45 protein-coding genes and 2 pseudogenes are annotated in these 56,752 nt (G+C 49.0%); 37 read left to right on the top strand and 10 right to left on the bottom strand.

Annotated elements, in window-relative coordinates; translation table 11 throughout:
• The 10 genes from PGL02S_RS26315 to PGL02S_RS26270 form a co-directional block, all read left to right on the top strand.
• On the top strand, positions 1–786 hold a 786-nt coding region (locus PGL02S_RS26315; RefSeq protein ID WP_164762895.1), incomplete at its 5' end, for an aldo/keto reductase.
• Positions 787–1,021: 235 nt separating this feature from the next.
• On the top strand, positions 1,022–3,331 hold the full coding sequence (locus PGL02S_RS26310) for a helix-turn-helix domain-containing protein (RefSeq protein WP_036643217.1): 2,310 nt from the start codon (positions 1,022–1,024) through the stop codon (positions 3,329–3,331).
• A gap of 277 nt (positions 3,332–3,608) precedes the next feature.
• Complete coding sequence (locus PGL02S_RS26305) at positions 3,609–4,619, top strand: ABC transporter permease (RefSeq protein ID WP_036643215.1); 1,011 nt, start codon at positions 3,609–3,611, stop codon at positions 4,617–4,619.
• On the top strand, positions 4,619–5,500 hold the full coding sequence (locus PGL02S_RS26300) for a carbohydrate ABC transporter permease (RefSeq protein ID WP_036643214.1): 882 nt from the start codon (positions 4,619–4,621) through the stop codon (positions 5,498–5,500). The genes PGL02S_RS26305 and PGL02S_RS26300 overlap by 1 nt, the downstream gene beginning before the upstream one ends.
• A gap of 62 nt (positions 5,501–5,562) precedes the next feature.
• Entirely contained in the window at positions 5,563–7,074 is a 1,512-nt protein-coding gene (locus tag PGL02S_RS26295; protein WP_036643213.1) for an extracellular solute-binding protein, read from the top strand.
• Between the two features lie 90 nt (positions 7,075–7,164).
• On the top strand, positions 7,165–8,841 hold the full coding sequence (locus PGL02S_RS26290) for a DUF4091 domain-containing protein (RefSeq protein ID WP_036643212.1): 1,677 nt from the start codon (positions 7,165–7,167) through the stop codon (positions 8,839–8,841).
• Positions 8,842–9,050: 209 nt separating this feature from the next.
• Positions 9,051–12,011, top strand: coding sequence for a polysaccharide lyase family 8 super-sandwich domain-containing protein (locus PGL02S_RS26285; RefSeq protein ID WP_036643211.1), 2,961 nt, complete (start codon positions 9,051–9,053; stop codon positions 12,009–12,011).
• 43 nt (positions 12,012–12,054) lie between these two features.
• The gene (locus PGL02S_RS26280) at positions 12,055–13,176 is read left to right on the top strand and encodes a glycoside hydrolase family 88 protein (RefSeq protein ID WP_036643210.1); all 1,122 of its coding nucleotides are present in this window, start codon (positions 12,055–12,057) and stop codon (positions 13,174–13,176) included.
• 28 nt (positions 13,177–13,204) lie between these two features.
• On the top strand, positions 13,205–14,062 hold the full coding sequence (locus tag PGL02S_RS26275; RefSeq protein ID WP_036643207.1) for a DMT family transporter: 858 nt from the start codon (positions 13,205–13,207) through the stop codon (positions 14,060–14,062).
• A 149-nt stretch (positions 14,063–14,211) separates the two neighbouring features.
• Positions 14,212–15,723: a CehA/McbA family metallohydrolase gene (locus PGL02S_RS26270; protein WP_051449309.1), complete on the top strand. Its 1,512-nt coding sequence runs from the start codon at positions 14,212–14,214 to the stop codon at positions 15,721–15,723.
• 137 nt (positions 15,724–15,860) lie between these two features.
• On the opposite strand, the gene PGL02S_RS26265 is transcribed toward PGL02S_RS26270, so the two are convergent.
• Positions 15,861–16,571, bottom strand: a complete 711-nt coding sequence (locus PGL02S_RS26265) for a MerR family DNA-binding transcriptional regulator (protein WP_036643205.1) — start codon at positions 16,569–16,571, stop codon at positions 15,861–15,863.
• A 149-nt stretch (positions 16,572–16,720) separates the two neighbouring features.
• Here PGL02S_RS26265 and PGL02S_RS26260 point away from each other — a divergent pair, with 149 nt between their 5' ends.
• The 19 genes and pseudogenes from PGL02S_RS26260 (at position 16,721) to PGL02S_RS26175 (ending at position 38,884) form a co-directional block, all read left to right on the top strand.
• Positions 16,721–17,599, top strand: a complete 879-nt coding sequence (locus PGL02S_RS26260; RefSeq protein WP_036643203.1) for an alpha/beta fold hydrolase — start codon at positions 16,721–16,723, stop codon at positions 17,597–17,599.
• A gap of 113 nt (positions 17,600–17,712) precedes the next feature.
• A complete protein-coding gene (locus PGL02S_RS26255; RefSeq protein ID WP_006211936.1) occupies positions 17,713–18,669 on the top strand; it encodes a 3'-5' exoribonuclease YhaM family protein in 957 nt (318 codons plus the stop codon).
• Positions 18,670–18,813: 144 nt separating this feature from the next.
• Positions 18,814–19,215, top strand: coding sequence for a hypothetical protein (locus PGL02S_RS26250; RefSeq protein ID WP_036643201.1), 402 nt, complete (start codon positions 18,814–18,816; stop codon positions 19,213–19,215).
• 549 nt (positions 19,216–19,764) lie between these two features.
• Positions 19,765–20,835: a bifunctional 3-deoxy-7-phosphoheptulonate synthase/chorismate mutase gene (locus PGL02S_RS26245; RefSeq protein ID WP_036643200.1), complete on the top strand. Its 1,071-nt coding sequence runs from the start codon at positions 19,765–19,767 to the stop codon at positions 20,833–20,835.
• 500 nt (positions 20,836–21,335) lie between these two features.
• Positions 21,336–21,998 carry an NAD-dependent epimerase/dehydratase family protein gene (locus PGL02S_RS26240; protein WP_235187458.1) on the top strand — a complete coding sequence of 221 codons (663 nt, stop codon included), beginning with the start codon at positions 21,336–21,338 and terminating at the stop codon, positions 21,996–21,998.
• Between the two features lie 302 nt (positions 21,999–22,300).
• A complete protein-coding gene (locus tag PGL02S_RS28435) occupies positions 22,301–22,471 on the top strand; it encodes a hypothetical protein (protein WP_164762894.1) in 171 nt (56 codons plus the stop codon).
• A 38-nt stretch (positions 22,472–22,509) separates the two neighbouring features.
• Positions 22,510–22,812, top strand: coding sequence for an ArsR/SmtB family transcription factor (locus tag PGL02S_RS26235; RefSeq protein ID WP_036643228.1), 303 nt, complete (start codon positions 22,510–22,512; stop codon positions 22,810–22,812).
• A gap of 141 nt (positions 22,813–22,953) precedes the next feature.
• Positions 22,954–24,138, top strand: a complete 1,185-nt coding sequence (locus PGL02S_RS26230) for an MFS transporter (RefSeq protein WP_036643199.1) — start codon at positions 22,954–22,956, stop codon at positions 24,136–24,138.
• 316 nt (positions 24,139–24,454) lie between these two features.
• Positions 24,455–25,495, top strand: a complete 1,041-nt coding sequence (locus PGL02S_RS26225; protein WP_036643198.1) for a LacI family DNA-binding transcriptional regulator — start codon at positions 24,455–24,457, stop codon at positions 25,493–25,495.
• Positions 25,496–26,139: 644 nt separating this feature from the next.
• Positions 26,140–27,099, top strand: coding sequence for an ABC transporter permease (locus tag PGL02S_RS26220; RefSeq protein ID WP_006211928.1), 960 nt, complete (start codon positions 26,140–26,142; stop codon positions 27,097–27,099).
• Between the two features lie 20 nt (positions 27,100–27,119).
• Positions 27,120–28,004 (top strand): carbohydrate ABC transporter permease, encoded by an 885-nt coding sequence (locus PGL02S_RS26215; protein WP_036643197.1) that lies wholly within the window; start codon positions 27,120–27,122, stop codon positions 28,002–28,004.
• 49 nt (positions 28,005–28,053) lie between these two features.
• Positions 28,054–29,667, top strand: a complete 1,614-nt coding sequence (locus PGL02S_RS26210; RefSeq protein WP_086936503.1) for an extracellular solute-binding protein — start codon at positions 28,054–28,056, stop codon at positions 29,665–29,667.
• A gap of 32 nt (positions 29,668–29,699) precedes the next feature.
• Positions 29,700–30,971 (top strand): Gfo/Idh/MocA family protein, encoded by a 1,272-nt coding sequence (locus PGL02S_RS26205; RefSeq protein WP_036643195.1) that lies wholly within the window; start codon positions 29,700–29,702, stop codon positions 30,969–30,971.
• Between the two features lie 358 nt (positions 30,972–31,329).
• A pseudogene (locus PGL02S_RS26200) lies at positions 31,330–32,231 on the top strand (helix-turn-helix transcriptional regulator).
• A gap of 32 nt (positions 32,232–32,263) precedes the next feature.
• Positions 32,264–33,082 (top strand): NAD(P)H-binding protein, encoded by an 819-nt coding sequence (locus PGL02S_RS26195; protein WP_036643194.1) that lies wholly within the window; start codon positions 32,264–32,266, stop codon positions 33,080–33,082.
• Positions 33,083–33,085: 3 nt separating this feature from the next.
• A pseudogene (locus PGL02S_RS29165) lies at positions 33,086–34,030 on the top strand (ATP-binding cassette domain-containing protein).
• Positions 34,027–34,863 carry an ABC transporter permease gene (locus PGL02S_RS26185; RefSeq protein ID WP_036643193.1) on the top strand — a complete coding sequence of 279 codons (837 nt, stop codon included), beginning with the start codon at positions 34,027–34,029 and terminating at the stop codon, positions 34,861–34,863. The pseudogene PGL02S_RS29165 and the gene PGL02S_RS26185 overlap by 4 nt, the downstream one beginning before the upstream one ends.
• A 408-nt stretch (positions 34,864–35,271) precedes the next feature.
• Complete coding sequence (locus tag PGL02S_RS26180) at positions 35,272–37,047, top strand: ABC transporter ATP-binding protein (protein ID WP_036643192.1); 1,776 nt, start codon at positions 35,272–35,274, stop codon at positions 37,045–37,047.
• Positions 37,031–38,884 (top strand): ABC transporter ATP-binding protein, encoded by a 1,854-nt coding sequence (locus tag PGL02S_RS26175; RefSeq protein WP_036643191.1) that lies wholly within the window; start codon positions 37,031–37,033, stop codon positions 38,882–38,884. The genes PGL02S_RS26180 and PGL02S_RS26175 overlap by 17 nt, the downstream gene beginning before the upstream one ends.
• 383 nt (positions 38,885–39,267) lie before the next feature.
• Here PGL02S_RS26175 and PGL02S_RS26170 read toward each other — a convergent pair whose 3' ends face one another.
• On the bottom strand, positions 39,268–40,155 hold the full coding sequence (locus PGL02S_RS26170) for a LysR family transcriptional regulator (RefSeq protein WP_036643188.1): 888 nt from the start codon (positions 40,153–40,155) through the stop codon (positions 39,268–39,270).
• A gap of 205 nt (positions 40,156–40,360) precedes the next feature.
• Here PGL02S_RS26170 and PGL02S_RS26165 point away from each other — a divergent pair, with 205 nt between their 5' ends.
• Positions 40,361–40,954: an ankyrin repeat domain-containing protein gene (locus PGL02S_RS26165; protein ID WP_036643187.1), complete on the top strand. Its 594-nt coding sequence runs from the start codon at positions 40,361–40,363 to the stop codon at positions 40,952–40,954.
• Between the two features lie 59 nt (positions 40,955–41,013).
• Entirely contained in the window at positions 41,014–42,243 is a 1,230-nt protein-coding gene (locus PGL02S_RS26160; RefSeq protein WP_036643227.1) for an amidohydrolase family protein, read from the top strand.
• 107 nt (positions 42,244–42,350) lie between these two features.
• Here the strand turns inward: PGL02S_RS26160 and PGL02S_RS26155 are convergent, their stop codons facing one another.
• The 3 genes from PGL02S_RS26155 to PGL02S_RS26145 form a co-directional block, all read right to left on the bottom strand.
• Positions 42,351–43,037: a G1 family glutamic endopeptidase gene (locus tag PGL02S_RS26155; protein ID WP_036643186.1), complete on the bottom strand. Its 687-nt coding sequence runs from the start codon at positions 43,035–43,037 to the stop codon at positions 42,351–42,353.
• 235 nt (positions 43,038–43,272) lie between these two features.
• Complete coding sequence (locus tag PGL02S_RS26150) at positions 43,273–44,166, bottom strand: RCC1 domain-containing protein (protein WP_036643185.1); 894 nt, start codon at positions 44,164–44,166, stop codon at positions 43,273–43,275.
• Between the two features lie 47 nt (positions 44,167–44,213).
• Positions 44,214–44,699: an anthrone oxygenase family protein gene (locus tag PGL02S_RS26145; protein WP_063455946.1), complete on the bottom strand. Its 486-nt coding sequence runs from the start codon at positions 44,697–44,699 to the stop codon at positions 44,214–44,216.
• A 413-nt stretch (positions 44,700–45,112) separates the two neighbouring features.
• Between PGL02S_RS26145 and PGL02S_RS26140 the strand changes: the two genes are divergently transcribed.
• The 4 genes from PGL02S_RS26140 (at position 45,113) to PGL02S_RS26120 (ending at position 49,094) form a co-directional block, all read left to right on the top strand.
• On the top strand, positions 45,113–46,513 hold the full coding sequence (locus PGL02S_RS26140; RefSeq protein ID WP_036643183.1) for an ABC transporter substrate-binding protein: 1,401 nt from the start codon (positions 45,113–45,115) through the stop codon (positions 46,511–46,513).
• A gap of 99 nt (positions 46,514–46,612) precedes the next feature.
• On the top strand, positions 46,613–47,503 hold the full coding sequence (locus PGL02S_RS26135; protein ID WP_006211910.1) for a carbohydrate ABC transporter permease: 891 nt from the start codon (positions 46,613–46,615) through the stop codon (positions 47,501–47,503).
• A gap of 16 nt (positions 47,504–47,519) precedes the next feature.
• Positions 47,520–48,353 carry a carbohydrate ABC transporter permease gene (locus tag PGL02S_RS26130; RefSeq protein WP_006211909.1) on the top strand — a complete coding sequence of 278 codons (834 nt, stop codon included), beginning with the start codon at positions 47,520–47,522 and terminating at the stop codon, positions 48,351–48,353.
• Positions 48,354–48,734: 381 nt separating this feature from the next.
• Positions 48,735–49,094, top strand: coding sequence for a VOC family protein (locus PGL02S_RS26120; protein WP_006211908.1), 360 nt, complete (start codon positions 48,735–48,737; stop codon positions 49,092–49,094).
• 186 nt (positions 49,095–49,280) lie between these two features.
• On the opposite strand, the gene PGL02S_RS26115 is transcribed toward PGL02S_RS26120, so the two are convergent.
• Positions 49,281–50,630 (bottom strand): alpha-L-fucosidase, encoded by a 1,350-nt coding sequence (locus PGL02S_RS26115; RefSeq protein ID WP_036643182.1) that lies wholly within the window; start codon positions 50,628–50,630, stop codon positions 49,281–49,283.
• 119 nt (positions 50,631–50,749) lie between these two features.
• Here PGL02S_RS26115 and PGL02S_RS26110 point away from each other — a divergent pair, with 119 nt between their 5' ends.
• Entirely contained in the window at positions 50,750–51,577 is an 828-nt protein-coding gene (locus PGL02S_RS26110; protein ID WP_036643181.1) for an AraC family transcriptional regulator, read from the top strand.
• A 56-nt stretch (positions 51,578–51,633) separates the two neighbouring features.
• On the opposite strand, the gene PGL02S_RS26105 is transcribed toward PGL02S_RS26110, so the two are convergent.
• The 3 genes from PGL02S_RS26105 to PGL02S_RS26095 form a co-directional block, all read right to left on the bottom strand.
• Positions 51,634–51,936, bottom strand: coding sequence for a putative quinol monooxygenase (locus PGL02S_RS26105; protein WP_036643180.1), 303 nt, complete (start codon positions 51,934–51,936; stop codon positions 51,634–51,636).
• Positions 51,937–51,941: 5 nt separating this feature from the next.
• The gene (locus PGL02S_RS26100; RefSeq protein ID WP_036643179.1) at positions 51,942–52,934 is read right to left on the bottom strand and encodes a helix-turn-helix transcriptional regulator; all 993 of its coding nucleotides are present in this window, start codon (positions 52,932–52,934) and stop codon (positions 51,942–51,944) included.
• A gap of 63 nt (positions 52,935–52,997) precedes the next feature.
• Positions 52,998–53,495, bottom strand: coding sequence for a DinB family protein (locus PGL02S_RS26095; RefSeq protein WP_036643178.1), 498 nt, complete (start codon positions 53,493–53,495; stop codon positions 52,998–53,000).
• Positions 53,496–53,883: 388 nt separating this feature from the next.
• Here PGL02S_RS26095 and PGL02S_RS26085 point away from each other — a divergent pair, with 388 nt between their 5' ends.
• Positions 53,884–54,255, top strand: coding sequence for a VOC family protein (locus PGL02S_RS26085; RefSeq protein WP_006211901.1), 372 nt, complete (start codon positions 53,884–53,886; stop codon positions 54,253–54,255).
• A 268-nt stretch (positions 54,256–54,523) separates the two neighbouring features.
• Here PGL02S_RS26085 and PGL02S_RS26080 read toward each other — a convergent pair whose 3' ends face one another.
• Positions 54,524–55,663, bottom strand: a complete 1,140-nt coding sequence (locus PGL02S_RS26080; RefSeq protein ID WP_036643176.1) for a zinc-dependent alcohol dehydrogenase — start codon at positions 55,661–55,663, stop codon at positions 54,524–54,526.
• Between the last annotated feature and the right edge of the window lie 1,089 nt (positions 55,664–56,752).

Below are 56,752 nucleotides of genomic sequence, written 5' to 3'. Positions count from 1 at the left end.
GAACTGGGTATTAATTTGTTAGATACAGCCGAGTGTTACGGGCCTCATCATATGTCTGAGAATTTCATCGGGGATTTCTTGTCACGTGACCGCCGCGAGGATTGGGTTATTGCCTCCAAGTTTGGTCATCAGTGGCATGAGCAATGGGAGAATGCCTGGGACGCGAAGCAGATTCGAATCCAGCTGGAGGAATCTCTTAAAGCGCTGCGTACGGATTATATCGACCTGTATCAATTCCATTCCGGCTCGGATGAAGTGTTCAATAATGATGAGATGTGGACGATGCTGGACAAGCAGGTTCAGGCGGGAACGATCCGAAATCTCGGGATATCGATCGGAAGCAACAGGAATATCTATCAAACCGACAAGGCTGCGGAGCTGAATGCCAAGGCGATTCAGGTTGTGTATAACCGTCTGGATCAGGCACCGGAGGAAGAGGTTCTCCCTTCATGTCTGAAGCAGGATCTTGGTGTATTGGCACGGGTTCCGTTGGCAGGCGGGTACTTGAGCGGGAAATACAAGCCGGGGACGGTGTTCAGCGATAAAGTGCGCAGGAACCGTGACCAGGACGAGATTAATGCCAAGCTGAAGCTTGTGGAAGAGATCAGACAAAAGGAAGTGCCCGAAGGCGTGAATATGGCGGAATGGGCGCTGGCCTGGTGTCTGAAGCATCCGGCGGTCAGCTGTGTCATTCCGGGCTGCAAAAGCGTGGATCAGGTAGAGATGAACGCAAAGGCCGTGGAGCAGGATCTGGTGAACGAAGAACACCCGGGTGCTTGGAAATAATCAAGCAGCGGTCGTAACTGACGCAGGCTGTTACGGGATGAGCGGGTTAGATAGTAGAATGTTTAAGCATCTCAAGGTCTTTCGTAGATCCTTGAGATGCTTTTTTCATGATGGCTATCCAAGTGAATCTCTTAAATCTTCTGAACGATTAACAGTGACTCATTGCCATAATAGATCGTAATGGAATAGTATAAAGTAGTAATCATCGAGAGCTATAGTATGGGGAGCCTTGGACATGAAGATACGAGATCATAATCGAATGACCTGGACTAGATGGTTTATGAACAAGCCATCGTTTTACCGAAAAATGGTGTGGATCGCTTTATTATCGTCGATTGTTCCGATTATGATCTTGGGCATATCCAGCTACGCCATGACAACCAAAATGATCAAGCAGGATGCAAGTCAGGACGTCTCGCAGATTTTGAATTATGCCTCACAGACGATTGATACAGGGATGGATCGAATACAGAATAATTTGATTCAGATGTTAATGGGGTCATTTTTCACCTCCGATTTTGCAGAGCAGAAACGTAACAATTATGCCGGGTTTTATTCCAATGTGTATCAGAATCTGGCAGCCTTTAAGAATGGAAATCCTCAGATCGAGGATATTTCCTTATATACGTTGGATGAGAATTACTTCATATCGGCTACATATGGCGGGCACAAGGCTGAATCTGAAGACGAAATCAGAGCAGCCCATCAATTGCTGAACGACAAACAGCAGCTTTATTGGAAGGCAGGCTATTTTCTCAATGACAAAGAGGACGTCAACGGCATTTCTATCGTAAGCGCACTCCCCCTGCATGCCCAGGACCCGATAGGCTTTATTGGGATCACGATGGACAATCGGATGTTCGAATCGTTAGCCAGGCCCTTCATCAAATATGAGAATGAACGAATGTATGTCCTTGATGATACAGGCCAATTGGTATTCCATCTCAATGGCACCTCGGTTCCTCCGGAATTGTATGAAATGATAACGGTTACAAATAAAATCGGACATGAATTCGTATACCATTGGGATGGCAAGGAATACCTTGTTACCTCCAAGCTTTCGCCTATGTACAATCTGCTGTACATCGACATGATTCCAACAAAAGAGTTATACAGCAGCTCGCAGTGGATAGCGGGCATGACCTTGCTTATGGTTGTGATTGTTCTTGTTACCGGCTTCACATTGGCATGGGTTGGCGCGAAAAGAGCCTATCGGCCGATCAAAAAGCTGATGTTCCAAGTCAGCGGCAGTCAGACGGGCGATATGGGAATGGATGAGATCAGTTATGTCAATAAGCGCTGGACGGAAATGAACAGCAAGGCGCTTGAACTGGAAGGACAATTGAATGAACAGCTGCCGCTGATCCGTGAGATTTTTGCCCTGCGGCTGATGGAGGGACAGTTCACGCATGATCGCCAGGAGCACCTGGCGGCTCTTCTAGGCAGGTACAGCATACCGAAACAGCAATCAGCAGTCGTTTTTATCATTGCATATGATCAATTTGTGGAAGAGGCCAAGTTTCAAGAGTCTGATAAGGACCTGATCCTGTTTATTATGAAAAATATTGCGTCGGAGCTCTTGGAGCAGAGCGGTCTCCAGGGAATTGTAATCAATGCCTTGAATGATCAAGTGATCGTGTGGCTCTGGACGGAGCAGGAAGAGGCCAGAGTATGGGAGCTTACGCTTAAGCCGGCTGTGGAGCAGGTCCGTCAGCAGATTGCCCATTATTTATGTTCGCCGGTAACAATTGGTTTAAGCAGAACGACAGATCAGGTGGAGTTGTTACCCGACTTGTACCGGGAAGCGCAGCTTGCCATTCATTCGCGCATGATTAACGGCGGCAACCAGATCATTGAGAGCAAAGGCCTCATCAACTCCATGAATTATCGATACCCGACGGAGCTGGAAACTCATTTCACCGCGTCGCTTCAAGTAGGCAACTTCGCGGAGGCTGAGCGTATGCTGCATGCATTCTCTGATAAAGTGCAGACGGCCGTACATAATCCCGAGCTTATTCTGATGTCCTATGATCAGCTGTTATCTACGACACTTCGAACCGCGTATCTGATGGATATCGACTATGACCATTTATTTGGTCGTTCTACCTTCGAGTTATATACGGAAATGAGAGAGTGTGCGACGATTCAGGACTTGAATGAGTGGTTTAAGCGCGAATTGTTAGAACCGATTTTGCTGTCGCTCAGCAACAAAAAGAATCAAGAATACGAGCACCTTATTCATAAAGTTACGCTGTATATTGCTGAGCATTATCATCTGGATATTTCGCTGGATCAATGTGCGCAAATTTGTGGTATAAGCCCTCCTTACCTGAGCAAACTCTTCAAGAAAGTGAAGGATATTTCTTTTATTGAATATTTGACCCAGGTTCGCGTAACCAGAGCGATTGACTTGTTGGTTACAACGGATTTGCTGGTGAATGAAATTGCCGAGCAGGTAGGATACAACCCCAAGAATTTTATAAGGGTGTTCAAAAAACAGACCGGATTGCCGCCAGGGCAGTACCGTGAAACGCATAGAACGTAATCTTCCTTATTCGACTGACTTGCAATCGACGAGAAGTTAAGGACACTTCTCGTTTTTGCAAGTTTTTTTGTGCCGCGAAGAGGGTCTCATTTTTTAGTCTCGGGCCCGGTCAGGCTGTTGATTTATGAGTCATACCCAACGGGAGAATCCAGTCGTACCAAGGGATTCGCAATTTTTGCAGCGTCAGGCTCATCGGATGAAGAATTGGTCATTGCCCAGTGAATCGCCGGCTTGTAAGATGCAGACATGAAACACTTTGGTAAGCAAGTGGAACTTCATGATCATGCAGGAGGTGGTGGTTACCTTGTCGCAATCCAATACGGAGCACGCGATTTTGGCATCTGGTAGTGAAAGGGAACGAGGCGGGAAAAAAAGATCCAGGCTGGAACGAATGAAGGTGATAATCGCCCGGGAGAAATATTTATATGTGCTTGCGCTTCCGGGGCTGTTGTTTTTCCTCATATTTAAGTACTTCCCCATCTGGGGTCTCGCTTTAGCCTTTCAGAATTACTCTCCGTATTTAGGCTTTTGGGGGAGTGAATGGGTTGGTCTTAAGTATTTCTATGATTTTTTTACGAACCCGGATTTTCTGCTGCTATTCCGAAATACGATGGCAATCAGTCTGCTCAACATTATGTTTTTCTTCCCGGTACCGATTGTTCTGTCACTGCTTATTAACGAAGTACGGAGCCTGAAGTTCAAGAAGACGATTCAGACGATTATCTATTTGCCCCATTTTCTATCATGGGTCATCATCGCAGGCATTTGTTTCATTATTCTCGGCCAGAGCGACGGCATTATCAATAAAATTATCGTTGAGCTAGGCGGACAACCGATTGGCTTCTTAACGGAGCCTAATTATTTCTGGGGGCTTCTCACGGCACAGAGCATCTGGAAGGAAGCGGGTTGGGGAACGATCATATTTCTGGCGGCACTTGCCGGCATCAATCAAGACTTGTACGAAGCGGCACAGATTGATGGCGCAAACCGCTGGAAGCAGATGTTGAACGTGACACTGCCGGGCATTAAAAGCACAATCATCGTACTGCTCATACTGAGACTCGGACAGGTAATGGAAGTCGGATTCGAGCAAGTCTACCTGATGATGAGTTCTCCGGTTTCGCATGTAGCCGATGTATTCGACACGTATGTCTATCGGACAGGCATTCAGAACGGCCGATTCAGTTACGCGACGGTTGTCGGGATCTTTAAATCGGTTGTCGGTCTGCTTCTGGTTGTTATGGCCAATCGCTTGGCCAAAAAATTCGGTGAGGAGGGTCTTTACTGATGAAGCACTCCTTCGGTTATAAATTCACGAATGGAATGATTTATGCGGTGCTGTCCCTGATCGGACTGGTAACCCTGCTGCCGTTCCTGTACGTAATCATCATCTCGTTTACAGATCCAAGTGAATATCTGAGCAAGTCTCTCATCCTGATTCCGGAAAAATGGAGCTTCAGCTCCTACCGATACATCCTGTCTACCGAGATGTTCATCCGTTCTTTGGGAGTCAGCGCTTTTCTCGCTATAGTGGGTTCCATTATCAGCATCATGATCACAAGCGCTCTGTCCTATTCGCTTTCCCGGAGACAATTCTTCGGCAAGAAATTCTTCTTGCTTGCGATTCTGATGACGATGCTGTTCAATCCCGGCATGATTCCAAACTTCTTGCTGGTGGAGAGCATGGGATTGATGGATACGATATGGTCGTTGATTCTTCCGGCTGTTACGAGTGCCTGGTACGTGTTCTTAATGAGAAACTTTTATCAGGAATTACCGGAGGAACTGGAGGAAGCAGCCAAAATTGACGGCTCCAACGATATCGGCGTGTTCTTCAAAATCATGCTCCCCATCTCGCTGCCTGCCATAGCCGCTTTCGGATTATTTTTTGCCGTAGGGTTCTGGAACACCTACTTTAACGGAGTGTTGTACATTAATTCGGAAGAACTGCGGCCGATGCAGGTCGTTCTGCAGATGATGCTGATACAGGCATCGACTAATGTGGCAGATCCATCCGTTGCCGCCATGCTGCAAAGCGAGCAGATGCTGCCTCCAGAGACCATCAAGATGGCAGCTGTGGTTGTTGCATCACTGCCTATCATTCTGGTCTATCCTTTCTTGCAGAAGTACTTTGTCAAAGGTATGCTGGTGGGTTCCATTAAAGGTTAATAGCGCGGACATCACCATTACATATTGATTCTTAATGATGATACAAAGGGAGGGTCTTACACATGAAAAAAAGAAATTGGGTCACCATGCTATTCGCTCTGACACTCGCCGTATCCTTAGTGGGATGCGCCAAAGGGGAGAGCAAATCTGCCGAAGGCGAAGCTGCGGACGGTGAGCAAAAACCGGTTGAGATCAGTATTGGTACGATGACGTACGGGGAATCTCCGAGCAGTGATCTGGACAGCATCACCCAGTTGAACGAGGAATTGAACGTCAAGCTGGATATTGACTTCTATCCAATCAACAGCTACAAAGAGAAAGTCAATGCGCTGCTGGCCTCCAAGAGTTTGCCTGATGTTATTTTGATAGAGGACATTCAGGATCCCGCATTCTCAACGGCTACCGAACAAGGAGCATTCTGGGATTTGACGCCTTACATCAAGGATTATCCAAATCTTGCAGCCTACCCGGAGAACGCGTATGAAAATACGAAGTTTCTGGGCAAGACATTCGGCATCCCGCGCGTTCGTCCACTGGACGGCCATGAATCCCTAATGATCCGCCAGGATTGGCTGGACCAGGTTGGCCTTAAAGCTCCTGCCACGATGGACGAGCTCTATCAAGTTTTAGAAGCTTTCACCAAGAACGATCCGGATCAGAACGGCAAGAACGATACCTATGGTATGGCACAGGCCAGCGTGAGCGGTTATTTGATGTCGATGTTTGGCGCGGGTACAACGTGGAAAGAGCAGGCGGATGGGACGCTCCTTCCTTATTGGATGACAGATGAAGCCAAGACAGCGCTGGAATTCTGGAGCAAGGCCTATGCCGATGGTCTGATTACACCGGATTTGCCGGTCATGAAGTCAAGCCAGGTGAAGGAAATGATCATCCAAGGCAAAGCCGGAGTGGCTATTGCCAACGTTAATGAAGCCTTTATGTTTGGGCAAGAACTGAAGAAAATCCATCCGGAAGCAGAGCTGAAAGCCTTTGAGATCCCTGCTGCTCCAGACGGCAAGAAATACCATGAGCAAGCTTACGGGTCCTACGGCGTATTTCTTGTGAATAAATTAACGGTAGACGAGGCGAAGCTGAAGAAAATTCTAGAGGTCTATAACGCCACAGCGGACGAGGAAGGCTACAATCTGATCACGTATGGCTTGAAGGATGTAGATTATACCGTTTCGGAAGATGGTTCCATCGTTCAGACCGATGAGGGCAAAAAGAAAGCGTATGGTACCGCTACGACAGCACAGTGGATTTCCGGTTATTTTAACAAGTATCAACGTGCAGAAGCGCCCGACATGCCGGCCGAAGTGAAGGAATATAACTACAAACTAATCGACGCCATTACAAACTCCTCGGTGGTTAACCCGGCTGCCGGTTTGCCAGTGACGGAAGCCTGGATGGAAAGAGGCGGCGATTGGCAGAAGAAGTTCGTTGACATGTATACCAATGTGCTTATCGGCAAATCGAGTTTGGCGGATTGGGATGCCTTTATTGCCGGACTGCAGGCCGATGCCAACTTCCAGCAGCATTTGAAGGATACGGCGGACAGTTACAAATCGAAGTAAACAAGGGATGGATGGTTCCCGGCACATTCGAAAATTTCGCTCGAGTTTGCCGGGTTCATTGTCTACACCCATCATAAGGGGGAGGAAAAGATGGATTCATTGTTAAAGGTGGAATCATTCGAAACCCGGTGTGTCAGTTCCTTGGTTAAGGTGTTTGCGGATGAAGAGCTTAACGCTCCCGTACATCCTTGGGGTTCCGCATTGCGCGGCGAAACCTACTCTTATCAGATTGCATACCGCTCGAAAGTTCATATGAGATCTCTGCAGGTGGAAGTGGAGTCCGAACTGCGATCCAACCTATTTGTACGTAAGGTGGATCTGGTGCCTGCTAACTTTATTCATTATCATGATGCGGATGACCATGTTCTGAGGACAACACCGGGACTGTATCCTGATGCCCTCCTTCCGCTCGATGAGTTCGGTCTGACCGGGTATCCCGACCAATGGCGGTCCCTGTGGATTACGGTGGAAATACCGCGGGATGCGGAAGCGGGAATGTTCGATATCCGGTTCAGGATTAAGGATGAGAAGGGTCAACAGCTGGGTCAGGAGTCATTTATGCTGGAGGTCATCGCGGAGACACTGCCTGACCAAACGCTCATTCACACCGAGTGGTTTCACGTGGATTGCTTGGCTACCCATTATCGGACAGAGGTATTCAGTGAGCGGCACTGGCGGCTGATCGGTGAATATGTGAGCACTGCGGTTAAACATGGAATGAATATGATTCTGACGCCTTTGTTTACACCGCCGCTGGATACGGAAATCGGGGGAGATCGTCCGACGGTTCAACTTGTGAAGGTGGAGCGGACAGGTGACAGCTATCATTTTTCCTTCGATCTGTTACAGCGCTGGGTGGAACTGTGTAACGCCAGCGGCGTGAAATATTTTGAATTCTCTCATCTGTTCACGCAGTGGGGGGCAAAGTCTGCACCGAAAGTAATGGCTACCGTAGATGGACAATACAAGCTATTATTCGGCTGGGAGACTGCCTCCAATGATTCGGAGTATACGGCTTTCCTCACAGCGTTTCTAAACAAGCTTGTTCAATTTGTGAAGTGGAACGGGCTGGAGAAACGTGTGTACTTTCACCTGTCCGACGAGCCCAAGCTTGACGACCTGGAAACGTATCGTGCCGCGAGTGAGCTTGTGCGACCTATACTGAAAGACTTTCCGATCATCGATGCTTTATCGGATTATGAATTTTACAAGAGCGGGCTGATTGAACATCCGATTCCTGCCAGCAATGATATTCAGCCGTTTCTCGACCACGGTTTGGAAGGGTTGTGGACGTATTACTGCTGCGCCCAGTACAAACAAGTGTCCAACCGCTTTTTTCATATGCCGTCATCCCGCAATCGCGTGTTGGGGATTCAGCTCTATATATTGAAATTAAGGGGCTTCCTGCACTGGGGCTATAACTTTTGGTACGCACAGTTCTCCAAATACGCGATCAATCCATATCAGGTGACGGATGCCGGAGGGGGCTTTCCAGCAGGTGATGCCTTCCTGGTTTACCCTGGCGAAGAAGGACCGGTTGAATCGATCAGGCTGGAAGTATTGACAGAGGCGCTGCAAGATTTGCGTGCACTTGAGCTGCTGGAGCAGAAGGTGGGGCGTGAACAAGTAGTGGCAATGCTGCAGGACGGGCTGGAGGAAGAAATATCGTTAACGGTCTATCCGCGTGAAGAAGAGTGGTACATTCGAAAGAGAGAACAAGTGAACCGTCTGATTAGCAGCAGCGTAGATCAGCGGAAGAATGCATAGGGCGAAACAGCGTCTTGATGGCCCACAACCATCCAAGGATGCTTCGATCCTACACCGTGCGAACTGGGAGCAGTACACATAGGGAGCAGTGAGTGCACGATATACACCATTTTGCGACAGGGCGGAACGAAGAAATCACGCGCTTGCGCTTGTGGATCAGCGGAAAGAGGTAGAACGACTAAGGCTTCAGGCGGAAGGAGCACTTATATATGGATCTCGGATCAAGGCGGTTATCGATGGCAGTTGTTTTCTGTATGATATTTCAGGTTATCTTTGCAGGATTGCTCGGATCGAATCATCAAGTCCATGCCAGCGCTGTGGAGGGGAATCAAGGCCCTAATCTGATTCCGAATGGCGGGTTCGAGGAGGGTACACTGCTTCAACACCAGGACTGGGTCGGAGGCAGACCCGATGGTTGGAGCGCGTGGCTTCCAACGAGAAACGGACAGCAGGTTTCAGTGGTGAACAACCAGAGTCATCTTGGCAGCCGTTCAGTAGAAATTAAACATCAGGCCGCAGCCCGGACGGCGGTTGCCCCTCAGCCCATTACACCTGTATTGCCTGGCTTGGCCTATACCGTACAGGCTTGGTTGAAGACGCAGGATGTAAAACCTGTCGATGCCGGCAAGGGAGTATACATCCGTACTCAATTCTGTGCTGAGAACGGGAGCAAACTCATGGACGGTCCTGCGATTCCTTTCGTGAAAGGAAGCACCGAGTGGACGCTGCATGAAATGAAGATCGAGGTTCCAAAGGACCCCCGGATAACAAGATTGAAGGTAGAGATATTGCTTGAAACGGGCACGGGAACCGTCTGGATTGACGATGTTTCCCTGACTGAGACCGGTTCGGATTTACCCGCACAGGCGTTTGATACGATCCGCCAGCGCTGGGCTTCGAAGCTGGTCGGCGGCGAAGGTGTTCAGATGAACGATCCGGATGCGGCTGCTAACGTGTCTGCGCTTGTTGAACGGATGACAAACGGGGATAAGACGGGAAGATGGGATACGCTGAATAAAGGAGATCATCCTGATTCTTTATGGGACGGGGTGATCAGCAAGACGCAGAATGATTCATGGCGTATCTCCTGGGCCTACGGGATTATCCGCGACCTTGCCTTGGCTTATTCCATCGAGGGCTCGCCTCTCTACGGGAATGAAGCGTTGAAGAACGATATTGTACGGGCCATGAAATGGATGTACGAATATCAATACAATCCAAGCAAGAAGATCACGGGGAACTGGTGGGATTGGGAGATCGGAACTCCTCAGGAAGTTATGAATATTCTGGTGCTCATGCATGATGTGATGCCTCCGGAGCTTCTTAACCAATACCTTGCTGCCATCGATAAGTTCGTTCCTGATCCGAAGAAGCGTGTAGCGAACCCGGCAGCGGTCGAAACAGGAGCAAACCTGCTGGATAAGGCGCTTGTTGTTACTTTGCGAGGCATCGTGGGCAAGCAAGCGTCCAAAATCGAAATGGGCAGAGACTCCATTACGGATGAATTCCTATACGTCAAGCAAGGAGACGGCGTGTATGAAGACGGCTCCCTGGTCCAGCACAAAAATATTGCCTACACAGGAAGTTACGGCGGCGTATTGCTTGGCCGCATGGCCGATCTCTTCTTATTGTTCGCTGATTCGCCATGGGCGATCACAGATCCGAATGCCCGTCATGTCTATGACTGGGTAGGTCGTTCCTTTGAACCGCTTATATATAAAGGCGCAATGATGGATTCGGTAAAAGGGCGCAGCATATCCCGTGCTGCGGATTCGGATCATCTTGCAGGACGCTCGGTTTCGATGACGATTCTGCGTCTGGCCCAGTCGGCTCCGCCTGCTCAAGCATCACAAATGAAGAGCATGGTCAAGGAGTGGGCGCTGAAGGACACGACATTTGACAACTATTATACGGGTTTGCCGTTATATGAGCTGAACCTGCTGAAACAGCTGATGCAGGATGACAGCGTCATGCCGCGCGGCGAACTTGTTCATACGCAGGTGTTTGCCGGTATGGACCGGGCCGTTCAGCTCCGCGAGCATTTCGGCTTGGGCATCAGCATGTTCTCTGACCGGATTTCGGCATTCGAGTACGGCAACGGAGAGAATGCGAAGGGCTGGTATACCGGCATGGGAATGACCAGTCTCTACAATCAGGATCTGAAGCAATTCAGCGATCAGTACTGGCCAACCGTTGACAGTTACAGGCTGCCGGGAACAACAACAGATCGTTCGTCCAAGGCTCCGGCAGAGTGGGGCTATTACATGAACAGCAGAGATTGGGTCGGCGGATCGGTAATCGATGGCGAATACGGGGCTGTCGGCATGGAGTTTGCTCTGGATCAAAGCACAGGCAGCTCTTTATCCGGTAAAAAATCCTGGTTCCTGTTTGATGATGAGATGGTTGCTTTAGGCTCGGATATCAAGAATCTATCCGGCAATCCGACCGAGACCATCGTTGAGAACCGGCAGCTGACACATGCAGGTGACAACAAACTCATCATAAACGGTCGTGAGCTGCCGCCAAGTCTCGGCTGGGAGGAAAAGGTTAGTAATGTCAGTTGGGCTCATCTGGAAGGCAATGTCACCGGGGCGGATATCGGATACGTATTTCCTTCCAGGCAAGAGGTGGCTGGTAAACGTGAAGTCCGTGTGGGCTCCTGGAGTGAGATCAATAAGAGCGGTCCTGCGGATCCGATAAGCCGCAATTATTTGAGTCTGGCTATTGAGCATGGAACCGCAGTGAGTTCCGGGAGTTATGAATATGTATTGCTGCCGGGCAAAACGTCCCAACAGACTGCTGCGTATGCAGCGAGCCCGGATATTCAGGTACTGGCTGCAACGGGACGAGTTCATGCCGTCAAGGAACGCAAACACGGCTTAACTGGCATCAACTTCTGGGATGCAGGCTCTTTCCAGCAGGTGACGACCGATCAACCCATCTCGTACATCATGAAGGAGAACGGCGATATGCTGACGATTGCAGTGGCTGAGCCGACGCAGAAGCAAACGAGGGTGGTTGTTGATGTGGACAAGAGCGGACTGCAAGTGCTGGCACAGGACCCAACCGTGACCGTGCTGCAGATGTCACCCTCTATCCGGCTCGCTATTGATACACAGGGATCTGCAGGCAAGAGTCATACAATTACGCTGAGGCTGGATCCGACTTAAATGAATATAAGGAGGATCTAGCTTATGGAGAGGAGGAAGGATCATGTGGAAAGCAGCAATTGAGGACGCTTTGGTTAAAATCAAAGACAATACGAAGCGATTCGGAGATCATTTTCCGCACGTCAGCTTCAATGGCAAATACGGTCTGAATCCGAATGAGGATTGGACCAACGGATTCTGGAGTGGAATGTTATGGCTTGGCTATGAGTATTCCGGCGATGAAGCTTACCGTGAGGCGGCTCGCCGCACCGTTCAAAGCTTCAAGCGGCGAATGGAGTCCCATCGCGTTCTGGATCACCATGATATCGGATTCCTGTATACCTTGTCCTCACAGGCACAGTGGATGGTGGAACGCGATGAAGAAGCCAGGGAATTGACACTGCAAGCGGCGGATGTACTCATGCGCCGCTGGCGTCCTAACGGACAGTATCTTCAGGCATGGGGACTGCCTGAAGATACTCAGCACGGCGGACGAATGATCATCGATTGCCTTATGAATCTGCCGCTATTGTTCTGGGCTTCCCAACAAACAGGGGATGAACGCTACCGCGAGGCTGCCATCAAGCAGGCGGATCAGAGCCGTCGTTATCTGGTGCGCGGAGACGATAGCTCATACCATACATTTGTGTTCGATGTAGAGACGGGAGAAGCGATGGGCGGAGCGACACATCAGGGATATACGAACGGATCGACCTGGTCCCGCGGTCAAGCGTGGGGTGTATACGGATTCGCACTGGCATACCGCTATACGGGGAACCCGCTCTACCTGGATACGGCAAAGCGCATGGCGACTTATTTCATTCGGCACCTTCCAGAGGATCATGTGGCATATTGGGATTTTGACGTGCCAATAGATACGAATACGTACCGTGACAGCTCGGCTTCTGCCATCTTTGCGGCCGGAATGGTCGAACTGATCAGTCATCTGGATGCTGTAGATCCGGACCGTGCGGAGTTCGAGAAGAAGCTGAGGCTGACGCTGGAATCACTTGTGTGCCATTATTCAACGATTGGCGAACAAGACGCCGAAGGATTACTGAAGCATGGAGCCTATTATGTGAGAGGAAATACAGCGCCGGACGATTTCATGATATGGGGCGACTATTTCTATCTGGAGGTCTTGATGCGCATGGCTCGAGGCATCAAGGGATACTGGTACGAATAGGTGGATGTAACGAAATGATGAGGTAAACATGACAACATTAGCATTGTTATTAGTAATAGCGTCGGGCTTCACGCATTCCATATGGAACTTGTTTGCGAAGCGAAGCATCAATAAAGACGTGTTTCTGTGGTTAATCAACATCCCTTGTTTCATTCTGCTGACCCCCGTCGTTGTGGATTGGTTTATGAACCATACCATCCCTTTACAGGGCTATATTCTCATCTTACTATCGATTTTACTTCAGAGCGGATATTTCCTGCTGTTGTCCAAAGCGTACCAGCACGGAGAAATTTCACAGGTGTATCCGATTATGCGCGGTACCGGAGCGCTCCTGGTCCCTCTTCTCAGTGTCATGATCTACAATGAAGAGCTCTCCGTTTACGGCTGGGCTGGACTTGGAATTATCATTTTCGGTTTGATCCGGATCGGCGGGTTTAAGCTGAATCGAGCGCTGCTGAAGGACAGCCAGTACGTAAAAGGGCTTATGTTCGCTTTTGGAGTCGGCTTGTGCATTACAGGCTACACCCTTACAGACAAACTCATTCTGGAATATATTTCGCCGCTTGCTCTGCTGGGGTTGTGTAATATCGGTTACATGCTGGTGCTGACAGCCCCGGCACTCCGTTCGAAGAAGATCAGGGAAGAATGGAGAAGCAATGCCGTGGCACTGGTGGTGGGATCCATCTTGTCACCTGGGTCCTACCTGTTGTTCTTATATGCTATGAATCTGGGGCCGCTGTCTCATCTTTCACCCATTCGCGAAATCGGAACCGTGTTCGGGACATTGCTAGGTATTCTGATTCTGAAGGAACAGCAGGGCAGAGTACGGATTGTCATGTCGATTGCGATAACGGCAGGCATTATTATGATTGGAACGCTTGGATAGTACGAAAGTGATCGTCCTTCCTAACAACGCGAGTGACTTGCAGCGAAGGATGATGCATGCTGTCGTAACTCGGTTAACGAAGAGACTTGAGGTTACGATGATCAGATCTTTATGTTATAGATATTTTGGGGCAGGAAGGTGAATGAAAAATGAGCAGGGGACGCTTGTCTGTTACGATGGAGAGTTTGACGGAGTTTTTTCCGATTGAAGTAGAAGAGGGCCAGCAGTGGATTGCATTGCGTTTGCATTTTGAAGTGGAGCAATCTTGGGCGAGGGGATACTTGTGGGATGCCGAGCATTCATTACGCTTCTGTTTTCTCGATGGCGGGAACGAACGTCTGATTATAGTACATAGGCACCACGAACTGACTAGTCCAATCGCCATACCAGGACCGATTATGCCGGGAACATGGAGACTGGAGCTCAGTGCGAACCCAGGTAAACAGGTGGAGGCAGAGTGGGAAACAGGCAGCGGTCCTCTGCCAGAGCCATATCAGTCGGAACAATTGCAAGGGGACCGGGAATATTGGAGTTCGGGAAGAGAGCATGCCGGCTTTGTGTTGGATCGTTACGACTGGAAGAAGATATGGCAGGAAGGGAGCCGTTGGTACAAGGGGGATTTCCATACGCATACGGTGCTGTCCGACGGCAAGATGACCCAGAGGATGAACCGGGAACAAGCAGTCAAGCAAGGGTTGGATTTCTTCACGGCAACGGATCATAACGTGCTCTCGACTTCATGGCCGATTGGAGACGTGCTTGTTATTCCAGGCGTGGAAATCACGGCAGGAGATGGTCACTGGAACGCGCTTGGTCTGCGGCAGTGGATGGATTGGCGTTCTTCCGCAGGGGACGGCGGGTTGACTACACAGCAGGGTATGGACCGCCTGATGAAGGAAGCAGCGGAACAGGGAGCTGTATGCTCCATCAATCATCCCATGCTGGTTCCATGGGCGTGGCAATACGGGGAAACCTCATTAAGCGATATTCACTCGATCGAAATATGGAACGATCCAACCTATTCGCCGAATCCGGCAGCAGCGGAGAAAGCGTTGGAATTGTGGAGTGTTTGCTGGAATGCAGGGCATAAGCTGACGGGGATTGGCGGGTCTGATTCTCATATGCTGCCTACAGAACGTTATGAGGACTGCGATATGCCTTCCTTGATCGGTGACCCGGCTACCTATGTCTGGTGTGAGCACTTATCGGCGGAGTCTGTCCTGGAGGGGGTGCGCCGCGGTCGCGTATACGTTTCACGGGGGCCCATCCTTGAGGCTGCGATTCGGGCAGGCCGCGATGAATATCGGTTTGGCAGTGACATGTCCGCTGCCTTCGCAGGCAAGGATGCAGCAGAGGATAACCGTATGATTTACTGTACGCTGCGTATAACAAGCGAGGTGAATGTTCAAGTCGCGCTGGTTCATAACGGCAGGATTGATTCTTCCCAAGCAGCTGCGGCAGCTCAAGAGGAAGGTCAGCCTATTATAATGGAATGGGCGATCCCGTGGGAATCCGAAGGTTACCATTGGTATCGGTTCGATATCCGTGACGAAGCGGGACAGCTTCTCGCGTTTACGAACCCGGTCTATCACGGTTCTAAACAGCCACAGCCCATGACCTGGAGTGAACTTATAACACGCGCCGACCTGTCCCAAATCTAAAAACCCTTAACAGGGTGGATTATAGGTCTAACAATAGTATAACTAGAGGGTGTCCCAAAAGATCTTAAATCTTGTGAGATGCCCTCTTTGCACGAATTTCTTCTGAATCGAGTTGTACAAAGTGAATTAGAGCTTACTTATGGGACAGCCCCTGTGAAAAAATGTATATATTTCATCAGTTCTGCTATTCCTTTCAATTGCAATAATAGTTGATTGTTCAGATTTTCCAAAGCCAACTGAAAGGAACGTTCGATTTTACCATAGTTTTGTGTGTCTAAATCATTTAATAACTTCTTCATATTTTCTATATAATAAACGGTTTTTCTCAAACTGCTTATAACCAGTATTTTACGCAGTTCAGGGATGGAGAACATTCTGTAACCGTTTTCTTCGTTTCTCTCTGAATGAACTAACCCTTCATATTCCCAATGACGGATAGCTGATGTTTTTACTCCCGATATTTTTGCAGCCTCTCCAATACTCATCCATTCATTTAATTTTACATTTTTATATTTAGTAAAATCAGTGTTTTGAATCATGCCTAGTATTTCTTCCACTCGCTGTTTCTCCACTTGTATATGGAATTGCTGTTCATTCACTAACCAAAGTGCTTCTTCAAACCTTCCGTGTTTAATCATTCTCATGACTTCGTAAATCATGGGGATGTCATATCCTTTTAACAAGGCTCTAATGGCAGTAAAAGCTTGGAAGTGTATCGATTTATAGTAACGGTGATTACTTGTTGTTCTCGGTACAACAGGAATGAGGTCTTGTTCTTCGTATCTTCTCAGAGTTGTTGTACTAACATTGAAGATATTTGCAATTTGTTTGGGGGTATATGATTCCATTTGTTAACTCCCTTTTTAAAGTAGAACCTTCAAGTGCTACAATAACATATTTTTCATAAAGTCCTAATACAGGAGGGGGGAAAAGTGAAAAACTGAAAGATTGCATGAATGTTATATGATATTCGTATAACAATTAAGGAGTGATCGAAATGGAGAAGATCATAAAGCTGATAGATGAATCCGAATTGAAGGTTGGTTTCGTTGGAAATCCCAACTCTGCAACAATCATGCTCCCGGCTGCTAAAGAATCCGTTTATGGACAAGAAGCCGAAAACTTAAGGCTGTGGGGAGTAGACCCTGAATTAGGAAAACATTTTATCGAGGGACTCGCGGACAAGTTTCAGATTTTATATTTTGACTATGAAGGACATCGTATGCAGCATCCGATCCCAGAGAATCTCACACCTGAAAATATAGTAGAAGATCTGTTGACAATTGCTGATGAAATGAACGTTAAGAAGTTTAGTTATTATGGTTACTCTTGGTTAGCTTCAGTTGGATTACAATTAGCCATTCGGACGGATAGACTAGAAAGCTTAATCATGGGTGGTTTTCCGGCAATAGACGGTCCCTATAAAGAGATGATGGTGGTGACAAATAAAACATACGAACAAGCTTTGAATAATCAACATTCTCCTGTTATTGATGAACAAGACCAGCGTAGTCCAGAAAAGGTTGATTGGGATCGCATCCAGGTAAAGATCAACCCCAATCAAACGAAACAGTTTGTTACAATGTACGAAAATTTGATGGAATTTGATGATCGAGAAATTCAACATAAATTGGTTATTCCGAGATTGGCGTTTGCTGGGGAAAAAGACACCATTGTCTATGGAGAAAACTTTGGCAGTGTTACAGTTGATATTATCGGAATCCTTCAAAAAAATAAACAAGAGTTAGAACACCTTGGATGGGATGTAGAAATCTTAAAAGGAAATGATATGGATCACACCAAAGCGATGCAGCCTAAAACGGTTCTTCCATTAGTAATGCCCTGGTTGATAAGAAATTTGAATATAACTCGTTAAACTTAGCGAGTCGATACCCTAATTCCGATAGGCACAAGAATCCCGTGTGATGGACGCCTTGCACGGGACTTTGTTATAGTTAACCTAATGGGATTTTTTCGGGGAGGGAACAGATGAAGCCTATTAATAAACTTAGCATACAAGACGATTTTGTCGGCTTTTACTTGTTAAAAGAATTGAATATGAGACAGACCAGCGGCACGCCCCCAAAAGATTATTTTGATATTGTGCTCTCGGATGCCAGTGGTCAAATATCCGCCAAGTACTGGGATGTGACCATTCAGGATAAAGAAACGTTCTTGCCCATGCAATTAGTTAAGATTCAGGGAACCGTTCTGAGCTACCGGGATCAGCCTCAAGTCAAGATCAGCCGAATCCGGAAGGCATCCGAGGAGGATGGTGTTTCGTTGACTGACTTTGTGAGGGCTGCACCGATACGCCCCGTTGACCTGTTACATACAATTAAACTGACGATGAATGAGATTACGGAGCCGCAGATAAGAACAATCGTGCAGTATTGCGTGGCGAAGGTGGAGGAGAAGCTGATGCATTATCCTGCTGCGAAAACCTATCATCATGCCTACTTTGCCGGACTTGCCTATCATATTGTGCGCATGCTGGAGATTGGCGATTTCATCTGCAAGCAGCGGCCATTTCTGAAGCCTGACTTCATCAAGGCGGGCATCATCCTTCACGACATTGCAAAGCCGGAAGAGATGATTGCACAGATGGGCATCGTAACGGATTACAGCAACCAGGGCAAGCTGATCGGACATATCGCCCTCGCCTCCAACTGGATTGTGGAGGCTGCGCTTCAGAACGAGATTCCGCTTGAATCCGAAGTGGTTTTGGGCTTGCAGCATCTGGTGCTGTCCCATCATAATCTGGGAGAGTGGGGGAGTCCGGTTCAGCCGCAAACGGCAGAAGCCGTTGCGCTGCATCACATCGACCTGCTGGACGCCAAGCTGCAGATGGTAGAGGATGCCCTGGATACAACGGTTGAGACGGAGCCGTGGACACCGATGATCCGTGGACTCGACAATAAGGCAATTTACCGTTTGAAGGCATGAGGATGGCTGGAGAACACTAGTAATCTGAGCCATCAGATTGGTCGTAAATGCACTCAACAATTAATGTGAACACAACTCAGTCAAGTAACATATGGTATATGGTCATTTGACTAATTGAGAACATGTTGCGGAGGGAACAAATTGATGCATTACAACGACCGTCTAGCGATGCCACACCCCATTCTTCTAGAGGCCAGGCAAGTCGCTCCTAATCAGATTGTAATGATGTATGATAAGCGGACTGATTTAGCATCAGCGACTACTATTTCTAATTACTGGATTAGAAGTAATATGGAGAGTCCAACGGGTATAGCAAGCGTAGGAATGGGCGATGCACTTACAGCCGCAAATTCAATACGCCCTGAAATGGGAATGATAACACCTGCTGACCATACAGGTATGAGGTTTGTTATGACATTTAGAGGGAATGCAGTGCCAGGTATCCTATACGTAGTACTTCCTTGTTTTGTTAATTTGGAGGGAATGGCAGGTTATATGGGGGCTAACTGGGGACCCTCTAGCAGAAATGCATTTATTGGAATGTAGGTTCGTATGCTTGGACAATAACCTACTATTCGCTTCAATCGGATCCCTTGCGGCTTGATTAAGCTACGGCTTGCAAACCCTGTGTATCAAGCGCAGAAGGTGAATGTTCGTTCCTGACAGGAGGGACCGGCCATTTAAATCTTTGCTGCATCAAAGCAACTGAGCGTTAAATAAAACTCTTGCATATCCGTACTGACTGTAATACAATGCATCTAAATTAACTAACACGATATGTTAAAACAAGCGATGATGGAAAGAGTAAGCGAAATAACGTTCCTGACAGGAAAGGGCTGCCACCGACTGAGAGCGCCCGGGCGAAGGTTTTTGGCTGAAGTTCATTCCGGAGCTGGTATTCTGATCGTTTGCAATGCAGTGTGTGCAGGCTGTAGGATTACCCGTAACCCTTGCGTTAAGAGGTTCAAGTGAGATGTGTTTGTCTTTTTTTTCAGCATATCTAATAAGGGTGGTACCACGACTCCTCGTCCCTTTCCGGGCGGGGGGTCTTTTTGTTTTTTTATATATCAGATAAATGAGAGGGAGAGATTCTGTATGAGTCAAGGACGTTTGGAACAATTAAGATCGGAGCTCGATTCCGTAAACCTACAACTGCTGGAGCTGCTGTCTGAACGGGCGCGGATTGCCCAGGAGATCGGTCAGGAGAAAGAGAAGCAGGGAGTGCCCGATTTTGATCCGGTACGCGAGAAAAAAATGTTGGATACTCTGGTTGAGTTTAACCAAGGTCCTTTTGATAATGAGACGGTGCGTCATTTGTTCAAACAGATATTCCAGGCATCATTAAAGCTGCAGCAGGTCGATCACAAGAAACATCTGCTGGTCAGCCGGAAGAAGAAACAGGAAGATACACTCATTCAGCTGGGCAGCACGATCATCGGCGGCGGCACGCCAGTGATGATTGCAGGGCCATGCTCGGTCGAGAGTTATGAGCAGGTGCGCCAGGTAGCGGCTGCCCTGAAGGAGGCGGGCATTACCGTGATGCGCGGGGGCGCGTTCAAGCCGAGAACATCGCCTTACGATTTTCAGGGATTGGGTGTAGAAGGCTTGAAAATTCTGAAGGAAGTAGCCTCTGAGTTCGGGTTGAAAACGATCAGTGAAATCGTGGATCCTGCTCACATCGAGCTTGCTTGCGAATATATTGATGTCATTCAGATCGGCGCCCGGAACATGCAGAACTTTGAACTGTTAAAAGCAGCCGGAGACGTCCAAACCCCGGTTCTGCTAAAACGCGGTCTTGCAGCTACGATCGACGAGTTCGTGCATGCTGCGGAATACATCGTATCCCGCGGCAATACGCAGGTGATGCTGATTGAACGCGGCATCCGGACGTATGAGAAGGCAACCAGAAACACGCTGGACATTTCGGCAGTGCCGATCCTGAAACAAGAGACGCATCTTCCGGTGCTGGTGGATGTGACACATTCCACGGGCCGTAAGGACATCCTGGCTCCATGTGCCAGAGCCGCGCTTGCAGCAGGTGCAGACGGAGTCATGGTTGAGGTTCATCCCGATCCGGCTACGGCATTGTCCGACGCGGCGCAGCAGCTGAATATTCCGGAGTTCCATGATTTCCTGGCCAATGTGAAGAAGTCGGGACTGTTGTAATTAAAGCGCACGCTTGCAGGTCCATGGAATATTAAGGGTTGAAAGAAACGAAATGAACCTCGTCACTTCTTACAGCGGCGAGGTTCATTGCTGTTTCGATGGCGTGTGATTACATTTCAGACATAGGGTGCGGGGACTGCTCAGGGGGAGAATAGCGTGATACGGAAGAATAAATGGGGAATATTGGATGACAGGAGGCAATGATCGTGATTGATTTTGAATGGTATAGAAGCTTTTGCAGCATATACAAGTTTAATATCCAACAAACTGTACTTGGCATATCAAACCAAACATAAACATCTGCCCCAGCTTCATGCAACGATGTCTCGAATAAGGGATCATATATAAATATTTTTATGTATAATGCGTTATTTCATAATTTGTTTTATATATTGGACTGCCATTAGAATGAGGATAACTTGTTAAGGCTTATTCGTAGGAGGCGTTCATAGCAGAGCGATGCGGTCATTCATACGGCGGATTCGGACCATCGTCTCGCTGTGGAGACCTTTATATCGGCTTTGCGCGGCAGCGGTAAACCCTTTTTGCATACGTCCGGGTCCAGTGTGGTCGGCGATGATGCCAGGGGAGATGCTGTCAGTGAGCAAATTTATGATGAAGAGACACCTTTCACGCCGATGGATACCCGGGAAGATCGCGTAGCAATCAACAACCAGGTGCGCAGAGCCGGAATAGACGATGCGGTCCGAAGTGTCGTAATCGTTCCTTCCATGATATATGGAGAGGCGCTTGGATTGCCGACAGACAGTGACCAGCTGCCTCAAATCATTCGGAAATCCCGTGAGGTAGGGGCAGGCGTTCATGTAGGAAAAGGTGTCAACCGCTGGTCCAACGTCCATATTCGGGATTTGGCGCAGCTATATCTGCTGGCGCTTACGAAAGCTCCGTCTGCGTCTTATTTCTTCGCTGAAAACGGAGAGGAATCCTACGGGGATATCGCCATAGCTGTCAGTAAAGCGCTCGGGTTCGGCGGAAAAACGGTCTCTTGGTCCGCTGAGGATGCGATCGCTGAGCTAGGGGATTGGGCGCGGTTCGCTATCGCTTCCAACAGTCGTGTGCGTGCGGTTCACGCACGGAATTTACTCGGCTGGAAGCCCGCAGAGGAATCATTGCTGGACTGGATAGAGATTCATTTAAAATAAGCTTTTTTAACCCAAACGGCAGAAATGCCGTTTTTTTTTGCGTTTTGGCTCAGGTGATGTAACGCTAGCTTAGGAAAACACATGCGATCAGAAGAAGAAAGTACATGTTAATGGACGGGATATAGAGAGTTATAAAAACGCTTTAAAAATTCGGTGGATCCGACCCTGGGGTTAGGGCACTCGATTGTTATGAAGGAGATGGGCAAGCAGCATAAATCCGAGGGATTCATTTAGAAGAGCATCATGGCAAGTATTCTGCGAGAAATAGGGAAGGAAGCGATGTCGATGAGAAAAAATGGGGTTTGGTAATGAGGAGTGCGCTGATCGCCGTTGCGGCGGTCGGCTGTAATGGGACAAAGGCGGAGATGGCGTGGAGTCAGGCGTTGCGGCTGATGGCAAGCTGTAGGGCCGGAACATGTTGGGGCCATCCTGCTGTACTCAATACGATATGGCATCAAGTCGTTCCGAAATAACATTTGACATATCGATGATTCTCGATATAATGATACGTATGAAACCAATAGAAGTTTTTAAAGCGTTGTCGAATGAATCGAGGCTCGAGATATTGCAGTGGCTCAAGGAACCGGAACAATATTTTACGCCCCACGAAGGGATTGATATGAGAGAAATCGGGGTATGTGTAAGCCAGGTGACTGAGAAGCTGAATATGACGCAGTCCACCGCATCGCAATATTTATCCATTCTGCATCGGGCGGGCCTGATCAAGACGGAGCGGTTAGGGAAATTTACGTATTATAAGCGGGACGAAGAAGTCATTCGTGAAATCGGTGAGTATTTGAAGCAGGAAATATAGCACAAGAACTGAATGCTTCCTTAAGAAATAAGGAATATTCAGTCTTGTTTTGCATTACATATCTACATATTACGATATGTATTTTTATTAGTTAAAACATCGATAATTTGCGATATATAAATATATTAAAGGGGTGGAATCATGACTGGTGCTTGGAAAGTTTATTTTTTGGCTATCGTCAGCTTTTTAGTAGGAACGTCGGAATATATTATATCTGGAATTTTGGATAAAATCGCGGATTCATTAGGGATTACAATCACCGCCGCAGGCCAGCTGATCACGATATTTTCAATGGTTTACGCCATTCTGACCCCTATTCTTATGGCACTGACAGCCAAGGTGGAGAGAAGAAAGCTGTTGGTTTATTCATTAGGCATCTTTGTGATTGCCAATGTGTTGTCCTATGCACTTCCGGGGTATATTCCGTTTGTTTTTGCGCGCGTTCTTATGGCGATGGGTGCAGGCATGGTCGTTGTCACCGCGCTCGGAATTGCCGCCCAAATCGCGGCTCCTGGCAAACAGGCTAGTGCGATCGCGACGGTAATTATGGGGTTCACAGCTTCTCTCATCATCGGCGTCCCTCTGGGACGTGTGGTGGCTGCCGCTTTTGGTTGGAAGTCGGTGTTCGGGTTTATTGCCATCCTGGGTGTGATCTCGATGTTTGTTCTATACAAGGCAATCCCAATAACCAAAGGAGATGCACCGGTCCCGTTACTCAAGCAGTTCGCGCTGCTCAAGAAGCCTAAAGTGGCCCTCGGGTTGGCGATCACGTTCTTTTGGCTGGGGGGATATTCCGTTGCCTATACGTACTTGTCTCCCTATCTGCTTATGGTCAGCGGTTTGAATGAAAGCTGGATTAGTGCAGCGCTATTCGCTTTTGGCTTAGCCAGCCTCATGGGTTCCCAATTCGGGGGATTCAGCACGGACCGGTGGGGAGTTTCTTCCACATTAACCGGAGGTATGATGCTGCATATTCTTGCGTTAATCGCTCTTACTTTTACCCATGCAGCTTCATCAGTCATTCCCGTGTTAGTCATCCTTGTTATTTGGTCGTTAGCCGCTTGGTCCAGCGGTCCGGCGCAGCAGTTTAACCTGGTCCAGCTGGAGCCGAACTCCTCCGGTGTCATGCTTGGGTTGAACCAATCGATGATGCAGCTGTCCATGGCTGCCGGTGCAGGAATCGGGGGAGTTGCCGTAGAGCAGATCTCCTTATCGTCCATCACCTGGATCGGGGCAGTTGGTGTTGCTGTTGCCATGGCAGCGTCATTTGTATTGTTCCGGTTAGGCAAGGAGAAAAGCCCTGATCATGCTGCGCTTGAGACTTAAATGATATCCCTGTCAGCTTCCCTTCCAGATTACCGATCCTGACATATACAGCAGCGGCATTGTCGCTGCTCCGGAATACAGGAATCCGGGAGACGCAAACGCAAACATTCCTCCTCTTGCCAGTTCAATGATGGAGTGGGGTCAACATTCCAGAGATGGTCGACAGCCATCCAAGCATGCCCCGGACCACGCACCATGAGTCTAGCTTGTCATCAGTGGAACAGTGTCAATTTGACGCCCCCAACCGACAAAGTTTATGCTATGATCATGGATGGAGAAAAATTTGGTTCCAAATTTTGCGGAGGAGGAAGTGCGATTGGCTAAGCTTAAAGATATCGCCGAGCGGGTCGGGGTATCCATATCTACGGTATCGCGGGCAATCAGCAATGATGCCAGCCGTCCGGTCAGCGAAGAAACCAAGCAGAAAATCCGGGAAGCAGCACTTGAACTTGGTTACAAACTACATGAACCGTCCAGACACGCTAATGAGAACAACGGCACAGTTGCCAAGCGGATTGCATGTATCGTTCCCCAGCACCTGATGGATGATCACCCTTATTTCTCAACGGTATTAGCCGGTTTTCATAAAAAAATGGAGGAGCTCGGGCAGCCTCCAGCTATCGTTCGTACATGCGAGGAAGTGGGCGATGCGGAAAAAATACGGCTGATGCTGAGGGAGACAGGAGCCGAGGGGATTGTTGCCATCAGCTGGTACGACGAAGAACTGTTTGAACTGATACAGCAGAATGGTGTTGCGATCATGGGCGTAAGCCTGAACGATGAAAGGCTGACCGTGCCTGTTGTTGACTGTGACCGCATTCTATCGGCAAGGGCCGCAGTACGTCACTTGATTGATCAAGGACATACGCGGATTGCTTATATCGGAGGGCCCGCCTATTCCAAACAGATGGAGAGCGAAGAACGGTTTGTTGGATATAAATTTGCCATGCTTGAAGCGAACCTGCAGCTGCAGGGGGAGTGGCTGATGAATACAGGATGGAATGTGGATCGAAGCTTCAGCAAGATGTCCGAGCTTCTGGAACGGCTTCCGAAGGCGGAATGGCCCACTGCTGTTTTTTGTGCCAGTGACATGCTGGCTATACCTGCGATGCGTGCCGTTGTTGAGAATCATGGCAGCATACCGGAGGATATTGCGATTGTGGGGATGGACAATATCGATGTAGCCCAGTATACTACACCGCCGTTAACCTCCGTTTCCGTGCCCAAATACGAAATCGGCAGAGTAGCTGCCAAATCCATCGTGGATTATTTAGACGGACATTTTCCGATGGCGACCAAAATATTGCTGCCGGGTTCTCTAGTCGTTCGAGAATCCTCTCACTTCACCAGAAATTAATTTTTACATTAAAAGTTAGATTTATTAACGTTATAGGATAGTTATATACTCATTAAGCAGCGGCCAGTAGGGAAATTGGCTGCTGCTTTTTTGCTTTTTATCACCAAAATGAGAAAAAGTTTGCGCCAAAATAATCCAAAAAAAAGTTTGACAATACAAAATCTCTATATTATTATGAGTGAAATCGCTGAGATATTTGGAGTGTTTTCTCCATTTGGAATCGAAGTGGAATAATCTTCGTATCGCTACAATGAATTTTTGATTGCGTTTTCATTTCTTTTTATATAAGGATATATAAAAATTAATCCAATTTCCTTCCGTTGATATTACATGTTCTTTATTGCAAGGGAATATGTCTCCTATATACCAATTCGTCTCCAAATAAAATCCAAAATAAAAGGCTCTTTAATCCAAAAATTATACAGGTTATATGTTGCAACATCCGTTTATTCGGATTTTATTTATAGATCTATCCCACGTTAATATATATGACATATATTCGCCCGAATAACCGCATCCATCCATCGGTGGCCGTAGGCGGTAGCTTCACAACATGGCTGATCACAGAAAAATAAGGGGGAATCCATCAACGAATATGGCGCTGCACAAGAAATCGACTAATACATACCCGAGGTGATGCTAAATTGGCTAAAACGACCGTACAGCCCGCAGTACAAGCGGTAACCGAAACGAAACGCAGCCCCTTCAAGTGGAATCGCATCTTGCGTAATTGGCAGCTTTATATTCTGATTTCCCCGGTCATCGCCTATTACATCCTGTTCCAGTACGTTCCGATGTACGGTATCCAAATCGCCTTTAAGGATTTCATAGCAACACAAGGGATTTGGGGCAGTCCATGGGTTGGATTCGAGCACTTTGACCGGTTCTTTAACAGCTATTATTTCTGGCGACTGATCAAAAATACGCTTGGCATCGGTTTATACAGTCTTGCCCTTGGTTTCCCGATCCCTATCATTCTGGCTTTGCTCATGAATGAGGTCCGGGCTGAACGATTCAAGAAATTCGTGCAGACGATTACGTACGCTCCCCATTTTCTGTCTACCGTGGTTGTTGTCGGAATGATGATGATTTTTCTGTCGCCCCGTTACGGTATCATCAATCATTTCATTGAAATGTTTGGCGGCCAGCCGATCAATTTCATGACCGAGCCTTCCTGGTTCAAGTCGCTATACGTTCTGTCGGATGTATGGCAGACCATGGGCTGGAGCTCCATCATTTATTTGGCCGCCCTCGCCGGCATTGACAACCAGCTGCATGAAGCTGCGCGGGTTGATGGCGCCACGCGGCTGCAGCGCATATGGCATATTAACATCCCCGGCATCATGCCGACGATTATTATTCTTCTCATACTGAACATGGGCAGCATCATGGGCATCGGTTTCGAGAAGGTGCTCCTGATGCAAAACAATCTGAATATGGAGAGCTCCGACATTATTGCCACCTATGTTTACCGAATGGGGATCCAGAATGCCGAGTACAGCTTCTCTGCAGCTATCGGTTTGTTCAACTCCATCATCAACTTTGTCTTGCTGGTTGTTGTGAACTTTATTTCGAGGCGTGTGAGTGAAACAAGTCTTTGGTAAAGAGGGGTGCTTAATGAACCATGCAAATTGAATCCAGAGGAGACCGAATTTTCAATATCATCAACTATACGGTTCTGATCTTGGTCACCATCATCGTCATGTACCCGCTGGTGTTTGTGCTCAGCGCATCGTTCAGCGATCCGCAGACAGTGCTCCGGGGCGAGATGCTGCTGTGGCCCAAGGGAGTCAACCTGAACTCTTATGTAAAAATATTTCAGAACAAGGATATTATCAGCGGTTTTACCAACACGCTGGTGTACACGTCGCTCGGGACGTTCATTAACCTTGCGATGACCATTCTTGCGGCCTATCCGCTGTCCCGGAAGGATTTTGTAGGCCGGAATGCCATTATGGCCTTGCTTGTCTTTACCATGTTTTTCAGCGGTGGTCTGATTCCGACGTACTTGCTGATCAAGAACCTTGACATGCTGAATACGCTGTGGGTCATGATTATCCCGAATGCGGTGTCCATCTGGAACATTATCATTATGCGGACCTTCTTCCAGCAGTCCATACCGGGCGAACTGCAGGAGGCTGCGACCATCGATGGATGCTCGAACATCAAAATATTAACCCGGATCATTCTGCCGCTGTCCATGCCGATTATCGCAGTAACCATTCTGTTCTATGCGGTCGGTCACTGGAATGCTTTTTTCAATGCGCTGCTGTATCTGTCGGACAAGGATAAATTTCCGCTGCAGCTCATTCTGCGCGAAATTTTGATTCAGGGGCAAACGAATGACATGGTCAAAATGTCAACCGAATCCGCGATCAAGCAGCAAAGAGAGGTGGAAGGGATTAAATACGCGGTGCTGGTCGTGGCCAATATTCCGGTGCTGGCGCTTTATCCGTTCCTGCAGCGGTATTTTGTTAAGGGCGTTATGATTGGGGCCATCAAAGGATAATTCCTTGAATGGATAATGAGGAAGGAACATGAAAAGGGGAGGATCAGGGATGAAGCAATGGGGAAGTCTTCTGTTAACTTGCATGTTGTCGGTATCGCTGGTGGTGGGCTGCAGCTCGAAGGGTTCGGAGGGAGCGTCAGAATCGGATTCGGCGGAAGGTGGGGCGAAGGTTAATCAGACGGGATTTCCAATTGTCAATGACAAGATCACGGTGACCGGTTTTGCCGGAAAGTTCTTTGCCAACGCCGACTGGAACAGCATCAAGCTCTGGCAGGAATATGAGAAAACGACGAATATCCAGGTAAAGTGGGACACGGTGCAAAAGGATAATTTGGCAGAGAAGCGCAACCTGCTGCTTGCCGGTGGTGATTACCCGGAAATGTTCTACGCCTCTGCCTTCCCAAGGGCTGACTTGCTGAAATACGGCAAGCAGGGTGCTTTTATCCCGCTGAATGATCTGATCGATCAATATGCCCCGAACTTCAAGGCGCTGATGGAGAAGTATCCGGTTATCGAGAAAGGCATCACGATGCCGGACGGCCATATTTATGGGCTGCCGACGCTGTATGATCCGGAATTCCGTTCCGTGCTGTACGGAACGCCATGGGTGAATTCGGAGTGGCTGACCAAGCTTGGGCTGGACGAACCGCAAACGCTGGATGATTTTTACGATATGTTAAAAGCATTCAAAGAGAAGGACCCGAATGGAAACGGCCAGAAGGATGAATATGCCTGGGGTGGGGTCAAGACCACTGGTATTGTGAATTATTTGCGCGGGTCGTTCGGTCTCAATTATAACGGAACCTCCAATATTAACGTGGATACCGATCCGGAGAGCGGTAAGGTTCGGTTCATCCCGTCTGATCCGCGTTACAAAGAACTGCTTCAGTATGTGAACAAGCTGTATAAGGATGGCCTGCTGGAGCAGGATATCATGTCCGTTCAAAGCACGGAGGTGGATGCAAAGGGAACGGAGGGGCTGCTGGGCGTAGTCGATAACGTGGATCCTGTCGCCATTTACAACCAGAAGGGCTATGTGGGGCTTTCGGTACTGAAGGGTCCGCACGGCGATCAGATGTTCAGTGCTACAGGCTCACCGCTGGGCAATATCGGGATGTTTGTCCTGACAGACAAAGCGAAGAGTCCGGAGGCGCTGGTCCGTTGGATGGATTATTTCTACAGCGATGAAGGGATCCGCATGTTCTTCATGGGCTGGAAAGACGAGACGTACACGGAGGATGCAGATGGCAATGTGGAATACGTGGACGATATTAAGAATAACCCGGACGGACTTAATCTGGACCAGGCGGTAGGGCAGTACCTGATTTGGCCTGGGGGATACTATCCAGGTTTTGTGGCGCAGAAGTATTTTAAAGGAGCGGAGGGCTTGCCGACATCGGTAGAGAACGCCAAAAAAGCGGAGCCGTATGTCATACCTCAAGACAAGGTTTGGCCGCCGTTTAACTTTACAGCCGATGAACAGTCCGAGCTTACCAGCATTCAGACCGACATTAATACGTACGTGGATGAGATGAGGGATAAATTCATTGCCGGCAATGAGTCTTTTGATAACTGGGACCAATATGTAGCTACCCTGCAAAAAATGGGATTGGACCGCTATCTGGCCATCTACCAGTCCGCGGCGGATCGATACACCGAGTGAACGAGTACCTAACATAAAAGGAGCGACACGATATGACACAAATCAAAGCCATATTGATCGGGGCAGGCGCGCGCGGCGCCGGGGGCTATGCACCCTATGCCCTCGATTACCCGCATGAGCTGACCTTCGTGGCAGTAGCCGAGGCTGATTCGGCACGGAGAACCCGGTTTGCCGAGAACTACGGAATTCCGCCTGAACGTTGTTACGAATCATGGGAGCCGCTGCTCGCCGAGCCGCAGCTTGCCGAAATTGCCGTCATCTGCACGCAGGACCGTATGCATTTTGGCCCGACGATGCAGGCGCTGGATAAACAGTACCATGTACTGTTGGAGAAGCCGATGTCTCCGGAACCGAAGGAATGTCTTATGATGGAGCAGGCGGCTGTTCGGAACAACAGGCTGCTGACCATATGCCATGTTCTGAGGTATACCCCTTTTTGGAGTGCCATCAAGCGCGTAATTCAGGAGGGAACGATCGGTGAGGTCGCTTCGATCCAACTGAATGAGAACGTAGGATATTGGCATATTGCGCACAGCTTTGTACGGGGAAACTGGAATAACTCCGATAAGGCCAGCCCGATGATTCTGGCTAAGTCCTGCCATGACATGGACGTGCTGTCTTGGTTGATGGATCGGCCGTGCACTCAGGTCACTTCTTTTGGCTCATTAATGCATTTTCGCGAGGAGCAGGCACCGGAAGGATCGGCCGACCGCTGCTTGGACTGCCAGGTGGAAGCCACCTGCCCATACTCGGCTCCGAGGTTTTATCTGAGCCAGGAGTATAAGGGCTGGGCGGGGCATTTTACCCAGGAGCTGACCAAGCCGAACATTATTCAGGGGCTTCGCGAAACGGACTATGGCCGCTGCGTGTACAGGAGTGACAACAATGTGGTAGACCATCAGGTCGTCAATATGGAATTTGAGGGCGGTGCCACCGCGATGTTCAGCATGTGCGGGTTTACATATGAACAGGAGCGCAGAATCCAGATCATGGGGACACGAGGCGAGCTTCGGGGAGAGGAAGACAAGATTACGGTCTTTGATTTTCTGACAGGCCAGAAAACGGAGATAACGATCCCTTCGCAGTCCAGCGGTCATGGCGGTGGCGACAGTGGAATTGTGGCCAGTTTCCTGAACGAGGTCCGCAGCTATAACGGGCAGGAGAGTCTGACGTCGGCCAGTGCCTCCGTGAGGAGCCATCTCATTGCGTTTGCAGCCGAGAAATCGAGGCTGAATCAAGGCGAGTCCATTAATCTGAATGACTATGCACAGGAATTGATGGCAGAAGGAAATGCGGTGAAATAAGTTCATGTCCGTCATAGGGTCAATCTTCATCTAAGCATGCCTCCGACTCTGCACGGTACGTTGCGCAATAATTGGAATTATATTAAAAATACATCATATGAACAATTCATAATAGATGAAAAATAAAAGAAGAAGCCTTGATCTGACGATCTACGGCTTCTTCTTTTATTTGACCTGATCAATGGACAGGCTTACTTTATAATTCCCGATCGCGCCATGCAAGTCCCGAAAAGGGACTTGCATGGCGCAATAAAATATATTCAATGCCATTGAATCCTGACATACTAGATGTCAGGATTCATAATTTATCATTCAATCCAGAAGTCCAAAAAGTGTGCAAGCGCGAGGAGTGTTATCGATGAAACTTGACCGGTTGCTTGGCATTACGATGGAATTATTGACAAAAAAAGAGTGACGGCAACCGCGCTTGCTGCCCGGTATGAGGTCTCGGTTCGTACGATCTACCGCGATGTGGACCTCATTAACCAAGCCGGCATTCCGGTTGCTTCCTTTACGGGTGCGGATGGCGGGTTTGAATTAATGAGCGGTTTCTATCTGACGAGACAGCACTTCTCCATTGATGACTTTTTGGCTATCTATAATCTCTTAAAGGGCATAGAAGGAACTGCTAAGGGAAAGTACACCACCATCATGAACAAACTCGGAACCCTGCAGCCTGCCTTGTTGAACGGAGGATGTCATGAACAAATCATATTTGACATGAGCACATCGGAGCGTGAGAGAACGTGGGTTCAACCGATACTGCATGCCATGGACCGATCCAACCTTATTAAATTTACTTACACCAGCGCATCCGGCAGCTGCTCCGAACGGCAGGTAGAGCCGCTCCATCTTTACTGGGAGCAGGGCGTGTGGTATTTGGAGGCTTACTGCTTGTTCAAACAAGCGAAGCGAATCTTCAGAGTATCGCGTATATCCGCTCTTGAAGCATCCAGCGAGAACTTCCTTCCACGTGAGAACCTGGAGGAAGGCCGGGAAGAGAAGAAGGCACCGGGGATTCAAGCGCATCTCCGCTTCGATTCATCCATTGGACCTCGTGTGACCGAGCAATTCCCGGAAGCTTTCATCTCCGTTGAGGGATATGTTGACGTCCACACTATCTTTTATACCACAGCTTATGCCATCTCGGTCATCTTGAGTTATGGCTCGAAGGTGGAGATCCTATCGCCGCCGGAACTGAAGGAAGACCTTCTGCAAGAGTTAGAGAACATACGAAATCGCTACGAAATCAAATCATGAACAGTAACCTATTTCCAAGGAGGATATTCAAAATGACTATTTTAGTGACAGGCGCTACGGGGACCGTGGGAAGGCACATTGTGAAACAACTTGTACAGCAGGGGAAGGAAGTTAGAGCGATATCGCGCAATCCACAACAAGCGAAATTACCGGCTGGCGTTCAGGTGCTTGCCGGAGATCTGAACGAGCCGGACAGCCTGGTGCCTGCCCTGCAAGGAGTCACTGCACTTCATGTGATCACATCGAGCGATGAGGCTTATGGAACCCTTCAGACCGATCCGCGGATCATTGAACTGGCAGAGCAGGCAGGCGTTAAACGGGTGACGGTACTGGTGGGTTTTGAAGAAGGGCCTGTTGAAGCAGCGCTTAGAGCGAGCGGAATGGAATGGACTTTGCTGAAGCCAGGCGAATTTATGGCGAATATCCTGGTGGATTGGAGGGAGTCGATTCGAACGGAGGAGGTTGTCCGGGAGCCGTTCGGTCATGCCTTGAGCGCTAGAATACATGAGGCCGACATCGCACGTGTTGCCGTAACGGCACTGGTTGAAGAAGGACACCATGGGCAGGAGTATTTTCTGACAGGGCCGGAAGCCCTCTCCCGTAGGGAAGCGGTTCGGATCATAAGCGAAGTGACCGGCAAAAATATTCGCTTTGAAGAGCTGACGGAGGAACAAGCGAGAGATCAATGGAGAGTGCAGGGCTACGATGAGGAATCGATTGAGTTTTTTGTGCAAATGGGGAAAAATCCGCCAGAGATCGGTTATACGGTATTGTCAACGGTGGAACAGGTCACGGGGCGGCCGGCAGCCACGCTTGCAAATTGGGTCTCTGATCATAAGAAGGAGCTGTGAAACATGCCATATGCCATTGAAGCCAAGAAGCTTCGCAAATCATATAACGGCATCGAGGTCGTTCAAGGCATTGATCTGCGATTGGGGCAAGGAGAGCTGCTGGCCTTGCTGGGCCCGAACGGTGCCGGTAAAACAACCACCATCCATATGCTAACAACGCTCCTGAAGCCGGATGCCGGTTCTGCGCAAGTTGCCGGATTGGATATCGTATAAGATGCTCGAAACGTCCGGAAGAAGATTAGCCTGACAGGCCAGTTTGCAGCACTGGACGAAGGGTTGTCCGGACTTCAAAATCTAATGCTGATTTCAAGACTTTACGGGTATTCTGCGAAAACCGCCCGTTCCATAAGCGAGGAACTGATGGAATCCTTCGGGCTTGGTGAGGCGAAGGACCGCACGGTGCAGCAATATTCTGGAGGCATGCGGAGACGACTCGACATTGCGGCAAGTATCGTGACCAAGCCGGATGTTATTTTTCTGGATGAGCCGACGACGGGCCTTGACCCACAAAGTCGGATGCAGGTGTGGGACATTGTGAAGACGCTCTTGCAGCAGGGAACCACCGTGCTGTTGACAACACAATACCTGGAGGAGGCGGACCGATTGGCAGACCGGATCGCTGTCATTGATAAAGGCAGGATTATTGCGGAAGGGACTCCACAGCAGTTGAAGGCGTCCATCGGTGGCCGGACGTTGTCGATTCGATTAACAACGGAGCGGGGAGATTGGCATAAGATCAGTGCTTTGCTGAACGATGAGCATGGGCTAAGGGTATGGCAGGGCGATCACCTGCGGTTATACAAGATTCCGGTGTTGGAAGCGAGCCTTGCCAATCAGGCCATTCATACATTGATGGAGAACGGGATTGCGATTGAAGATTTTTCCCTGAGCGAACCGAGTCTGGATGAGGTATTCCTGGCCTTGACCAGGAAAGGGGGGACTCCATGAGTTTAAGCCATCACACAAGTAATCCGGTCGGCAGCATGCTTCCTCCGCCCCACCCAGTCTCCGGCCCTCCCCATGCATTCACGGCTATCCGTATCTTCATGTGGAGAACTTGGCAGCATACGAAGAATAACGGATTTAGTCTTGTGATGGATGCGATTCTGTCACCGATTCTGCTGCTGCTCATATTTAATTATTTGTTTGGCGGAGCCATTGCCGGATCGACCGGGGTCTATATTCAATTCCTCTTGCCTGGCATCCTGATCTTAACGGTCGTTCCCATGACGGTTTACAGCGGAACTACGATCTGTTCGGATATTACCAAAGGGGTATACAACCGTTTTCGAACACTGCCCTTTTGGCAGCCAGCAGCCGTCATCGGTTCGATCCTTACGGACGGTCTGCGTTATGCGGTGGGCGTTATCGTTGCCCTTGGAACGGGGCTTGCGCTGGGCTTCCGTCCGGAAGGCAGCTTGATCCAAGTGATGTGCGCTGTTATCTTTATCCTGTTGTTTGCATTTAGCGTCAGCTGGATTTTTGCGATGATTGGCGTTATAGCTAAACGTCCAGAGACGGTTTCAGGGTCCAGCATGATTGCGATATACCCGCTATTGTTCGCCAGCAACATTCTGGTGGATACGGCGACGATGCCGGGATGGATCGGGATTCTCATTGAATTGAATCCGATCAGCATAGCAGCAGCCACCGTCAGGGGGCTGATGAGCGGCACAGCAAGCATGACGGAGATTATGGCCGGTATCGGTGTTAGTGTGCTGTTTATCGCTATTTTTGCCCCGACCACGTTGTATTTATATCAGACGAAAAACCAGCGTTAAGGACGCAAAAAAACCAGGTATGCATGTAATTGCAGCCTGGTTTTTGTCTATGTGAGGTTCATCTCATTACATTGCTTGCACCAGGGCGATGCATAGGCTTTCGTTGACCTATTCCAATGAAGTTGATATTGCCCCTTGGTTGAAATCCACATGATGCATCTAACAACTACTTAACTAATACGGTACGTTGGAGATTGAACTCTTAATGTTCCCGAATGGGATGTGATATGTGTTCTGTTTCATGAAGTGGCATATGAAGGGTTTTATATATGTTGATGTGTCAATGAGGAAGGAGGACTGATTTTTTTCTAGAAACTATTAATATGGGAGTTTCACAGCAACGTACGGAAGGGGGAACGAATGAGGCTTATAAAAAATCAACTATCGGACAGGAAGTGATATGGGACATTGGACTCTCATCGAATACTTGGAGACTTTTTCAGGAAGACGTGGCTTTTCTACGTATTGTCGATTTGCTGCCATTTGGTTGCTAATATCATTCATGTGAATTTCCCTAGAGTGCTGGGCAATTTCACGGATGAATTGAAGGATGGTTTATTGTCAGGTGACGGCATTGTGCAGTATAGCTGGACGCTGCTTGGCATTGGTGTTGGTTTTGCCGTTATCGGCGGTATAGGGCAATATTTGGTCATGTATACGGGGCGTTACTTCGAATTTATGAACAGGCGCCGGCTGTTTGTCCACTTTACGGGACTCAGCGAGCAATTCTATTCCAAGAACGGCGTTGGCAAGCTGCTCAGTTATTTTATGAATGACGTGACTACGGTGAGGGAAGCAATCTCCATGGGGGTTAACCAGACGGCGAATGCCTCCATCTTGCTGGTGTCCACGATTGCAATGCTGCTGATTACGAATGTCCCGCTATATCTGGTGGCCGCAAGCATGGTTCCTCTGCTGCTGATACCGGTAATCGTGGTATGGCTTGGGCCAATGATTCGAAGAAGATCGCTTCAGGTACAGGAAGCGCTTGGCGTGATGACGGAATCGGCTGAGGAGCAGTTCGGCGGGATGCGTGTCACCAAGAAATTCGCGGTAGAAGACACGATGAAGCAGCGGTTTGGGACCACGGTGGACAACATCCGCAATAAACAGCTGAGACTGGTGCGCGTATCCTCCCTGTTTCAATCGATCATTCCGTTTCTTGGCGCCTCCTCACTCATTATTGCGCTCTCATTCGGCGGATACTTGACGATGGCGGGACGAATTACGGTCGGTAACTTTGTTGCATTGACGCTGTACATCCGCATGCTCATGAACCCGCTGCAGCAGATCGGCAATGTCATTAATGTTGTACAGAGAGCGAGGGCTTCGCTTGACCGGCTGAATGATCTGCTTGGCAAGCAGGCCGATATTAAGGAGCTGCCAGACGCCAAGGAGCTGGATTTGGAACATGCTGGAATCGAAGTGCAGGACTTATCCTTTTCTTACGATAGAGTAAACGGTCATGAAGATGGAGCCAGACATGTGCTGCGGGGCATTCGATTGGAGGTTCCGCCCGGTGCGACGTTAGGCATCATTGGCCGAACCGGCAGCGGGAAGACCACGCTGATGAAGCTGCTGCTGCGCACCTATGACCCGCCTCCGGGCACAGTTCAGATTGGTGGGGAGGATATTCGAAAGCTTACATTAAAGAGCCTGCGCGAAGGAATCGCCTATGTGCCGCAGGATGGCTTCTTGTTCAGCTCGACCATTCGGGAGAACATTGCTTTCTATAAACGGGATACCGAGACGGACGTTGTTGAGGAAGCGGCACACAAAGCCCGGGTATATGACAACATTGCTGAATTTCCTGACAAGTTCGAGACCCGTCTCGGTGAGCGGGGCATTACGCTTTCCGGGGGACAGCGGCAGCGGACAAGTCTTGCACGGGGGATTATCAAGAATGCGCCCATACTCATTCTGGACGATAGTGTGAGCGCCGTGGATGCGGTGACCGAGACAGAGATCATGGAGACGATTCGTGATATCCGCGAAGGCAAGACCACAATTATTATCGCCCACCGAATCAGTGCACTGAAGTTTGCCGATGAGATCATCGTCCTGGATGAAGGAGAGATAGTTCAGCGAGGTACACATGAAACCTTGCTGTCTGAGGACGGATTGTACCGGACGCTGCACGATATTCAGGAGGAGGGGATGAGACATCATGGCACAGGCCATTAACAATTGGCAGATGGATCAGAAGGCAGATCTGAATGCACCTCAGGCCAAGCCCAAGTATATATCCACATTCCGTGCTTTATCGGGTTATATGAAGGAACACCGGCTAACCTTTGCGGGGTTTATCGGCTGCACCTTGATTGCCATATCGGCAGAGCTGCTGCAGCCATATCTGATGAAAATCGCGATCGATGATAATCTGATGGTCGGAAAAAACGATTACCATGGCCTGATGATCATATGCGGCATTTATTTTTCGTTGTCGCTGCTAAGCATGCTGTTCACCTATCTGCAAAATAATTTGCTGCAGAAGGCAGGGCAGAGTATCGTGGCAAGCATTCGCAAACGGCTGTTTGCGCATATATCCAAGCTGTCGATGTCTTATTTTGATAAGGTGCCTAGCGGAAGTCTGATCACGCATGTATCCAGTGATACGGAAGCGATCAACCAGTTTTTTAACCAGGTGCTGCTCAGCCTGTTCCGGGACGGTTTTACCCTGGTCTTCATTCTGGTGATGATGTTCCAGCTGGATGTTACATTGACCCTGTACTGTCTGATCCTGCTGCCGATCATTGCGGGGATCGCGATAGCATTCCGGCGGTACATGCGCCATACCTATCAGATGGCCAGAACCCGCTTGTCCCGGCTGGTGGCTTTCGTAGCCGAGAACCTGTCGGGCATGAATCTGATTCAAGTGTTTCATCAGCAGAAGGAGCAGGAGAAGCAGTTCGAGGAGCGGAACAACTCGTATTTCAAGGCTAACATCCGGGAAATCCGGACAAATGTGCTGTTCAACCGATCCTATGAGATTTTGAACAATTTGGCGATCGCATTTGTGACATGGCTGGGCGGACAAGCTGTGCTTGGGACAACGCTTGAGTTCGGCGTACTCTATGCATTTATTACGTATATCCGTTTATTCTTTCAGCCGATTAATACGATTACCCAGCAGTGGAATACGCTGCAGTCGGCGACGGTGGCGATCAACCGGGTATGGGGCCTCCTGGCGATTCAACCGGAAGTTACGGATAAACCCAAGCCGGCGAAGATTGACAAGGCCGAGATTCAGGGACGCATCGATTTTAACCGAATTACGTTCGGATACGAAGGCGGGGCTCCAGTCATCCAGGATCTCGATCTTCATGTCAAGCCGGGAGAAATGATCGGAATCGTCGGGACCACCGGAGCGGGCAAAAGCTCGCTGATTAGCCTGCTGTGCCGTTTCTATGACGTAAATGAAGGAAGTATTCTGATTGATGGACTTGACATAAGAGAGCTCGCTCAATCGGATTTGCACCGGATTGTAGGCCTTGTACAGCAGGAGCCTTATCTCTATTCCGGTACGGTGCTGGACAATGTACGGCTGTTCGATGAGACCATTTCAAGGGAAAGAGTGATCGAGGCCTGCCGCTTTATCGGTGCGGATTCAATCATCATGCGGATGAAGGAAGGCTATGACACCCGGTTGTCTGAGCGTGGCAGCGGACTGTCCGCGGGAGAGCGCCAGCTGATCTCCTTCGCCAGAATCATCGTGTTCCAGCCAAAGATTCTCATCCTGGACGAAGCCACGGCTAATTTGGATTCGCACACGGAGCAGCTGATTCAGAACGCGCTGCATCTCGTTGCCGAGGGGCGGACGACCCTTGTGATTGCTCACCGCCTATCTACCATCATGGGGGCGGACCGGATTCTGGTTATGAGCAGGGGCCGGATTGTGGAGCAGGGCACCCATCAGGAGCTGCTCGATGCCCATGGATATTACGAAGAATTATATCTTCATTCCCAAGGCCAGAAGCAGGAGCGGGAGGACGTTGCCGGAACATGGCATCGAGCGAGGTAACCGTGATGGAACGAAAATAAGCTGTTAATCGAAGAGGCTGTCCCAAAAGGAGTTAAATGCGAGCAAGGGATAATCAATTCACTCAAAAGCAAAACAGAGGTGAAAACCGTCTGGAGAATGTCTTTCATGCACTCGGAACGAACGATTTCTTTTTGTGTTTTTTATATGAAGACGCACGAAAGCAGCGGAGAGAACGAAGCCATTTCCGGAAAAGCGGTAGCGATCGCCTTTGTCCCCGATATATCTTCCTTTAAGATGAATTCAGAATATTCGGGGGCAACAGCTATTGGAGGGATGCTTCGTTCCGCAGCGTCCTTATAACAGACAAAGGGGCATCCCTCAGGTCAAGTGACTTTTGGGACAGGCCCCTTTTTTGCTGAAGCTTACATATGTCTCGCTTTGGCGGCAGTCAGCAAATCGATAAAGTTCAGGGCCATTCTGGAAATGTGATAATCCTTCAGCCAGATTAGGGCGGTAGAAGCGGTAGCCGGGGTACCTGTGATTCTAAAGGCGTGAATGTGATCTGGCAAGTGCTGTTTAACCAGCGTCTCCGGTACGATCGCAACTCCAAAATCGGAGGCCACTAAACGCAGCAACAGGGAAATATCCGAGCATTCGGCGACAACGTTGGGCTGCAGGTTCTGCTCGGAGAAAGCCATCTGAATCGTATAATACACGCCTAATCCTTCGGTGCTGGGCAGAATAAGGGGATACTGCACGATTTGGGAGAGGGGCATTTCCTGTTCCAGGGATGCCTGCTGATCGGAGGCGAGTAAATAAAAGGGCTCCGTATGCAAATGAAGCACCGAGAAATCATCCAGTTCCAGCGGGAGGCGGACGATGGCTAATTCAAGTGCCCTGTTTCGAACGAGCTCACAGAGTTGATACGACTCATTTTGCTGGATTTTATACGAGACTTGGGGAAACTTTGCTCTGAATTCATGGAGCCAAGCAGGCAATTCTACCGAAGACAGAGTATTAATGCCAAGACGGAGCGTTCCCTTATCTCCGTTCCCGACCTCTTGAACCTCGGCTTTGGCCTCCTCCATGAGCTGGGTCATCTGCAGAGCATACTTGTACAGAGCTTTACCGGATTCCGTGATTTCAAGCCGCTTTCCCCGGCGGTATACCAAGATTGATCCGAGTTCTTCCTCCATCGCTTTCAGCTGCTGACTGAGAGGAGGCTGTGAGATATGCAGTCGATTGGCAGCGTGCGAGATGGTTCCTTCTTCCACAATGGCGATAAAATACCGGAGCTGTCGTATATCCATATAAACAAGCAAACCTCCTTGTATATGAAAAACCTTTGGAAAATCAATTTTTTATGTATTTTTCATATGCTTCAGTCTCATGTTAGCATACGAATATACACGATAGAAAGAGGGGGCGGTTCATGTGTTTCGTTTAACCTCGATTTTACTGATACTTTTCCTGTCGGCCTGTCAACCCCATTCCGATAAAAAAGAGGTGCAGAATATGGATCGTCAACTCATCGAATACGCTGAGCAAGGGAATACGGAGCAAGTGAAACGACTGCTTCAATCTGGAGCAAATATCAATGCGAGGAACGAGGAAGGAAGAACGGCGGTCCTGGCAGCAACCTACCATAATCAAGTGGAGACGGTAGAAGTCCTTATTCAGGCAGGCGCAGATATTAACATTCGCGATCATAATCGTAATAATGTATTCCTGTATGCCGGTGCGGAGGGGCTGCGCGATATTCTGAAGTTAGCAATCGATGCAGGCGCAGACGTGACAATAACCAATCGTTATGGTGGTACGGCTCTCATCCCTGCCGCGGATCGCGGGCATGTGGAGATTGTGCGGGAGCTGCTGACCCGGACGGATGTCGATATCGATCATATCAATAATCTGAACTGGACCGCGCTGCTTGAAGCGATCATTCTCGGTGACGGCGGTGAGAACCATCAGCAAATCGTGCAGCTGTTATTGGATCATGGTGCGGACGTTCATCTTGCCGACGGAGAAGGTGTAACTCCGCTGCAGCATGCGCAGGAGCGTGGATATCTGGAAATCGAACGTATTTTGTTGAATGCCATTAATGGGTAGCATGATCATATAAACAACGAAAGACAGTTACAAAGCAAATGCGGGAAGGGATGATCATGATGAATGAACAGAGTACCTCATATTGGCTGCTCCATGTCCGACTGGAAACGGGTTACCGCTACAAGGATGGGATCGTGACCGGAACGGAGACGGGATTATTTCATATGAAAATAGAGAATGGGGCATTCTCCGAGATTCGTCCTGCGGATGCTGTGCCTGAAACGGCATTGCCTGTGCGGGATGTAAAGGGTGGGCTAATGCTCCCGTCATTTCGAGATATGCATATCCATCTGGACAAAACTTATTATGGAGGCCCCTGGAAGGCACCGACCCGTCCCGCGAACGGCGTCTTTAGCCGGATTGAGGAGGAGCAGAGGCTGCTCCCCGAACTTCTTCCTACGGCCAAGGAAAGGGCGGAGGGGCTGCTGGATCTGTTAATAGGCTACGGATCGACACATATTCGTTCCCATTGCAACGTCGATCCCGTGGTTGGATTGCGAAATCTGGAGGCAACGCTGCAGGCTGTGGATGGCTACCGGGAGAAAGCCTTTGTGGAGATTGTAGCGTTCCCTCAGCATGGCCTGCTCCGCAGCCAGTCCGTATCACTGGTCAGGGAAGCGCTCCGGAATGGGGCAACCCTCGTAGGCGGACTGGATCCCGCAACGGTGGACGATGATACGGAAAAATCATTGAATGCCATGATGGAACTGGCGGTTGAGGCGAATGCTGGCATTGATATGCATTTGCATGAGCCGTCCCATATCGGGCTGAATACCTTTAAAGTATTGGCCGATCTTGTGGAAGATGCAGGCTGGGACGGGAGAGTCACGCTCAGTCATGCCCTTGCATTGGCAGATGTCTCATCAAGCGAAGTGGATGAAGTGGCGGCTCGGCTGGCGAACCTGGGGATTTCCATCACCTCTTCAGTACCACTCGGCCGAACCATTCCGATTCCTCAGCTGCACCGCCAAGGTGTAGGCGTTTCGCTTGGACAAGACAGTATTATGGATCACTGGTCCCCATTCGGCAAGGGAGACAATCTGGATAAGGCGGGCACGCTGGCCGAACGGTTCCATCTGATGGATGAGCGTTCGCTCGGACAGACGCTTGGCTTCATTACGGGAGGGGTTACTCCGTTAGACCGGGACGGGCAGTATGCATGGCCGAAAGTCGGGGATGCTGCCCATGCGGTCATTGTAGAAGCCAGCTGCTCTGCAGAGGCGGTTGCCAGAAGATCGCAACGGCGGGCCGTATTGTATAAGGGAATACCGGTTCACGGAACATTATAAAAAGACAGCCGCTGCATCCCGGAAATCAGAGGGGATGCAGCGGCTGTTTTTAGAGCTTCTTATAAGACGAGAGGATATTCCCTGACGCTTCGGTAAGGTCCGTTTCTTTATGAATGATCGCTTTTGACAACAAACCGGTCTCCAGCCCTGTTCGGGTTAGAAGGTATGGAGGTAATCTTCAAATCTTGAATCATAATGCCTCCATCCACTGAAATAAGTCGAGGACTCCTGCCGTTGGCCCGGCAGCAGGAGAAGATAACAGGAGATAGTCGTGCCATCTGGGCGAGTTCTCCATTCACTTGCGGAGCCTCAACGATCCATTCGGCAGAAGTCTGCGGACCGGTGTAGCGCTGCGACGTTCGAAAGGTCCAGTTGCGGGTTGAGTTGCGAAGGCAGATCAGCCAGATAGATCCGCTGCGCTTGATGATGGTGGCATGCATGCGGTCCCCCGGCTGGACAGGCAATGGAATGAGCGTAACCGAGGCCGGTAGAATCTCCCACCAAGCATAATAATAAGCCTTGCCGTCTATGAAATCATGACCGGTTCCGGTCTGAATCAGACTGTTGTTGCCATACCCGTCGATGCCGATCCATGCGGAGGAATAAGAAGCCCCCTGGCTTGGACGAAGAAACGGCACATTCCATTTGGCGGATACCCGCTTGAAGGTCCCCTTTTTTCCCGTAATGCTGTACCCGCTCCAATTACTTGACACCCATCCGATGTTACGATGCGGTTTGGCTGAAGTTTCAAGCTTGCATGTATGATTCCACTTATCAACCTTGAGAATCCCCATATCTCCACCGCCTTTACTAGATTGATAGTATATCTAATGAAGATTCGGTAGTGAAGGTATGGGTTTTCCGTTAGAAAGTTTGGACACACCTAGATCAGAGGAAACCACCCATGCCGAGGACAAGGGACAGCAGGCAAAGGTATCTCAGAGCAAACATTTGAATATTAATGCAAAAAAATAAACCATGCGAGGGAAATCGGCGCATGACTTATTGTATGTATTATTAATATTGAAACTAATTGCCGGGCAGTAGGATGCCATGCCAGCTGCTTACATCGCATTGGCCATATTTATTATCCCCCACGGCCACCACCGTGCCATCCGATTTAAGGCCAAGAGTATGCGCGCAGCCCGCTGCTACCGCCACTATATCACGCCAGCCGCTTACATTGCATTGGCCATGCTCATTCTTGCCTGCAGCCGCACACCTTCCGTCCGATTGAAGGCCAACGGTATGATAACTACCGGCCGCTATTGCCACCATACCGCGCCAGCCGCTTACATCGCATGCGTCAAACTTATTCAAGCCCACAGCGACCACCGTGCCGTCCGATTGAAGGCCAACGGTATGAAGGTAACCCGCTGCTATAGCCACGATGTTGCGCCAGTCGCTTACATTGCATTGGCTATATCGATTATTACCCGCAGCCACCACGGTGCCGTTCGATGTAAGCCCGATGGTATGCCAGTCACCTGCCGCAACCGCCACGATGTTGTGCCAGTCGCCTACATTGCATTGTCCTTCATTATTTCGACCTGCAGCGACCACCGTGCCGTCTGATGTAAGCCCGACGGTCCGACGCCAACCCGCTGCAACCGCCACTATATTTCGCCAGTCGTTTACATTGCATTGGTCATGTTTATTCCAACCCACAGCCGTCACTGTACCGTCAGATGTAAGACCAATGGTATGGGCATTACCCGTGTTGGTCGCCATATGAACATTACCAGCCGCAACCGCCACCATATCGCGCCAGCCACTTACATCACATTGGCCATATTTATTATCACCCACAGCTGTTACTGTGCCGTCTGATTGAAGACCAACGGTATGACGAGGGCCCGCCGCTATGGCATGATGTTTGGGAGATGCCCATTCCTTACAGAACCCGAGATTAGCCTGTTCCATTATGTTCTCCCTCCTTGTTTTTTTCTTTCCACTTGGATCATACAACATTAGCTTAAGCTGCGTAACGCCAAAACAAACATGACCAGCGCCCCGAGGGAAGTCACGGTTCTCACATGGTTCCACGGCGTCCAGCTTCCGAGATAGGTGTTCCACACCTCAGTACCGGTGCTGGTTCCGGGGTCAACGGTAGCTAACGCATCATTTAGCGGGACGTTGAATGCTATCGTTACGATAAATCCCGCCAAATACAGCAGGCTGGCCCCAAGCAGGTGCAACGAGCCGGGTTCCCCCCAGTGTATGATTGACACGATGGCAAGCGCAATGCTGGTGAGCGCCGTTCCCATAAATAATGTGCTGAATGTGGGATTTAGAATGGATACATTGATGGATTGCATCGCGTTGATCCCCTGTTCATTGGGAATTCGGGACAACGCGGTCATCATGAAGGAAGAGAACGCGAAGAACAGCCCGGCGATCAGCCCTGAGCCTACTACTGAGAATAAAGTCAGCAGGAAAATAAAACGGTCACTCATAGAATGGAAACCTCCAGTTTTATAAGGGGATTTTTTCGGCATCAATTCGATGACGAAGAATACGTTGAATTTATGATATACATTAGATTGTTTGTACATACAAATATAATGGGGTTTCCATCCAAAGTAAAGACCCAAATGCGAAATGGATTATCATAAAGGTCATTAAATTAATATTTTCTATATATGGTAAATATAAGAATATTTATTCGTGAATGCTCATATGATGGATAAGGAAAAAAAACGCATAAAGAACGGTAAAGGCCGCTTGCACCAAGCGGTCTCTTTGTCATGAAAAAAAGTTCAGAATATCCTCACTATTTTGAAAATAGAGATGAATATACGCTTTCGTAAGCGTATACAAAATTTGGATAGTAAATCGATTTTTGCTGCAGCCAAAAGGAGGGATACGTATGAAGTCAGGCAAGAGGGGATTTTGGCTAGTCACGACAGCGGTATTGAGTGTTTCTTTGTTATTCGGTTGCACCGGTGGCAAGGGAACGCCGAGTGAAGCCGGCAATCCGGAGCCAGGAAAGGGTGGAGAGACAGCCAAGAAAACCATTACCGTTACGTTTCGGGATGACGGGATCGGCGAGAACGGAGCGTTCTATAAATGGCTCAAGGAAGTATCGGCAAGTTACCCTGACAAGAGCGTAGAGATCAAGCCGACACCGATTCAGGCATCGGAAGGCGATTATTTTGCCAAGGTAGCGTTGGCACTGAAGTCTAAAGATACGGCGCCGGATATCGTGACAGAGGATACCTTTATCTTGAACTCCGATGCGAGCGCGGGCTATCTGGAACCGCTTGACGAGAAATTGGCGGCATGGGAGGACTGGGGCAACGGTTCTTTTATTGAAGCGATGAAGAAGGGAGTTACGGCCAGCGATGGCAAGGTATACGGAGTGCCGTACAATACGGATTCCAGGGGACTCTGGTATAACAAGGACATTTTTAAACAAGCGGGTCTTCCCGAGGACTGGCAGCCGAAGACTTGGGAGGACGTCTTAAGTGCCGCGCGAACCATCAAGGAGAAAACGCCTGATGTGGTGCCAATTTGGATGAATATGGGCAAGGCAACAGGCGAAGCCACTTCCATGCAAACCTATGAAATGCTCCTCTACGGTACAGGTGAAAGACTGTATGACGATGCTGGCAGCAAATGGATTACCAAAAGCCAGGGCATTCTCGATGCGCTGACCTTTGTGGAGACGGTCAATAAAGAGAAGCTTGGACCGCCACTGTCCAAAGTATTGAATGGTCAGGCAGGCAATACAGCTTCCCGTGAATACTTGCCGCAAGGCAAGCTGGCGATTTCCCTTGACGGCTCATGGATCACAGGCAACTATATGGAATCCGGCGCAGCCCCATGGCCTGAATACAAGGATGTGTTAGGCTTCGCGCCAATGCCGACCAGCCAAGGGCAGGACCCTGGCTCGATCACGCTGGCCGGAGGATGGGCATTATCGATTCCAAGCCATTCGAAGAATATAGACGAGGCTTGGGCCTTCATCCAATATGCACTGAATAAGGAAAACACCCAGAAGCTCGTGATGGCGTCCGGTAATATCACGGTACGTGCCGATGTAGCCAAGGATCCGGAATATACAAAAATGCCATTTAACGAAATTGCGACGGAGTACCTCAAGAACGCAGAGTTCAGACCAGCACAAGAGAAATATCCGGAAGTGTCAACACAGATTCAGACGATGGTGGAGTCGGTGGCAACGGGAACCTCGCCTGCGGACGCAATGAATAAATATGCGCAGGATGTCACCCGCATTGTCGGGGCGGATCATGTGGTGGAGAAATAGTTCGATATAGCCACGCAATGCTTGCTCAAGTCCTCCCTTATTACACGGAGGCTTGGGCAAGCGGTTTTTCAGATGATCAGCATGGAAGGAGAACTATACATGAGCAGTCTGTCCGTGGATGTTTACCCTAAACGAAAAAAATCGTATACCTGGCTCTTCTTTTTGCTTCCTTCAATCGCGATTATGCTCGTGTTTTTTGTATATCCGATCCTGCTAACGTTCTTCTATTCCTTTACGAATTTGGCGTTAACAGGCGAAGCGGCGAGGGAGCTTAAATTTATCGGCTTCGATAACTATGCCCGGATGTTCCAAGATCCTACGGTCAGGATCAGTATCTGGAATACGCTTATTTTCCTTATCGGATCGGCGGTCATCGGGCAGCAGGTGCTGGGATTTCTCATCGCACTCCTGATGAAGCAGAGGAATAAAACCTTTCGGCGGGTGATCGGAACGATTGTGCTGGCCGGCTGGGTAACGCCTGAAATTGTATGTGCCCTGTGCTTGTACAGCTTCTTCGGAGATGAAGGCACGCTGAATGCAATCATTACCTTTTTCGGATTTTCGGAGGTGACCTGGTTATTTACGGTTCCGATGCTAACCATCATTCTTGCGAACATTTGGCATGGCACCGCCTTCTCCATGCTGGTGTTCCAGGCTGCATTGGATGATGTGCCCAACGAGATCGAGGAGGCGGCGGTGGTGGACGGTGCGTCCAAGTGGAAGATCTTCACACGCATTATTGTCCCTTATATTAAAGGAACCATTACAACCAATATGATGCTGGTTACATTACAGACACTGGGCGTATTTGGGCTCATCTACGCGATGACCGGCGGCGGTCCGGGGAACTCGACCACAACGCTGCCCATCTTTATGTACAACCAGGCGTTTGTGAACTATCAGTTAGGTTATGGAACCGCGATATCCTTGCTGCTGCTGCTGATCGGAATTGTGTTAAGTCTGCTGTATATCAGGTCGATGAAAGAGTAACCAGAGGTGATATCATATGAATGCCAAACAACGTAAATTAGTCTATCGAATCCTGCCCTATGCCATTCTTGCGGGGATCGGAATCTGTTTTGTGCTGCCGCTGCTCTGGGTGCTTGTGGCCTCAGTTGACCCCAACGCGATGCAATCCTTGAAGGTACCCAGCAAAATTACCGGTGCCAACTATGTAGAAGTCATTACTAGCAGCGAGAATCAGCGTGCTTATCTCATTGGCCTGGTGATGTCGCTTGGCCAAGCCATCCTTGTTGTCCTGTTGGCCCTGCTCGCAGCCTATCCGTTGTCCCGATATCAGATGAAATACAAGAAACCCTTTATGCTGACCATTCTGTTCATGACATCCCTGCCGATTACGGCCGTTATGGTGCCTGTATACCAATTGTTCCTTGGATTGAAGCTGTATGACAATATCTTTGGCGTTATTCTGTTCTATGTAGCGTCATCGATGCCATACGGGATATGGATGATGAAGAATTTCATGGATTCCGTGCCGAATGATCTGGAGGAAGCCGCCTGGGTGGACGGAGCTTCCGTGTTTACGGGAATGCGTAAGGTGGTTGCACCGCTGATGGTGCCGGGGATTTGCACCGTGGCGATCTTTACCTTCTCCGGCAGCTGGGGCAATTTCTTTGTTCCGTATATCCTGCTGCAATCGCCTGAAAAATTCCCTGCCTCCCTGAAGCTGTATCAGTTCTTCGGGCAGTACGGCATGGTGGATTACGGCAGCTTGGCCGCTTTCTCGGTGCTGTATGCTATTCCGGCGATCATCATGTACATTCTCTCCCAGCAGTTTATGTCCAAGGGCTTCGGGCTGCAGGGCGGAACGAAGGGGTAGGTTGCAGGGCAGGCAGACACTCCTGCTCAACATTCGAAAACGGCAGAAATGCCGTTTTTTTGTTCTGTGTTCTGTGTTTTGTGTTTTGTGTTTTGTGTTTTGTATTTTGTGTTTTGTGTTTTGTGTTTTGTGTTTTGTATTTTGTGTTTTGTGTTTTTTGTTCTGTATTCCGTGCTCTGTGTTTCGGAGAACCTGTCATCAGGGGCGCGTTTGCCGACTCATCTTGGAGCCCTATGGTATGGGGAGCAAGAATTATGGACAGGTTGGAGGGAAGTCTGTTTTTATTGGAAATATTTGTTATACTTTAGACAGGATATCACGGATGAAGAGGATTCCGTCGTTTCGATGGGGTATCTCAACACTGAGAAATGGGGGGAGAACATGAGAGTCAAACGAATCGTCGCTAATATTGGCACAAAGGAGATCGCAGCCGCAAAGACGTTTTATCAAGATGTGTTAGGTCTGGATATATTAATGGATCACGGCTGGATTGCGACCTATGGCTCGCAGGATGTGATGACCATTCAGCTCAGCTTTGCTTCGGAAGGAGGCGGCGGCACGCCTGTGCCGGATCTGTCAATCGAAGTGGATGATATAGAGACTGTGCTGAAGGACATGAAGGGAGCAGGCTTTCGCATTGAGTATGGTCCTGTTGACGAGCCATGGGGAGTCCGGCGATTTTTCGTCCGGGATCCGTACGGCAAGTTAGTCAATATACTGGCTCATCTATCGCATGATTGAGGATCATTTGTGGCCAGATTCAATCAGGCCCGTGGGCTGCTGAAATAGGGTTTGCGCTACTGACTCGCGGCTGGATGCGGGAGGATGTGGGTATGTAGAACATGAAAAAAGAGCCAGACGTGATGTCGAAACATCACGTCTGGCTTTTCTGGCAAAATATACGGTTCGGATGATGCAATCGTATCGTTACGAACGATCCGGTTCGTCAATCAGCTCCAGTTCAATCACGGTATTGCGTTTGTCCGGAAGCGGATAAGTAAAGTGCTCCGGCCGGGTGAAATTCACAAACGCATCCTCGGTGAATTCCGCTGCGCTCCAGGGGCGGCTGAGGAACAATTCGTATCCGTCTGCCAGCAGGCGGGCCTTCTTCACTTTGTCGGCCATGCCGATGAGATTGATCGGTCCAATGGACTCCTCGAAGACATGGGCGTACAGTTTGTTGCCTTTTTGGGTGTAGCGTCCCCATTCCGGCTTAGGATAATCCGCAGCCGCGCAGCCGTAGATGCTGTCGCTGTTCTTGCTCATCCAGTCACCGATTTCCTCCAGCACGTCGAGGCTTTCCTTGGGAATGACACCTTTGGCGTCTGGTCCAACGTTCAGCAGCATGTTGCCATTCTTGCTTACGCATTCCACCAGCTTGCGGATTATGGTCGTTGAGGACTTGTAATTGCGGTCGGCTGCTGCATAACCCCAGTTATTGTTCAGCGTAATGCAGGCTTCCCATGGAATCGGGGCGCCTGTCTCATCTACGACACCATGCGGTGGAATGATCTGTTCGGGCGAAGCAAAATCACCGCTGTAAATGGAAGGATCGCTGGTATAGATGCTGCCGCCGCTCTCGCCGCTGCCCTCCAGCCGATTATCGATGAGAATGTGCGGCTGCAGCTCGCGAATCATTTTCATGAGCTCGGTAGCGCGCCATACCTCGCCGCGCATCGTATCATACGAGAAGTCAAACCACATTATATCGAGCTTGCCATAGCCTGTCAGCAGCTCGCGTACCTGGCCATGCATGTAATCCAGATAACGGTCGAAGTCTTTCGGGTCGCGCTTGAAGGATTCGTTGCCCCGCATCGGATGAATGCGGTCTCCATAAGCAGGATAGTCTTCATGATGCCAGTCGATGAGGGAGAAGTAGAGGCCGACTTTCAGACCTTCCTCGCGGAAAGCTTCCAGAAACTCCTGCACGAGGTCCCGGCCGGCTTTGGTATTCGTTGATTTATAGTCAGTCAGCTTGCTGTCGAACAAACAGAATCCATCATGATGCTTGGCCGTAAGCACCGCGTATTTCATGCCAGCTTTCTTGGCGGCCTTGGCCCATTCCCGGGGGTTATAGTCTACGGGGTCAAATTCATCAAAATACGTCTGATAGTCTTCGATACTCATCTGTTCCGAACTTCGAAGCCATTCGCCTCTTGCCGGAATCGAGTAGAGACCCCAGTGGATAAACATGCCGAAACGGTCGTTCTGGAACCATTGCACACGCTGGTTTCGATCTTGAATGACTTGATTGCTGGGAGTGGTAGTCGTTGTCATGGAATCAAACCTCCGATTCTTGGAATTGTCGAGTTTGATTTTAACAAGAATGTGTTAGTATGAATAGATAATTACTTAACTCTGACGGGTATTATAATAACTTTAGAGGACAATCGAAGATGAAGAATGAACGAAATGAACATGAAGCTATCCAGCAAATGCTCCTGAATATGCAGGTCCAGATCTGGGAGGCAGAGAGAACGCAGTGCTGGCCGGAGTGGAAGGAATTCGACTATACCGTGTCCTACAACAAGCTCTATTTTATTCTGGATGGTGAAGGATGGGTAAAGATCGGCGATGAGGAACTGTATCCTGTCCCGGGTCAATTGATTCTGATGCCGGCAAGGACCAAGCAGTCCTATTCTGTCATCAGCGGCCGTCCCTATCTGAAATATTGGTCGCACTTCTCGGCGACTGTGGGCGATTCGGATGTATTTTCTTGGCTGAACGTTCCCTACAGCTATGACTTAACGGACAATGCGGAGATGCCCCTGTTATTCCAGCAGCTGGTGGATGCGCATCGCACCCGTTCCATCGCCGCTCGCTTGAAGGAGAAGTCGGTGATGCTGGATATTCTCTCCAGGGTGTTCGATCAACAGCAGCCTCAGATTCATGCGGACAAAATGGAGGATATGAGCAGGCTTCACACCGTTCAGCAGTTTATCAAAAACCACCTGCACGAAGAGATCACGCTGGAGCAGATGGCGGGGACATTGCATTTGCATCCGAATTATTTTATTAAGTACTTCAAACGGCATTTCGGAATCACGCCGCAGAAATACTTGAGCCTCAAGCGAATGGAGCAGGCTAAACTTATGCTTAGAACAACGCCTCTGAGCATAAAGGAGATTGCGGACGCAACCGGCTTTGAGTCAGCCAATTATTTCTCGAAAACATTCCGCAAAGAAGTAGGTTACAGTCCTTCGGAATATCGTAACAATATATAACGGAAGAGGCTGTCCCCCAAGTTTCAATCGGGGACAGCCTCTTTGCTTGTATAAACCTAGAATCCTTTACCTCCAAGCGGCTTCAGCTTAAGCGGTTCAGCGCCGGCAATCAGCGGGCGTCCGCGCTTCAGCAGCTCGGAAGTGTCGGCCCCCTCCAGCGAAGCTGCATGTGCGTCTTGGCTGCTCCACAATTCCGTGACCCATACAGCATTCGGATCGCTGTCCGAGACATTGACGATATAAAGCTCACAATCTTTGTTATCACGAAGTAACGCTGCTGCTTCGAGCAGGATCTCCGCAAGTTCATCACGCTTGCCCGGATGGGCAATCAGCTTGCCGTACATCGCAAATTTTTCCATCGTTATCACCCTTCATTATTGGTCATCGCCGTTATCATTTGTTCATAATGGTGCGCCATGTCCGTTGTTATCTCTGACAGTTTCAAGACGAGGGAGGCAGGCTCAAGGATGTGTAAAGATTTGCCGTAGGGGAGAAGGAAATAGGGAACGTAGGCTGTCAGTGAGGACGAGCCTAATTGGAAATGGGCTTCTCCAGGCAGACGTTTGACAAGGGCATGTCCGAATAACCAGTGTTGACTTAATTCATTCAGAACATGCTCATGCCCCTGAATGACGACCGTAACGAGAGGTTCATGGTTGCCGGGATCGGGCAGCAGAGCGCCAAGCAATGCATCCCTGGCCGAAAAATCAGCGGGCCGCTCGAAATGTTGGTCCGTCATCTCCAGTCCGATGATTCGATCCACACGGAAATTGCGTATTTCTTGACGCAAGCGGCAGTATCCGGCGGCATACCATTGCCCTTTCCAATGGATGATGCTGTAAGGGTCAAAGTCACGGGAGACGGTGCCGCCCTCACGGCCGTTTGAATAGATCATCTTCAAGGTTTGACCGTGTGCGGAGGAAGTCTCCAGCATTTGAAGCAGCGATCGCTGCTCTTCATGTACGGGGGGCTGCAATACCGAGAGGCCGCTGCTGTGCCGCTCCATTTGATGAAGCTGCTTCTCATTCGTATAACGCTTCAACTTGTCGATGGCCCGCTGCAGCACATCGGTGAATGGATAGCCGGTTTCTTTGGCAAAAATCGAAGCGTGAACCAATGCCTTCTGTTCTTCGGCATCAAACAGCAGCGGGGATTCCGCAAAATGACCCAGAATCCGGAATCCGCCGTTCGGTCCTGAATCGGCGATGATCGGCGCACCGCTGGCGCATAAGGAATCGATACAACGGTATACCGTTCGAACATGGATTTCCAGCTCATCAGCGATTTGATGTGCGGTCACCTTTCTACCTGAGCGAAGCATCCACAGGATTGACAGCATATTGTCTGCTTTGGACATCAGGGGGCGCCCCTTTCAGTTGAAGATGGTCTGGAGTATGCGTTCGAGTAGATTGTATCCTTTTTACACTAAAGGGTCCATGCCTCTATCGATCCAGGAATCGTAGGTCGGACCGTAAAGTTCGGGAATGCGCAGGCCGGCTTGTCTCATCAGCACCGTCATTTGTCCACGGTGATGGGTTTGATGCATGAGGGTGAAGTGCAGGAATCCCGCGTTAGTCCAAAGCTCTCCATCGAATTCTCGTGTTTCTTGAAGATCTTCCTCACTCCACTGCGACTTAACGGCATCCAGAAGGGCATGTCGGATGCGGCGATAACTAGCCTGAATCTCGGCAGCGGAATCCGGGATTTCTTGCTCGCGAGACGGGCCTTCAAATTGTAGTCCGAGCATGTTCATATACTGAATCGACATCACCAAATGCCAAGCCAGCTGACCAAGGGTGCGGTGCTGATCCGTAATCGCCGTTTTTAGGGAGTCGTCGGTCAAAGCGTCCATGACTTGTTCCGTTATGCGGGCTTCTTTTAACCATTCTGCATTAAAATCCTCGATACTCATGTTCATGTGTAACCCTCGCTTTGCATTAGATTGATTGTGCTGCTGCAAGTCGAGTATATCTAATAATTCCTGACAGTTATGGTCAGTGATGAAGCGTTCAATAGAATATAATTCCGGAGTGATTGTGATGACACTTTATATTGCCAGCAATCAGATTTTCTCCATTCACTGGGCGACTCCATTCGGAGAGCAGGAGGTCGAGATTATGCTGAAATCGCGCTCAAGAAGTATTGGATTGGTATGATGGATTTCGGACATATGTGCCAAAGTTGGTATAAACCTATTTCAGGTTCATGAAATTGTCGAGAGAATTCAGTAATTCAGCAATCCGGAAGAATTTTGCTGCAGTCTGTCTGATACACTGTCTCTAAACAACGAAATGGAGGTTGGTATCATGTCATTAGCGGATATTCGGTTTCTCGGCGGTAATAATATCGCACTCAAAATTCCAAAATTCAAGTATGACGAAACCGTGCATTTTTACAAGGAAATATTGAAGCTGCCGTATTTGGGTTATAAGGATAATGCTCATGCCTTTCAGCACGGCCCTAACACCTTGTGGCTGGATTGCATGATCAATTATGCCCAGCAGGATGTGTGGCTGGAGGTGGGTGCCAACGATTTGGATGAGGCAGCTGAGTATCTGCAGGAGCATGGGGTGAGCCGCAGAGACGAGGTGGAGGTCCATGAGAATTCGAAAGGCTACTGGATATCCGACCCTTGCGGGACAATTATTCGTGTGAATGCGAGAAAAGCAAGTGAATAAGATAGCCGATAGGCGTTATTATTTCAACATATGAAAAATTCACAATAGATAGGTAAGATGTATCTATTTCTTGCATGCTAGTATTGGTATCTCTGTAAGGATGGTAGGCGTTATTCCGTTTGTATCCAGCGGAAGCCGAGCTTGCTTACATAGAGCGATTTGAATATGGAGACGGCTCAAAAACGAAAAACCAAGCAGAGTTTCACAGCCTATGGCCGTGAGGGACTGCTTGGTTTGGTTCACTGGAACTCATCGGAAATGAGGGAGCTTAGGGCTTTAATACCACCTTGGTGCATTCATCTTCGTGCTCATAGAATATCCGGTAGGCTTCACTTGCTTGTTCCAGTGGAATCCGGTGAGATACAATTTCGGTTGGATCGAATTCACGGGCCGTGATTTTCTTGAACAGCTCCGGCATGTAATGGATCACGGGGGCCTGTCCCATGGTCAGGGTAATGTTTCTCTCAAAGATATGCCCCAGCGGGAACATGTTATATAAAGAGCCGTATACGCCCGTTATCTGAACGGTACCGAATTTACGGACAGCCTCGATCGCGATATCGATTGCACTCAACGTACCGCCCTGGATCTTCAGCTTCTGACCGATGGCTTCCAAAGGGGATTTCTTGCCGTCCATACCTACGCAATCTATGACGATATCCGATCCACCCTTGGTAATTTCGCGGATGTATGCGCCCATATCATCATAATCTTCAAAATTGTAGATCTCCACGTTGTTCATCTGCTTTGCCTTTTGTAATCGGTAAGGGAGACGGTCAACGGCGATGACCCGTTTAGCCCCTTTCATCCACGCGAATTTCTGCGCCATCAGACCGATGGGCCCGCATCCAAGCACCGTTACGATATCGCCCGGCTTCACACCGGCATTCTCCACACTCCAATATGCTGTGGGCAGGACGTCGGACAAGAAGAGAAGGGCCTCATCCTCCAGCTCGCACGACTCCGGAATGACCAGCGGCATAAAGTTTCCGTACGGAACTCTCAAAAATTCTGCTTGGCCGCCCGGGTAGTTTCCGTAGCGTTCGGTGAAACCCAAATAACCGCCTGTATGGATATCGTGGTTTCCGTTGGAGTTGTCGCATTGGCTCTCCATATCGTGATTGCAATAGTAGCAATGGCCGCATGACACATTGAACGGGAGCACGACGCGATCGCCCTTTTTCACGCGCGTCACGTTTGCCCCGACTTCTTCCACAATCCCCATCGGCTCATGACCGATGACATAATCCTTTGCCGCAGGCAGAGCTCCTTGGTAGATATGAAGATCGGAACCGCAAATGGCCGTCGATGTAATGCGGACGATCATATCGTCCTGGGTCTGAATGGTAGGATCCTCAACTTGTTTGACCTGAATGTCTTTTGCACCTTGATATGTGACTGCTCTCATACGTACCCTCCTTATGCGATGAATCTCCCCTTTTTTCTTACCCATTTTTACATATTTGCGAACATGGATATGGATATTCATGCAAGCATGGATTGTACAGATTGCAAAATCACGTTCACTCTGAACAGTATGAAAAACATAAAAAAGCAAGCAACCCTCGAATGCCTAGCGGCTAAGCAGATGAATGGGGTAACGCACTCGCTTCTTCTACTACATAGTGGATATCATGACCAAGTTCCTTAATGATCATGCAGTCCTGCGCAGGAGGTTAATCCTAAATATGAGATCCTCACGGCATCGTTCGTTCTCATTGATTTTAATGAGTCGATCCCTAATCCTAACGAGGTTGTTTCTATCGTGTGTTTGGTTATGAACAGGGGTTGCGGACGGCTGCTTAGTCTTTGTTACTCGGCGCGTAGCCGATAATTAATCGCGTGTGCTTCCCAAACAATTTTTGACAGTACTCGCGTGAGCTGGGTGTAGTCCGTTTGCTGAACATTTCTTGGTGGTGCTCGCGTGAGCTGGGTATGGTCTGTTTGCTGGACATTTCCTGCAGTAACGGACCTGAGAGCCGCTATTTTAGATAAAATAGCCTGATTTTGAGACTAACGGACAGGGAGGCCGTTATTTGTCTGAAAAACGGGCGAAGTTACCTCTAAATCTGCGAATAGCGATCCTCAGGTCCATTAGATTTTTGAACTGGACCTTTTTAAGCTAATAAGGTCCTGTCGGTCCGTTAACCAAGGGAGTGACATTGGCATGGTCTGTTTGCTGAAGATTTCCTGGGAGTAACGGACCTGAGAGCCGCTATTTTAGATAAAATAGCCTGATTTTGAAACTAAGGGACAGGAAGGCCGTTATTTGTCTAAAAAACGGGCGAAGTTACCTCTAAATCTGGGAATAGCGTTCCTCATGTCCCTTAGATTTTTGAAGTGGACCTTTTTAAGCTAATAAGGTCCTGTCGGTCCGTTAACCAAGGGAGTGACCTTGGCATGGCCTGCTTTCCCAGTAATTCTTGGCAGTCCTCATGTGAACTCGGTATAGTCTGTTGGCTGGACATTTTTGGAAGTGCTCGCATGAGTTCGATAT

The sequence above is a fragment of the Paenibacillus glucanolyticus NBRC 15330 genome (assembly GCF_004000885.1).
In the GTDB taxonomy this organism is placed as follows: Bacteria; Bacillota; Bacilli; order Paenibacillales; family Paenibacillaceae; genus Paenibacillus_AQ; species Paenibacillus_AQ glucanolyticus.
The sequence above is the reverse complement of the archived record's forward strand: the minus strand, read 5'-3'. Positions and strand labels throughout refer to the sequence as shown.

Excerpts from the sequence above, each read along its gene's own strand:
- PGL02S_RS26115 (WP_036643182.1), bottom strand. The coding sequence starts at position 50,630 with ATGACAACGACTACCACTCCCAGCAATCAAGTCATTCAAGATCGAAAC.
- PGL02S_RS26305 (WP_036643215.1), top strand. The coding sequence starts at position 3,609 with ATGATCATGCAGGAGGTGGTGGTTACCTTGTCGCAATCCAATACGGAG.
- PGL02S_RS26150 (WP_036643185.1), bottom strand. The coding sequence starts at position 44,166 with ATGGAACAGGCTAATCTCGGGTTCTGTAAGGAATGGGCATCTCCCAAA.
- PGL02S_RS26080 (WP_036643176.1), bottom strand. The coding sequence starts at position 55,663 with ATGAGAGCAGTCACATATCAAGGTGCAAAAGACATTCAGGTCAAACAA.
- PGL02S_RS26255 (WP_006211936.1), top strand. The coding sequence starts at position 17,713 with ATGAAGCCTATTAATAAACTTAGCATACAAGACGATTTTGTCGGCTTT.
- PGL02S_RS26265 (WP_036643205.1), bottom strand. The coding sequence starts at position 16,571 with ATGGAATCATATACCCCCAAACAAATTGCAAATATCTTCAATGTTAGT.
- PGL02S_RS26270 (WP_051449309.1), top strand. The coding sequence starts at position 14,212 with ATGAGCAGGGGACGCTTGTCTGTTACGATGGAGAGTTTGACGGAGTTT.
- PGL02S_RS26230 (WP_036643199.1), top strand. The coding sequence starts at position 22,954 with ATGACTGGTGCTTGGAAAGTTTATTTTTTGGCTATCGTCAGCTTTTTA.
- PGL02S_RS26250 (WP_036643201.1), top strand. The coding sequence starts at position 18,814 with ATGCATTACAACGACCGTCTAGCGATGCCACACCCCATTCTTCTAGAG.
- PGL02S_RS26300 (WP_036643214.1), top strand. The coding sequence starts at position 4,619 with ATGAAGCACTCCTTCGGTTATAAATTCACGAATGGAATGATTTATGCG.
- PGL02S_RS26210 (WP_086936503.1), top strand. The coding sequence starts at position 28,054 with ATGAAGCAATGGGGAAGTCTTCTGTTAACTTGCATGTTGTCGGTATCG.
- PGL02S_RS26295 (WP_036643213.1), top strand. The coding sequence starts at position 5,563 with ATGAAAAAAAGAAATTGGGTCACCATGCTATTCGCTCTGACACTCGCC.
- PGL02S_RS26130 (WP_006211909.1), top strand. The coding sequence starts at position 47,520 with ATGAATGCCAAACAACGTAAATTAGTCTATCGAATCCTGCCCTATGCC.
- PGL02S_RS26260 (WP_036643203.1), top strand. The coding sequence starts at position 16,721 with ATGGAGAAGATCATAAAGCTGATAGATGAATCCGAATTGAAGGTTGGT.
- PGL02S_RS26175 (WP_036643191.1), top strand. The coding sequence starts at position 37,031 with ATGGCACAGGCCATTAACAATTGGCAGATGGATCAGAAGGCAGATCTG.
- PGL02S_RS26100 (WP_036643179.1), bottom strand. The coding sequence starts at position 52,934 with ATGTCCAAAGCAGACAATATGCTGTCAATCCTGTGGATGCTTCGCTCA.
- PGL02S_RS26275 (WP_036643207.1), top strand. The coding sequence starts at position 13,205 with ATGACAACATTAGCATTGTTATTAGTAATAGCGTCGGGCTTCACGCAT.
- PGL02S_RS26205 (WP_036643195.1), top strand. The coding sequence starts at position 29,700 with ATGACACAAATCAAAGCCATATTGATCGGGGCAGGCGCGCGCGGCGCC.
- PGL02S_RS26095 (WP_036643178.1), bottom strand. The coding sequence starts at position 53,495 with ATGAACATGAGTATCGAGGATTTTAATGCAGAATGGTTAAAAGAAGCC.
- PGL02S_RS26085 (WP_006211901.1), top strand. The coding sequence starts at position 53,884 with ATGTCATTAGCGGATATTCGGTTTCTCGGCGGTAATAATATCGCACTC.
- PGL02S_RS26170 (WP_036643188.1), bottom strand. The coding sequence starts at position 40,155 with ATGGATATACGACAGCTCCGGTATTTTATCGCCATTGTGGAAGAAGGA.
- PGL02S_RS26140 (WP_036643183.1), top strand. The coding sequence starts at position 45,113 with ATGAAGTCAGGCAAGAGGGGATTTTGGCTAGTCACGACAGCGGTATTG.
- PGL02S_RS26165 (WP_036643187.1), top strand. The coding sequence starts at position 40,361 with ATGGATCGTCAACTCATCGAATACGCTGAGCAAGGGAATACGGAGCAA.
- PGL02S_RS26195 (WP_036643194.1), top strand. The coding sequence starts at position 32,264 with ATGACTATTTTAGTGACAGGCGCTACGGGGACCGTGGGAAGGCACATT.
- PGL02S_RS26280 (WP_036643210.1), top strand. The coding sequence starts at position 12,055 with ATGTGGAAAGCAGCAATTGAGGACGCTTTGGTTAAAATCAAAGACAAT.
- PGL02S_RS26110 (WP_036643181.1), top strand. The coding sequence starts at position 50,750 with ATGAAGAATGAACGAAATGAACATGAAGCTATCCAGCAAATGCTCCTG.
- PGL02S_RS26245 (WP_036643200.1), top strand. The coding sequence starts at position 19,765 with ATGAGTCAAGGACGTTTGGAACAATTAAGATCGGAGCTCGATTCCGTA.
- PGL02S_RS26235 (WP_036643228.1), top strand. The coding sequence starts at position 22,510 with ATGAAACCAATAGAAGTTTTTAAAGCGTTGTCGAATGAATCGAGGCTC.
- PGL02S_RS26310 (WP_036643217.1), top strand. The coding sequence starts at position 1,022 with ATGAAGATACGAGATCATAATCGAATGACCTGGACTAGATGGTTTATG.
- PGL02S_RS26290 (WP_036643212.1), top strand. The coding sequence starts at position 7,165 with ATGGATTCATTGTTAAAGGTGGAATCATTCGAAACCCGGTGTGTCAGT.
- PGL02S_RS26285 (WP_036643211.1), top strand. The coding sequence starts at position 9,051 with ATGGATCTCGGATCAAGGCGGTTATCGATGGCAGTTGTTTTCTGTATG.
- PGL02S_RS26105 (WP_036643180.1), bottom strand. The coding sequence starts at position 51,936 with ATGGAAAAATTTGCGATGTACGGCAAGCTGATTGCCCATCCGGGCAAG.
- PGL02S_RS26135 (WP_006211910.1), top strand. The coding sequence starts at position 46,613 with ATGAGCAGTCTGTCCGTGGATGTTTACCCTAAACGAAAAAAATCGTAT.
- PGL02S_RS26155 (WP_036643186.1), bottom strand. The coding sequence starts at position 43,037 with ATGGGGATTCTCAAGGTTGATAAGTGGAATCATACATGCAAGCTTGAA.
- PGL02S_RS26185 (WP_036643193.1), top strand. The coding sequence starts at position 34,027 with ATGAGTTTAAGCCATCACACAAGTAATCCGGTCGGCAGCATGCTTCCT.
- PGL02S_RS26145 (WP_063455946.1), bottom strand. The coding sequence starts at position 44,699 with ATGAGTGACCGTTTTATTTTCCTGCTGACTTTATTCTCAGTAGTAGGC.
- PGL02S_RS26160 (WP_036643227.1), top strand. The coding sequence starts at position 41,014 with ATGAATGAACAGAGTACCTCATATTGGCTGCTCCATGTCCGACTGGAA.
- PGL02S_RS26215 (WP_036643197.1), top strand. The coding sequence starts at position 27,120 with ATGCAAATTGAATCCAGAGGAGACCGAATTTTCAATATCATCAACTAT.
- PGL02S_RS26120 (WP_006211908.1), top strand. The coding sequence starts at position 48,735 with ATGAGAGTCAAACGAATCGTCGCTAATATTGGCACAAAGGAGATCGCA.